General features: G+C 68.6%; 49 protein-coding genes (2 of these 49 only partly in view). 18 read left to right on the top strand and 31 right to left on the bottom strand.

Annotated elements, in window-relative coordinates:
- On the bottom strand, positions 1–1,056 hold the 5' portion of the coding sequence (gene adh, locus ACGHC0_RS10825) for an aldehyde dehydrogenase (protein ID WP_107159559.1). 465 nt of this gene lie to the left of the window's left edge; the window shows 1,056 of its 1,521 coding nt (coding positions 1–1,056); it begins with the start codon at positions 1,054–1,056; the stop codon falls past the left edge of the window.
- A gap of 373 nt (positions 1,057–1,429) precedes the next feature.
- On the opposite strand from adh, the gene ACGHC0_RS10830 reads away from it, so the two are divergent.
- The 6 genes from ACGHC0_RS10830 (at position 1,430) to ACGHC0_RS10855 (ending at position 5,956) form a co-directional block, all read left to right on the top strand.
- A complete protein-coding gene (locus ACGHC0_RS10830) occupies positions 1,430–1,711 on the top strand; it encodes a DnaJ domain-containing protein (protein WP_208942375.1) in 282 nt (93 codons plus the stop codon).
- Positions 1,708–2,295 carry a hypothetical protein gene (locus ACGHC0_RS10835; protein WP_368355213.1) on the top strand — a complete coding sequence of 196 codons (588 nt, stop codon included), beginning with the start codon at positions 1,708–1,710 and terminating at the stop codon, positions 2,293–2,295. The genes ACGHC0_RS10830 and ACGHC0_RS10835 overlap by 4 nt, the downstream gene beginning before the upstream one ends.
- 5 nt (positions 2,296–2,300) lie before the next feature.
- Positions 2,301–3,056, top strand: a complete 756-nt coding sequence (locus ACGHC0_RS10840; RefSeq protein WP_415268191.1) for a hypothetical protein — start codon at positions 2,301–2,303, stop codon at positions 3,054–3,056.
- Positions 3,057–3,072: 16 nt separating this feature from the next.
- Complete coding sequence (locus ACGHC0_RS10845) at positions 3,073–4,368, top strand: hypothetical protein (RefSeq protein WP_415268192.1); 1,296 nt, start codon at positions 3,073–3,075, stop codon at positions 4,366–4,368.
- 2 nt (positions 4,369–4,370) lie between these two features.
- A complete protein-coding gene (locus ACGHC0_RS10850; protein WP_415268193.1) occupies positions 4,371–5,207 on the top strand; it encodes an AraC family transcriptional regulator in 837 nt (278 codons plus the stop codon).
- Positions 5,208–5,314: 107 nt separating this feature from the next.
- Positions 5,315–5,956 carry a LysE family translocator gene (locus ACGHC0_RS10855; RefSeq protein WP_415268194.1) on the top strand — a complete coding sequence of 214 codons (642 nt, stop codon included), beginning with the start codon at positions 5,315–5,317 and terminating at the stop codon, positions 5,954–5,956.
- A 65-nt stretch (positions 5,957–6,021) separates the two neighbouring features.
- On the opposite strand, the gene ACGHC0_RS10860 is transcribed toward ACGHC0_RS10855, so the two are convergent.
- The gene (locus ACGHC0_RS10860; RefSeq protein WP_415268195.1) at positions 6,022–6,315 is read right to left on the bottom strand and encodes a hypothetical protein; all 294 of its coding nucleotides are present in this window, start codon (positions 6,313–6,315) and stop codon (positions 6,022–6,024) included.
- Between the two features lie 38 nt (positions 6,316–6,353).
- Positions 6,354–6,737: a hypothetical protein gene (locus tag ACGHC0_RS10865; protein WP_415268196.1), complete on the bottom strand. Its 384-nt coding sequence runs from the start codon at positions 6,735–6,737 to the stop codon at positions 6,354–6,356.
- A 425-nt stretch (positions 6,738–7,162) separates the two neighbouring features.
- On the opposite strand from ACGHC0_RS10865, the gene ACGHC0_RS10870 reads away from it, so the two are divergent.
- Positions 7,163–8,704: a winged helix-turn-helix domain-containing tetratricopeptide repeat protein gene (locus tag ACGHC0_RS10870; RefSeq protein WP_415268197.1), complete on the top strand. Its 1,542-nt coding sequence runs from the start codon at positions 7,163–7,165 to the stop codon at positions 8,702–8,704.
- A 34-nt stretch (positions 8,705–8,738) separates the two neighbouring features.
- On the opposite strand, the gene ACGHC0_RS10875 is transcribed toward ACGHC0_RS10870, so the two are convergent.
- The gene (locus ACGHC0_RS10875) at positions 8,739–10,016 is read right to left on the bottom strand and encodes an amidohydrolase family protein (RefSeq protein ID WP_415268198.1); all 1,278 of its coding nucleotides are present in this window, start codon (positions 10,014–10,016) and stop codon (positions 8,739–8,741) included.
- Between the two features lie 101 nt (positions 10,017–10,117).
- Positions 10,118–10,741: a DUF4230 domain-containing protein gene (locus ACGHC0_RS10880; RefSeq protein WP_415268199.1), complete on the bottom strand. Its 624-nt coding sequence runs from the start codon at positions 10,739–10,741 to the stop codon at positions 10,118–10,120.
- Positions 10,742–10,919: 178 nt separating this feature from the next.
- Between ACGHC0_RS10880 and ACGHC0_RS10885 the strand changes: the two genes are divergently transcribed.
- Positions 10,920–11,306 carry a VOC family protein gene (locus ACGHC0_RS10885; protein ID WP_415268200.1) on the top strand — a complete coding sequence of 129 codons (387 nt, stop codon included), beginning with the start codon at positions 10,920–10,922 and terminating at the stop codon, positions 11,304–11,306.
- 19 nt (positions 11,307–11,325) lie between these two features.
- On the opposite strand, the gene ACGHC0_RS10890 is transcribed toward ACGHC0_RS10885, so the two are convergent.
- The 9 genes from ACGHC0_RS10890 to ACGHC0_RS10930 all read right to left on the bottom strand — a co-directional run bounded on the left by ACGHC0_RS10890 (position 11,326) and on the right by ACGHC0_RS10930 (position 20,537).
- The gene (locus tag ACGHC0_RS10890; RefSeq protein ID WP_415268201.1) at positions 11,326–11,976 is read right to left on the bottom strand and encodes a GNAT family N-acetyltransferase; all 651 of its coding nucleotides are present in this window, start codon (positions 11,974–11,976) and stop codon (positions 11,326–11,328) included.
- A gap of 42 nt (positions 11,977–12,018) precedes the next feature.
- Entirely contained in the window at positions 12,019–12,942 is a 924-nt protein-coding gene (locus tag ACGHC0_RS10895) for an ABC transporter permease (RefSeq protein ID WP_415268202.1), read from the bottom strand.
- Positions 12,943–13,104: 162 nt separating this feature from the next.
- A complete protein-coding gene (locus ACGHC0_RS10900; RefSeq protein WP_368355226.1) occupies positions 13,105–14,166 on the bottom strand; it encodes an ABC transporter permease in 1,062 nt (353 codons plus the stop codon).
- Complete coding sequence (locus ACGHC0_RS10905) at positions 14,163–15,749, bottom strand: ABC transporter ATP-binding protein (RefSeq protein ID WP_368355227.1); 1,587 nt, start codon at positions 15,747–15,749, stop codon at positions 14,163–14,165. The genes ACGHC0_RS10900 and ACGHC0_RS10905 overlap by 4 nt, the downstream gene beginning before the upstream one ends.
- Before the next feature lie 22 nt (positions 15,750–15,771).
- Entirely contained in the window at positions 15,772–16,782 is a 1,011-nt protein-coding gene (locus ACGHC0_RS10910) for a BMP family protein (RefSeq protein ID WP_368355228.1), read from the bottom strand.
- A 91-nt stretch (positions 16,783–16,873) separates the two neighbouring features.
- The gene (gene upp, locus ACGHC0_RS10915) at positions 16,874–17,521 is read right to left on the bottom strand and encodes a uracil phosphoribosyltransferase (RefSeq protein WP_013594476.1); all 648 of its coding nucleotides are present in this window, start codon (positions 17,519–17,521) and stop codon (positions 16,874–16,876) included.
- A 37-nt stretch (positions 17,522–17,558) separates the two neighbouring features.
- Positions 17,559–18,533 carry a threo-3-hydroxy-L-aspartate ammonia-lyase gene (locus ACGHC0_RS10920; RefSeq protein ID WP_208942391.1) on the bottom strand — a complete coding sequence of 325 codons (975 nt, stop codon included), beginning with the start codon at positions 18,531–18,533 and terminating at the stop codon, positions 17,559–17,561.
- Positions 18,534–18,660: 127 nt separating this feature from the next.
- Positions 18,661–19,512: an enoyl-CoA hydratase-related protein gene (locus tag ACGHC0_RS10925; RefSeq protein WP_415268203.1), complete on the bottom strand. Its 852-nt coding sequence runs from the start codon at positions 19,510–19,512 to the stop codon at positions 18,661–18,663.
- A gap of 80 nt (positions 19,513–19,592) precedes the next feature.
- The gene (locus tag ACGHC0_RS10930; protein WP_368355230.1) at positions 19,593–20,537 is read right to left on the bottom strand and encodes an AEC family transporter; all 945 of its coding nucleotides are present in this window, start codon (positions 20,535–20,537) and stop codon (positions 19,593–19,595) included.
- Positions 20,538–20,635: 98 nt separating this feature from the next.
- On the opposite strand from ACGHC0_RS10930, the gene ACGHC0_RS10935 reads away from it, so the two are divergent.
- Positions 20,636–21,511, top strand: coding sequence for a LysR family transcriptional regulator (locus ACGHC0_RS10935; protein ID WP_368355231.1), 876 nt, complete (start codon positions 20,636–20,638; stop codon positions 21,509–21,511).
- A 33-nt stretch (positions 21,512–21,544) separates the two neighbouring features.
- On the opposite strand, the gene ACGHC0_RS10940 is transcribed toward ACGHC0_RS10935, so the two are convergent.
- From ACGHC0_RS10940 to ACGHC0_RS10970, 7 genes are all read right to left on the bottom strand, one after another.
- Entirely contained in the window at positions 21,545–22,246 is a 702-nt protein-coding gene (locus tag ACGHC0_RS10940; protein ID WP_368355232.1) for a glutathione S-transferase N-terminal domain-containing protein, read from the bottom strand.
- A 127-nt stretch (positions 22,247–22,373) separates the two neighbouring features.
- A complete protein-coding gene (locus ACGHC0_RS10945; protein WP_415268204.1) occupies positions 22,374–24,722 on the bottom strand; it encodes a molybdopterin-dependent oxidoreductase in 2,349 nt (782 codons plus the stop codon).
- Positions 24,723–24,729: 7 nt separating this feature from the next.
- Positions 24,730–25,713: a Bug family tripartite tricarboxylate transporter substrate binding protein gene (locus tag ACGHC0_RS10950; RefSeq protein WP_368355234.1), complete on the bottom strand. Its 984-nt coding sequence runs from the start codon at positions 25,711–25,713 to the stop codon at positions 24,730–24,732.
- Between the two features lie 20 nt (positions 25,714–25,733).
- Positions 25,734–26,591, bottom strand: a complete 858-nt coding sequence (locus ACGHC0_RS10955; protein WP_415268205.1) for a sulfurtransferase — start codon at positions 26,589–26,591, stop codon at positions 25,734–25,736.
- Between the two features lie 38 nt (positions 26,592–26,629).
- On the bottom strand, positions 26,630–27,616 hold the full coding sequence (locus ACGHC0_RS10960; protein WP_415268206.1) for a tripartite tricarboxylate transporter substrate binding protein: 987 nt from the start codon (positions 27,614–27,616) through the stop codon (positions 26,630–26,632).
- 61 nt (positions 27,617–27,677) lie between these two features.
- On the bottom strand, positions 27,678–29,036 hold the full coding sequence (purB, locus tag ACGHC0_RS10965; protein ID WP_415268207.1) for an adenylosuccinate lyase: 1,359 nt from the start codon (positions 29,034–29,036) through the stop codon (positions 27,678–27,680).
- 25 nt (positions 29,037–29,061) lie between these two features.
- A complete protein-coding gene (locus ACGHC0_RS10970) occupies positions 29,062–30,531 on the bottom strand; it encodes an FAD-binding oxidoreductase (RefSeq protein ID WP_415268208.1) in 1,470 nt (489 codons plus the stop codon).
- A gap of 210 nt (positions 30,532–30,741) precedes the next feature.
- Here ACGHC0_RS10970 and ACGHC0_RS10975 point away from each other — a divergent pair, with 210 nt between their 5' ends.
- Positions 30,742–31,488: an IclR family transcriptional regulator gene (locus tag ACGHC0_RS10975; protein ID WP_368355239.1), complete on the top strand. Its 747-nt coding sequence runs from the start codon at positions 30,742–30,744 to the stop codon at positions 31,486–31,488.
- Here the strand turns inward: ACGHC0_RS10975 and ACGHC0_RS10980 are convergent.
- Positions 31,454–32,890 carry an MmgE/PrpD family protein gene (locus ACGHC0_RS10980; protein ID WP_368355240.1) on the bottom strand — a complete coding sequence of 479 codons (1,437 nt, stop codon included), beginning with the start codon at positions 32,888–32,890 and terminating at the stop codon, positions 31,454–31,456. The genes ACGHC0_RS10975 and ACGHC0_RS10980 overlap by 35 nt on opposite strands.
- Positions 32,891–32,965: 75 nt before the next feature.
- Between ACGHC0_RS10980 and ACGHC0_RS10985 the strand changes: the two genes are divergently transcribed.
- Positions 32,966–33,838: an MBL fold metallo-hydrolase gene (locus tag ACGHC0_RS10985; protein WP_368355241.1), complete on the top strand. Its 873-nt coding sequence runs from the start codon at positions 32,966–32,968 to the stop codon at positions 33,836–33,838.
- A gap of 63 nt (positions 33,839–33,901) precedes the next feature.
- On the opposite strand, the gene ACGHC0_RS10990 is transcribed toward ACGHC0_RS10985, so the two are convergent.
- Positions 33,902–35,500 carry a helicase HerA-like domain-containing protein gene (locus tag ACGHC0_RS10990; RefSeq protein ID WP_368355242.1) on the bottom strand — a complete coding sequence of 533 codons (1,599 nt, stop codon included), beginning with the start codon at positions 35,498–35,500 and terminating at the stop codon, positions 33,902–33,904.
- Positions 35,501–35,574: 74 nt separating this feature from the next.
- On the opposite strand from ACGHC0_RS10990, the gene ACGHC0_RS10995 reads away from it, so the two are divergent.
- The 5 genes from ACGHC0_RS10995 to rlmH all read left to right on the top strand — a co-directional run bounded on the left by ACGHC0_RS10995 (position 35,575) and on the right by rlmH (position 40,120).
- Complete coding sequence (locus ACGHC0_RS10995) at positions 35,575–36,294, top strand: YebC/PmpR family DNA-binding transcriptional regulator (protein WP_011796273.1); 720 nt, start codon at positions 35,575–35,577, stop codon at positions 36,292–36,294.
- 23 nt (positions 36,295–36,317) lie between these two features.
- Complete coding sequence (gene purD / locus ACGHC0_RS11000) at positions 36,318–37,598, top strand: phosphoribosylamine--glycine ligase (RefSeq protein ID WP_415268209.1); 1,281 nt, start codon at positions 36,318–36,320, stop codon at positions 37,596–37,598.
- Positions 37,598–38,569: an oxygen-dependent coproporphyrinogen oxidase gene (hemF, locus tag ACGHC0_RS11005; RefSeq protein WP_415268210.1), complete on the top strand. Its 972-nt coding sequence runs from the start codon at positions 37,598–37,600 to the stop codon at positions 38,567–38,569. Before purD ends, hemF begins: the two co-directional genes overlap by 1 nt.
- Positions 38,570–38,765: 196 nt before the next feature.
- The gene (rsfS, locus tag ACGHC0_RS11010; protein ID WP_415268211.1) at positions 38,766–39,572 is read left to right on the top strand and encodes a ribosome silencing factor; all 807 of its coding nucleotides are present in this window, start codon (positions 38,766–38,768) and stop codon (positions 39,570–39,572) included.
- 80 nt (positions 39,573–39,652) lie between these two features.
- Positions 39,653–40,120: a 23S rRNA (pseudouridine(1915)-N(3))-methyltransferase RlmH gene (rlmH, locus tag ACGHC0_RS11015; protein WP_368355246.1), complete on the top strand. Its 468-nt coding sequence runs from the start codon at positions 39,653–39,655 to the stop codon at positions 40,118–40,120.
- On the opposite strand, the gene ACGHC0_RS11020 is transcribed toward rlmH, so the two are convergent.
- Positions 40,026–40,658, bottom strand: a complete 633-nt coding sequence (locus tag ACGHC0_RS11020; protein WP_415268212.1) for a GNAT family N-acetyltransferase — start codon at positions 40,656–40,658, stop codon at positions 40,026–40,028. The two genes, rlmH and ACGHC0_RS11020, sit on opposite strands and share 95 nt — an antisense overlap.
- 47 nt (positions 40,659–40,705) lie before the next feature.
- On the opposite strand from ACGHC0_RS11020, the gene ACGHC0_RS11025 reads away from it, so the two are divergent.
- The gene (locus tag ACGHC0_RS11025) at positions 40,706–41,440 is read left to right on the top strand and encodes a Maf family protein (RefSeq protein WP_415268213.1); all 735 of its coding nucleotides are present in this window, start codon (positions 40,706–40,708) and stop codon (positions 41,438–41,440) included.
- A 97-nt stretch (positions 41,441–41,537) separates the two neighbouring features.
- Entirely contained in the window at positions 41,538–43,025 is a 1,488-nt protein-coding gene (gene rng / locus ACGHC0_RS11030) for a ribonuclease G (RefSeq protein WP_415268214.1), read from the top strand.
- Between the two features lie 63 nt (positions 43,026–43,088).
- Here rng and ACGHC0_RS11035 read toward each other — a convergent pair whose 3' ends face one another.
- From ACGHC0_RS11035 to ACGHC0_RS11065, 7 genes are all read right to left on the bottom strand, one after another.
- Positions 43,089–44,654: a glycoside hydrolase domain-containing protein gene (locus ACGHC0_RS11035; RefSeq protein ID WP_415268215.1), complete on the bottom strand. Its 1,566-nt coding sequence runs from the start codon at positions 44,652–44,654 to the stop codon at positions 43,089–43,091.
- Positions 44,655–44,687: 33 nt separating this feature from the next.
- Complete coding sequence (locus tag ACGHC0_RS11040) at positions 44,688–45,902, bottom strand: hypothetical protein (RefSeq protein WP_415268216.1); 1,215 nt, start codon at positions 45,900–45,902, stop codon at positions 44,688–44,690.
- Between the two features lie 13 nt (positions 45,903–45,915).
- Positions 45,916–47,667, bottom strand: a complete 1,752-nt coding sequence (locus ACGHC0_RS11045; RefSeq protein ID WP_415268217.1) for a hypothetical protein — start codon at positions 47,665–47,667, stop codon at positions 45,916–45,918.
- A gap of 78 nt (positions 47,668–47,745) precedes the next feature.
- Positions 47,746–51,579 carry a hypothetical protein gene (locus ACGHC0_RS11050; RefSeq protein WP_415268218.1) on the bottom strand — a complete coding sequence of 1,278 codons (3,834 nt, stop codon included), beginning with the start codon at positions 51,577–51,579 and terminating at the stop codon, positions 47,746–47,748.
- Between the two features lie 829 nt (positions 51,580–52,408).
- A complete protein-coding gene (locus ACGHC0_RS11055; protein ID WP_415268219.1) occupies positions 52,409–54,547 on the bottom strand; it encodes a S8 family serine peptidase in 2,139 nt (712 codons plus the stop codon).
- Positions 54,548–54,635: 88 nt separating this feature from the next.
- Positions 54,636–55,280 (bottom strand): ribonuclease T2 family protein, encoded by a 645-nt coding sequence (locus ACGHC0_RS11060; RefSeq protein WP_415268220.1) that lies wholly within the window; start codon positions 55,278–55,280, stop codon positions 54,636–54,638.
- A 470-nt stretch (positions 55,281–55,750) separates the two neighbouring features.
- Positions 55,751–56,757, bottom strand: partial view of a sensor histidine kinase gene (locus tag ACGHC0_RS11065; protein WP_415268221.1) — the 3' portion only. It continues 517 nt past the right edge of the window; only the last 1,007 of its 1,524 coding nucleotides appear in the window; its start codon lies beyond the right edge, outside the window — the gene reads right to left on this strand; it ends in the stop codon at positions 55,751–55,753.

Here is a 56,757-nt window from a genome sequence, read left to right on the forward strand (position 1 = left end):
GATCTTTTCCAGCTGCTCCTGCGAGGCCTGCGCGCCGATCATGGTGCCCTTGTCGAGCGGGTGGCCCTGGGTGATGGCGGCCACCCGCTTCAAGGCGCGTTCCATGAAGCGGTCGTAGATCGATTCCTGGATCAGCACGCGGCTGGGGCAGGTGCAGACCTCGCCCTGGTTCAGAGCGAACATGGCGAAGCCTTCCAGTGCCTTGTCGAAGAAGGCGTCGTCGGCGCTCATCACATCCTCGAAGAAGATGTTGGGGCTCTTGCCGCCCAGCTCCAGCGTGACCGGGATGATGTTCTGGCTGGCGTACTGCATGATGAGCCGGCCGGTGGTGGTCTCGCCCGTGAAGGCGATCTTCGCGATGCGGTTGCTGGAGGCCAGGGGCTTGCCGGCCTCGAGGCCGAAGCCGTTGACCACGTTGACCACGCCCGGGGGCAGCAGGTCGCCGATCATTTCCAGCAGCACCAGGATGGAGGCGGGCGTCTGCTCCGCGGGCTTGAGCACCACGCAGTTGCCGGCCGCCAGGGCCGGGGCCAGCTTCCAGACGGCCATCAGGATGGGGAAGTTCCAGGGGATGATCTGGCCCACGACGCCCAGCGGCTCGTGGAAGTGGTAGGCCACGGTGTCGTGGTCGATCTCGCTGATGCCGCCTTCCTGCGCCCGCACGGCGCCGGCGAAGTAGCGGAAGTGGTCGATGGCCAGCGGGATGTCGGCTGCCATGGTCTCGCGCAGCGGCTTGCCGTTGTCGATGGTCTCCGCCACCGCGATGGTCAGCAGGTTGGCTTCCATGCGGTCGGCGATCTTCAGCAGGATGTTGGCGCGGTCGGTGGTGGAGGTCTTGCCCCAGGCCGCCTTGGCCTTGTGCGCGGCGTCCAGTGCGGCGTTGACGTCCTTGTCGTTGGAGCGCGGCACGGAGGTGAACACCTGGCCGTTGATGGGCGAGCTGTTCTCGAAGTACTGGCCGTCCACCGGGGGAACCCACTGGCCGCCGATGTAGTTGCCGTACTGCTTCTTGTAGGGGTTGGCGATGCCGAGGTTGGCGATTTCTGCCATGTCCATGGTGCTTGTCTCCTGTGGTGGTGGAATGTCCGGGCGGCGCACCGTGCGCTCTCCGGTGCAGGACATTGCGCAAGCCGCATGCCAGCGCATGCGCCCCGTGTTCCATGCACTGTTTACGCCCGCGAGGTGCTCCATGTGTTCCGTTATGGAACAGTGGCTGCGCAGGGGTGTTGCACGGCGGAGCAGGGCCGCTGGCGGGCGCCGCCGGCCGGCCCGGGAGCGAAAGCCTGCTGTCCGGCCTGCCCGCTCGCCCGGAAGGGGCTGCCCGCGGTACCCGGGCGCTAGCGTCGCTCTTGGTGTATAACCGCGCCTCCCCGGACACCCGCGGCGCCGCCTCCCGTGCCTGCCGGCCCCACCGATCCATCCCCCGAGCATGACTGACCACTACGCCGCCCTCGGTCTGAGCGCGACCGCGAGCCTGGCCGACATCAAGAAGGCGTTCCGCCAGAAGGCGGCCTTCTACCACCCCGACCGCAACCCCTCGCCGGATGCGGCCGAGCGCTTCCGCGCGGCCCAGAAGGCCTACGAGGTGCTGTCGGACGACGCCGCGCGCCAGGCCTACGACGACAACCGCCGCCGCAACCTGCTCGACGATCCGCTCGAGACGGCGCGGGAAATCTGGCAGTCCTATTTCAAGAACGTGCTTTCCTCGTGAAACCCTCTCCTTTCTTCCATGACCTGCGCTCGGCCTACCAGGCCGAGCTCGACGACCTCGCCCAGGATTCCGAGGGCAAGGACGTGCTGCGCAAGCGCCTCGCCCAGAAGCGCGGCGAGATCGCCTTCCTGGCCAGGATGATCGATTTCAGCCCCGAGATGGTGGCTGTGGCCTTCCACCAGGGCTTCCGCTTCCACCGGCCGGCCACGCTCGATCCGCTGCTGGCGCGGGGCGGGGTGAGCGACCTGCCGGAATGGCCGGAACTGGCCGGGGCGGTGGCACTCGAGCCCTGGGCCCAGCCGCTGGCGGACGTGGTGCTGGCCGAACCGTCGGGTGCGCGCTTCCTGTCGCTGGCGGCTCTGCTCGAGTACCAGCGCCAGCATGCCCGCTTCGCCGGCCAGGGTGCCGGCAGTGCCGAGGCTGGCGAGGGCGACGAAGAAGAGGGCGGAGACGAGGCGGAGCAGGGTGACGACGACGAGGCCCGCTGGAGCGCCGACGACGCCAGCGAACCCCGCAGCCATGCCGACCGCGAGGAGGCCGCCGCCGACTGGATGGCCGACCTCGGATTCGACCGCAAGGAGTAAATCCCATGTCCCGACATCTCGCCCTCATCACCCAGACCCAGGCCCTGATCGCCGCCGGCGACATCGTGGGTGCCGAGTCCGCCCTGTCCCAGCTCGCCGACGACGAGGGCGACCGCGCCCTGGTCGAGGTGCTGGACGAACTCGCGCCCAAGGATGTGCTGGCCGTGATGCGCGAATACGACGAATCCCGCGCCTCGGTGGTCAACATGCTTGTGACGCCCCAGCAGTTCGCGCGCGCGCTGGTGCTGGAGAAGCAGTACAAGGACGCCACCCACACCTACCTGCGCAGCATGGTGAACGCCGTCGTGTTCCGCGGCGACGTGGATCCGGTGGAGTTCCTCACCGCCATCGGCGACCTGGAAGGCGGCAGCGAGGCCCTGGCCCACTATTTCGCGGAAAAGTGGAGCCGCCTGGAGGCCTTCGCGCGCACCGGCCTGTTCGACGCCGCCGAGGACTACGGCCCGGCGCTCACCGAGGACCAGCTCTTCAACGTGGCCTACGCCCCGCCCAAGGTGGACCAGGACGAGGTGGCGGACCGCGACTGGATGCAATTGGCCTGGCTGCTGCGCTACCAGTGCCCGGACCTGTTCATCGAGACCCTGCTGGTGCTGCGCGCCAAGGCCCAGGCCTACGACGAAGGGCTGGACGACGGCGAGACCGGCACGGACGAGGACGACGACGGCAAGTTCGAGACGAGCGAGACCGACCGCGGCAAGGCCACCCCGGCCGCGCGTGCCTCCGACGAAGAGTCGGCGATCTGAGCCGGAGGCCGCCGCGATGAGCGTTTCCGATTCCAGCCCGGCCGCAGGGGGCGCGATGGCGCTGTCGCTGCACGACGGCCGCCCGTTCTTCGAGAAGGCCCTGGTGCACGGCATCCGCCACGGCATCGTGCCGGCCGAGCGGGTGGAGGCCATCGCGGCCGACGCACCCAGGGGCATGGTGCAGATCGCCCGCTACTTCGGCACGGAGTTCCTGCGGCCCGACCTGGAGCGCGCGCGCGAGCGCATGGTGAACCTCGTCAGCCTCGACCTGATCGAGGACAGCGCCGGCGACCTCGACCGCGCCGCGCAGAGCCTGCGCGAGCACAGTTTCCTGTCGCGCTCCAAGGCGGGATCGGACCGGCTGCGCCACCTGATCGCGCTGCCGCAGAGCAGCAATTTCGGGTTCCTGTCCACCACCGGCGAGCCGGACGTGCAGCAGCTGTCGGTCTGGTCGCTGCGCAGCCATGCCGAATACCGTGCGGAGCTGGAGCGCCGCACCGGCATCGCCGCCGCGATCGAGGCCGCCCGCTGGTTCGCGCAGCGCCTGGACCTGGACGAAGGCGCGCTGGAGGCGGGCGGCGCCGAGGCCGAGGCCGTGGTGCGCATGGGCCTGCTATGGCACTGGATGCATCCGGCGGCCGAGGCCTGGCCGCATGCCGTGTCGTTCGAGAAGCGCCTGTCCGCCATGCGGCGCAAGGGCATTCCCGCACCGTCGCGCCTGCCGCTGCCCGCCGGCATGCCGGACGGGGTGGCGGCCGTCGCGGACGGGCATGTCGCGGCCGTGCTGGCGGACGCCGCGCGCATCCTCGATGCGGCCACGGCGCCCCGCGCGTTGCTGCGGCCCATGGGCAGCTTCCGCGCGCGCTATTTCCTGGAGGACGATCCGCTGGCCGAGGTGGACGACTACCACCAGGGACTGGATGCCCTGCTGGAAGTCGGGGACGACGCAGAGTCAGCGCCCGCGCCGGCCAGCCGGACCTGGGAGCGGCTCACGCAGGGCCACGAGGACGAGCATTCGCTGCTCACGCTGTTCCTCTGCCTGGCGGCCGGCGTGCCGCGCAAGACCGTGCTGACCGAGAAGGCCGCCGCGAGCCTGGTGCGCCGCGTGCGCAAACACGGCTGGCAACCAGAACGCGCGGAAGAATTCATCCGCGCGCATGCGGCCAGTGCGCGCGAGGCCAGCTACCTCGCGCTCTGGAAGTCCTTCGTGGACGAGTCCGCCACCACGCTGCTCAACCACCGGGACGAGCGCCTGGAAGAGGCGCGTGCGCTGCTGCGCCGCGAATGCCACGTGGCGGACGGCGCGGAGTGAACGTGGCGGCGCCGGCACCGGACGCCGGCCCGGCCGAGGCGTTCTGGCGCGACCCGGCGCTGCCTTTCGCCGAAAGCCGCCGCGCCAGCCGCAGCCGGGCCTGCTACCGGCCCCACCTGCATCCCACGTTCTCGATCGGCGCGGTGGACGCCGGACGCAGCATCTTCACCGGCGCGGACGGCGGCCCCGTCCCGCTGCGTGCGGGCATGCTCGTGTTCGTGCCGGCCTCGCGCGTGCATGCCTGCAATCCCGCGCCGGACTCCGCGTGGAGCTACCAGATGCTGCACCTGGACGCGGCATGGCTGCAGGCGGTCCGCCGCGAGGCCGCCGGGTCCGTGCCGGAGGACGGCGGCCCGGTGCGCATCGTGGACGATCGGGCCTGCCATGCGCGCTTCACCCGCCTGAACGCGCTGCTGTTTTCCCCAGCCGCGCCGCAGGACAAGGAAGCGGCACTGATCGAATTCATCGGTGACAGCGAGGCGATGCATGGCCTGCGCATCCCGTCGCCCGGCGCCGGCCCCGGCCCCGGCCTGCAGGAGCGGCTGCGCCCGGTGATGGAGCGCCTGCGCGACGCGCCCGCCGACACGGCACCGCTCGAAGAACTGGCACGGCTGTGCGGCATGGGGCGCTACCAGCTGATCCGGGCGTTCAAGGCCGCCACCGGCATGACACCCCATGCCTGGCAGATGAACCTGCGGATCAACTGCGCGCGGACGCGCCTGAAGGGCGGGGACAGCCTCGCGGACGTGGCCCATGGACTGGGTTTCGCCGACCAGGCCCACTTCCAGCGGATGTTCAAGGCGCATGCGGGCGTGACGCCGGGGCGGTTCCGCGCCTAGCGTTCCTCCGGCGCAGGCCGCGGGCGCAATTTCATTCAATACGGCGCGCGCGGCGGCCGGCACAGTGGCGGCCTCCCACAGCTTCCCGCAGCCTGCCCGCCACCCGCATGGAACAGTTCCTCCTGATCGCCGCCGCGCATTTCCTCGCCCTGCTGTCGCCAGGGCCGGATTTCTTTCTGATCGCCCGGACATCGCTGTCGGCCGGATGGCGGACGGCCGGCGGTGCCTGCGTGGGCATCGCGTTCGCCAACGGCGTGTTCATCGTGGCGGCCTTCGCAGGGCTCTCCGTACTGCGCGCCGGCAGCCCGTGGTTCACCGGCATCCAGCTGGCCGGCGCCGCCTATCTGCTCTACCTGGGCGTGCTGTTCATGCGCCACGCAGGCCGCGGCCGCCTGGATGTCTCCGCTTCCGCGGCCGCCGGCGCCACCACGCCAGGGCGCGGGGCCTGGTGGCAGGCGGCGGGCATGGGGTTTGTCTCGGCCGCGCTCAACCCGAAGAACGCGTTGTTCTATGCGAGCCTCGCGGCCATGCTGGCCGGACCGCAGGCCACGCCGGGATGGAAGGTGTTCTACGGCGCGTGGATGTTCTGCGCCGTGCTGCTTTGGGATCTGGCCGTCGCCGTCGCGATCGGCAACCGGGCCGTGCTGCACCGCTTCGCGCGGGCGCTGCCCTGGCTGGAGCGGGCGTCGGGCGCCGTCCTGGTCCTGGTCGGATGCCTCGTGCTCGCGGTGCTCGTGCGCGCGGGATGAGGAAAAGGAAAGCCGCCCCGGCGGTGCCGGGGCGGCCTGTCGTCGGCCCTTGGGCCGCGATGGCATCAGAGGTCGCCGAACTGCGCCTGCGCGACCGCGGGCAGGTGGCTCTTGATGAAGTTCTGGATCACGCTGCACGGCAGCAGGAACGGCCGCTGCGTGATCGTGATCGTGCAGGTCTGGCCGCTCACCATGAAGGTGCCCGCCACGGTGCCGAGCGGGGTGCCCACGGTGAAGGCGCCGCCGCTGGGGCCGCCGGTGATCGTGCCGCCGTGGTCATGGATCATGGTGGCGATCTTGACGAACAGCTCCTGGGCGCTGCCGGTGAACTCGACGCTGAAGGGAGGGCAGGATGCCATGGGGGTGCTTCCTTTCGCGGGTGGCCCGGTGCGCGGGCTCAGCAGATGCCGAACACGGTCACGGTGAAGGACGGCTGGCTGCTGCCGTTCAGGTACACCGTGGCCCTCAGACCCGTGGGAATGAAACTGCCGCAGGTTTCCGCGCACACCTTGATCTGCGCGCTCACGGGAATGTGGATCGGCGACGTGAAGCAGAGGTTGCCGTAGATCGGGATGGTGAAGCAGATCTGGTTGGTGGACTGGTTGTAGCTGCCGCCCACGCACACGGACAGCTTCAGCGCGTGCACGCCTTCCAGATTCACGCTGGGTGCGGCGGGCGCCACGTTTTGCGGTGCGGCAGCGAAGCCGGTCACCCCGTAGTTGGGGACGTGGCCTCCACCTTGGTTGCCGTTGTTCTGGGAATTGCAATTGCAGTCGGACATGGTTTTCCTCTCTCGGTTCGTTGCTCTTGAAGTCGGCCGGTGCCATGCAACTTGTCTGCTCCCGGCCTTGGGGGGCGCCTTCGCTTCGTTCGCGATACCGTGGACCGGGATCGACAACTGGGTGAAAGGCAGGCGGATTCTGTGAGCCGGTGGCGTCTTCAGCCTTTAACTGCGTCTTTATTCTTCTGAAGAATCCTTAATTCCCTGAAATGCGAAAAATCGTCCGAACAGGCCGTATCCCATGTATTTCTTGTTTTTATGCATCGTTAATTTTTATTTATAGATATCTGCCTGGGTGGTCGCGGTCGGAGATATGCGGGGGGCTGCGATTGCACCCGATTACATCGACGTCGTCCGCTGCGAGGGTCGGGGGTAGAGTGCAGGCCGCGGGGGAGGAACCGCAGAGCCTGTTCGAGAAAGAAACAATGGCCCCAGAATTCGCGTTTGACCATTTCGTGCTGAAGGTGCGGGAGCGTCAATTGCTCTCGCACGGGTGCCCGGTCGCCCTGGGCGCCCGCGCCTTCGACGTGCTGTGCACGCTGGTCCACCGTGCCGGCATGCTCGTGACCAAGTCCGAACTGTTCCGGCAGGTGTGGCCCGGCATGGTCGTGGAGGAGAACAACCTGCAGGTCCACGTGTCCGCCCTGCGCAAGCTCGTGGGCGCGGACCGCATCGTCACCATCCCCGGCCAGGGCTACCGTTTCGTGGCGCGCGTGGCACGTCCACCGGAGCCGGGGCAGGAGGCCCTGCCGGCCCCTCAGGCGTTGCTGCCCGATGCGTCCATGGGCCGCTCGATCGCGGTGCTGCCCTTCGGCGCGGGCCCCGAGTCCGCCCAGCGCCACTTCGCCGACGGCCTGGCCGAGGACGTCATCCAGCGGCTGACCCGCTCACGCTGGACCAGCGTGATCGCCCGCAACGCGACGCAGCGCTACGGCCAACCGCTGCCGCCCAACGCGGTGATCGCCCGCGAACTGGGCGTGCGCTATCTCGTGGCCGGCCAGGCCCGCTTCCACGCGGGGCGGGTGCGCGTGACGGCCGACCTGATCGATGCGCCGCGCAACGAGACCATCTGGACCGAGAGCTACGAGCGCCCGGCCGATGACCTGGCCGCGGCGCAGTCCGGCATTTCCGCGGCCATCGCGAGCGCCGTGGAGCCGGTCCACCTGCGCCGGGAGGAATGCCTGCACAGTGCCACGCCGCCGCAGGACGGGGGGTACTGGCCGTTGCTCATGCGCGCGCGCTGGCATTTCTGGCGCTCCGGCCGCGACCACCTGCGGCAGGCCGAGCACTACGCCCGCCGGGCCCTGCAGGTGCGCCCCGACGACGCACCCAGCCTGGCCCTGCTGGCCTTCGTGCACATGGCCCGCGTATGGGCGGGACGCTCGGAATGCGTGCGCGTGGACGCTTCCGAAGCCCGCCGCCTGGCCCTGCGCGCGGTGGGCCGCGACGATACCGATGCCTTCGCCCACTTCACGCTCGGCACCGCGCTGTCGTTCTCCGGCCATTTCGCGCAGGCGATGTCGGAGCAGGAACTGGCCCTGTCCCTCTGTCCGCAGTTCGCCGCCGCCACCGGCGAACTCGGGCGCCTGCTGGCCTTCAGTGGGCACGCCCGCGAGGCGGACGACCGTGCCCGGCAGGCCTGCGAAGCCAGCCCGCTGGATCCGCAGATGAGCCTGTGGGTGCGCACGCGGGCCCTGGCCCGGTTCGTGGAGGGTGATTACCGCGGGGCCGAAGCCTTCGCCCTGCAGGCGCTCGCGCAGCGGCCGGACTGGCTGCTGAACCACTACCTGCTGGCGGCCTGCCAGACTGCGGCCGGCCATGCGGCCGACGGGCGCCGCACGCTGGAGCAGGCCCGCCGCTTCGGCCCCTATCCGGCCGAGGCGCTGAGGGCCGGCCATCCGTTCGTGGACGGGGCCCTGCTGGCGCACTACACGGACTGCCTGCGGCAGGCCGGTTGGCGGGGATAGCCTTCAGGCCCGTCCGCCGTGCCGACGCCCCCGGTCAGCGTCCGTGCAGGAAGTCCACCTGTGCAGGCCGGCCCGGCAGCGTCAGCGTGGCCGTGGGCACGGGGCTGCCCGCCAACCGGCGTCCGCGCCGCCAGACGCCCAGTCGCGTGGCGCGCAGGCGGATGGCCTCCGCGGGCGTGCGCGCGTGCAGCAGCACGAAATCCGCATGGCAGCCCGGGGCGAGCCCGTAGCCCTCCAGGCCCAGCAGGCGGGCGGGGTTTTCGGTCACGGCGTCGAAGCAGTGCCGCATCGCGTCCTGGCCCGTCATCTGCGCCACGTGCAGCCCCATGTGCGCGGCCTCCAGCATGTCGGCGCTGCCGCCGCCGTACCACGGGTCCATCACGCAATCGTGGCCGAAGGCCACCGTCAGCCCGGCCGCGAGCAGTTCGGGCACGCGGGTCATGCCGCGGCGCCTGGGGTAGGTGTCGTGCCGGCCCTGCAGGGTGATGTTGATGAGCGGATTCGCCACCACACCCAGCTGCGCCTCGGCCATCAGCGGGATCAGCTTGCTCACGTAGTAGTTGTCCATGCTGTGCATGGACGTGAGGTGCGATCCGGTCGCACGGCCGTGCAGGCCCAGGCGGTGCGTTTCGTGCGCCAGGGTTTCCACGTGGCGCGACATCGGATCGTCGCTCTCGTCGCAGTGCATGTCCACGCGCAGGCCGCGCTCGGCGGCAAGCTCGCACAGCAGCCGCACGCTCTCGGCGCCCTGCGCCATGGTGCGCTCGAAGTGGGGAATGCCGCCGACCACGTCCACGCCCAGGTCCAGCGCGCGGCGCAGGTTGTCGAGGCCGCCGGGTGTGCGCAATACGCCGTCCTGCGGGAAGGCCACCAGCTGCAGGTCGAGGTAGGGGGCCACGCGGCGCTTCACTTCCAGCAATGCCTCCACGGGCAGCAGGCTCGGGTCGCTGGTGTCCACGTGGCTGCGGATGGCCAGCAGCCCGCGCGCCACGGCCCAGTCGCAGTACGCCAGGGCGCGCTCCACGATGGCCTCCTGGGTGAGCAGCGGCTTGAGCTCGCCCCAGAGCGCGATGCCCTCGAGCAGCGTGCCGCTGGCGTTCACGCGCGGCAGGCCGTAGGAGAGCGCGGCATCGAGGTGGAAATGCGCGTCCACGAACGGCGGGCTCAGCAGCATGCCGCCGGCATCCACCGTCTCGTGCGCGGGCGCGCGCAGCCCTTCGGTGATCTCGGCGATGCGGCCGTCCTGCACCGCCACCGACATGGAGGTGCGGCCGTCGGGCAGGGTGGCGTTGTGGATCAGCAGGTCGAGCATGGATTCACCAGGGTTCGTGGAGCGGAAGTCATCGGGGATGGGGCAGGGCGGGTGCCTGCCGGATTGCATATTCTGGGCCAGCCGCCCGTGCGCGCTCGCAGTTACGGCCAGCGCACCGCCACGTTCCACCCCGAGGCCGACAGCAGCGGTTTCAGCACGGCCTCGGTGTTCGTGCGTGCTTCCCGCGATGTCTCGGGCGTGGCGCAGGCCTGTTCGACATCCTGCTGGGCGATGCGCAGTGCGGCTTCGATCGCCTGGGTGCGGTGCTCCGATCCAGGCACGAGCGGCTCCAGGCCGCTGCCGTGCAGCGCATAGAAATACGAGCCGCCCTCGTCGCGCGAGCCGTGGTTCACGCGGGCCGACACGGTGCGCGGCGCGGGCAGCGCCAGCACGGCGGTGCGCGCGGCGGTGTCCACCTGTTCGTACCGGGCGGCGCGCAGGTCGGTGCCCACCAGGCAATCGCCGCGCGCCACCAGCAGCACCCGGGTCTCGCCGATCGGCAGCTCCCAGCGGGTCCAGGGGATGCCCTGCGTCATCGTGCGGTGGAATTCGATCACGTTGGCGTAGCGCACCCGGACGGAGACGAGGTCGCCCAGGGATTCGACCGCGGCCAGGGGCGGAGCCGGCGGGACTGCCGGAGCGGCCTGCCGGCGGCCCACGGTCCAGGCAGCCGCGGCCGCGAGGGCGGCGGCGAGCAGGAGGGCGGAAAGGGAGACGCGTCGCATGCCCCATTGTGGCCCTGCGGGTGGAACGCGGGCCAGGGCAGGGTCTTGCGCGAGAGCGCGAGCACGGGCGACGGGCACGGACAGGCGTCGTGCCGAAGGCGCGTAAGCTCTTCCTTCCAGGCGCGGCATGCCGAGCCGCCATCCCCGGCCTTGTCCTCGTCTTCCGGAGTTCGATCCCATGCAATTCGCCTACACCATCCTCTACGTCCAGGACGTCGCCCGGTCCGTCGCCTTCTACGAAGCCGCCTTCGGCCTGCAACGCCGCTTCCTGCACGAGGGCGGCGATTACGGCGAAATGGAGACGGGCGCCACCACGCTGGCGTTCTCGTCCCACCAGCTCATGGCGCAACTGGGCAAGAACCCGCGCCGCGCCAGCGCCGACGCGCCCAGCTTCGAGATCGCCCTGACGACGGACGACGTGCCCACCGCCCTGGCGCGCGCCGTGGCCGCCGGTGCCCGGCAGGTGCGCGCGCCGGAGCGCATGCCCTGGGGCCAGACCATCGCCTATGTGGAAGATGGCGACGGCGTGCTGGTGGAACTGTGCACGCCCGTGCAGGCGGGTTGAACCGGTGGCTGCGGTTCGGTCAGCCGCCTTGCGTGGCAGCGAGCCACCGTGTGCGCGGCAGCCGGTACAGCACGTGGGAGCGCAACCCATCCCCCTCGGGCACGGACGGGTGGTCGAAGGCCTCCGCGGGCGATGCATGCATGCCCAGGCGAAGCATCACCGCTTGCGACCGGAGGTTGCGCTGCGCCGTGAAGGCAACGATCTCATCCAGCCCGAGCGCCTCGAAGCCGATCCGCAGCGCGAGCCGTGCGCCTTCCGTAGCCAGGCCCCGGCCCCAGAAGGGACGGGCCAGCCGCCAGCCGATCTCCACGCAGGGCGCAAAGGGGAGCGCAGCCGTGGGGCGATGCAGGCCGATGAAGCCCATGAAGCGGGAGCGGCCCCCGCCATCCCCACCGTCTTCCAGCGATTCTGCCGCCCAGAAACCCCAGCCCTGCTCGTCGATCAGCGATTCGATGCGATCGGCCAGGGCGTCGCTGTGCGCGCGGTCCGGCAGTGGGAGGAGATGCTCCATCACCAACGGGTCGGCATGGAGCGCGGCAAAAGGCTCGCGGTCCGCGGGTGTCCACTGGCGCAGGCGCAGCCGGGGTGAGCGCAGCAGGGCGGGGTCGATGGAGACGGTGCCGTCTGTCGTGCCCTTCGGTACGGCGGGGTGTGTCGCAGGGTTCGGCATGCGCCGATGGTAGTGCGTCGCGCGTTCCCGCCGCCGTGGCCCCTATCGCTCGCCCTTGCGGTACGGTTTCATCAGCGCCTGCGGGTACGCCGCCCTGCGGGCCACCAGCACCAGCGCCAGGATGGACAGCAGGTAGGGCAGCATCAGGTACACCTGATAGGGCAGCCAGGCGTCGCCGGCCTGCTGCAGGCGCAGCTGCAGCGCATCGAAGAACGCGAACAGCAGCGCGCCGAGCAGCGCCTTGCCGGGCCGCCACGAGGCGAACACGACCAGCGCCACGCAGATCCAGCCGCGGCCGTTGACCATGTTGAAAAAGAACGCATTGAACGCCGACAGCGTGAGGAAACTGCCGGCCACGCCCATCAGGGCGGAACCCGCGACGATGGCCCCCGTGCGCGTGGCCGCCACGGAAATCCCCTGGCCCTCGGCCGCCTGCGGGTTCTCGCCCACCATGCGCACCGCCAGGCCCAGCGGCGTGCGGTAGAGCGCCCAGGCGAGCAGCGGCGCCAGCAGCAGGGCCAGCAGCGTGAGCGGTGTCTGTGCCGAGAGAATCGGCACGCCCAGCCATTCCATCGGCGCGAACGGCGCGATGGTGGGCGGCGTGTTCACCTTCGGGAAGCCCACGCGGTAGCCGTAGTAGCTGAGGGCCGTCGCCAGCAGCGTGATGCCCAGGCCCGAGACGTGCTGCGACAGCGCCAGCCCCACGGTGAGCCAGGCATGCAGCAGGCCGAACACCGCGCCCGTGAGCGCCGCCACCGCCACGCCCGTCCACAGGCCGTGCCCCGCGTACACGGTGAGCCAGCCGGTAAAGGCTCCTGCCACCATGATCCCCTCGATGCCCAGGTTCAGCACGCCCGCGCGCTCGCACAGCAGCACGCCCAGCGTGCCCAGGATGAGCGGCGTCGCCACGCGCAGCGTCGCGATCCAGAAGGCCGGATTGGCCAGGATGTCGAACCATTCATTCACGCTCTCACTCCCCATTCGACAGAGGCAGGTGCGCTGGCTGGCCGCACGGCCTTAGCCAGGGCCGCCGCGCAAGGGCCGCCCCGCCGCGCTGGCGGCGTCCCCCTTCCCGCGCGCAGCGCGAGAGAAGGGGGATGCGACGGAGTCGCTCAGGGGGATGTCGTCTCATCTCCAGCGGACCCTGTACTGGGCCAGCAGGCCGGCCACCAGCACCGCGATCAGCGAGGCAGCGACGATCACATCGGCGATGTAGGTGGGCACGCCGATGGCGCGACTCATGCTGTCCGCGCCTACCAGCACGCCGGCCACGAAGATGCCTGCCGCCACCACGCCCAGCGGATGCAGGCCGGCCAGCATGGCGATCACGATGCCGCTGTAGCCGTAGCCCGGCGACATGTCCAGCGTCACGTAGCTGGTGCGGCCCGCGACCTCGATCGCGCCGGCCAGGCCCGCCAGGCCGCCCGAGAGCAGGGCCACCAGCACCACGGTGCGCGTGACCGGCACGCCCGCGAACGCCGCTGCCCGCGGATTCGCGCCGGCCGCGCGGATGTCGAAGCCCGGCACCGTGCGCGCCAGCAGTGCCCAGAGCAGCACGGCGAGGCCCACGGCGAACAGCAGGCCGGTATGCAGGCGCGAGCCCGGCACCAGGCGCGACAGTTCCAGGTCGCCCTGCAGCGCCACGCTCTGCGGCCAGCCCAGCGCCAGCGGGTCCTTCATGGGACCGTCGAGCAGTGCGGAGACCAGCAGCAGCATCACGAAGTTGAGCAGCAGCGTGGTCACCACCTCGTCCACGCCCAGGCGCGCCTTCATCAGTGCCGGTCCCAGCAGCAGCGCGGCGCCGGCCAGGGCCGCCGCCAGCATCATCAGCGGGAACAGCACCCAGGGCGACCATTCCAGCCCCGTGCCGCCATGCATGCCGCCCACGGCCACGGCAGCGATCGCGCCTGCGTAAAGCTGCCCTTCGGCACCGATGTTGAAGAGGCGCGCGCGGAAGGCCACGGCCGCGGCGAGGCCGGTCAGGATCAGCGGCGTGGCGCGCGTGAGGGTTTCGGTGAGCGCGAAGACGGAGCCGAATGCGCCCTGCGCCAGCAGCGCATACGTCCGGCCCACGGGCGCGCCGGCCCACAGCACCAGCAGCGCGGAGACGATCAGCGTGAAGGCCACGGCGCCGATGGGCGCGGCCACGTAGGCTGCGGCGGAAGTGCGGTGGCGTTTTTCGAGTCTCATGGGGTGTCCGGTGCGTGGCCCGGGCCGGGGCTTTCACCGGCCATGGCGAGGCCGATGGCCTCGCGCGTCCATGTTTCCGCAGGCAGGGCTGCCGTCAGGTGCCCGCCATGCATCACCGCCACGCGGTCGCCCAGTTGCAGCACCTCGTCCAGGTCGTCGGAGATGAGCAGCACGGCCGCGCCCGCGTCGCGCGCGGTGATGAGCTGCTGTTGCACGAAGGTGACGGCGCCGATGTCCAGGCCCCAGGTGGGCTGGTGGGCGACTATGAGCCGTGGAGGCTGCGAGGCAGCCGGATCGGGCGACAGCAGCGCCCGCCCGAGGATCAGCTTCTGCATGTTGCCGCCTGACAGCGACCGCGCCGGCACGTCCGGGCCGCCACCGCGCACGTCGAAGGTCTCGGCCACGCGGCGCGCATGCTGGCGTGCGGCGCGGCGCTTGATCCAGCCCGCGGTGAACCAGGGGTGGGAGAACCAGCGGCTGCCCAGGCGTTCGGAGATGGCGTTCTCCCACACCGGCAGGTCGCCCACCACGCCCACGGCATGGCGGTCTTCGGGGATGCGGGCCACGCCCTGGGCGACGAGGCGCTGGGGCCGTGCAGGCAGCGGCATGCCCTGCAGCACGGCAGTGCCCTGCGTGGGCACGCGCACGCCGCAGAGCACGTCGGCCAGCGCCACCTGTCCGTTGCCCGAGACGCCCGCGATGGCCGTGATCTCGCCCGCGCGCAGCACGAGATGCACGCCGTACAGCGCGTCGCGGCCGCCCGCGGTGTGCACGTCCTGCAGCACGCAGACGGCATCGCCGACCCGGCGCGCGGGGCGGCGCTCGGCGCGCTCCACGGCATGGCCCACCATCCACTGCGCGAGCTGCGCCTGCGTGGTGCCCTGTGCGGGGGCCTCTGCCACCAGCCGGCCCTGGCGCAGCACGGCCACGCGGTGCGACACGCGCAGCACCTCGCCGAGCTTGTGGCTGATGAAGATGATCGACAGCCCCTGGGCCACCATCTGCGAGAGGGTGTCGAAGAGTGCCTCGCTCTCCTGCGGCGTGAGCACGGCCGTGGGCTCGTCCAGGATCAGGATGCGCGCGCCGCGGTAGAGCGCCTTGAGGATCTCGACGCGCTGGCGTTCGCCCACGGAAAGATCGCCCACGCGGGCGTCTGGCACCACGGGCAGGCCGAAGCGCCGCGACACCTCCAGCAGCCGGGCGCGCGCGGCGCCGCGGCGCGAGAACGGCTGCCACAGCGGCTCGCTGCCCAGCAATACGTTGTCCAGCACGCTCAGGTTGTCGGCCAGCGTGAAATGCTGGTGCACCATGCCGATGCCCGCCGCCAGCGCCGCGCGCGGCTGGCCCGGCGGCAGGGCGCGTCCGAACACTTCGATGTCGCCCGCGTCCGCCACGTAGTGCCCGAACAGGATGGACATCAGCGTGGACTTGCCCGCGCCGTTCTCGCCCAGCAGCGCCAACACCTCGCCACGCGCGAGCGTGAGCGAGATGCCGTCGTTGGCCACCAGGCTGCCGAAGCGCTTGGTGATGCCGGAAAGGCGCAGCACGGTGTCCGGCGCAGCGGCCGGTGGCGGTGCGGACATGGGGGAGGGCGGGCGTGCCGCCTTACTTCGCCGTGGACTTGGGCTGGCTGTCGTCCACCTTCACGGTGAATTTTCCAGCCAGGATCTCGGCCTCGCGCGCCTTGACCTTGGCCACCACGTCGGCCGGCACCTTCTTCTCGAACGTGCCCAGGGGCGCGAGCGACGATCCCTTGTGCTGCATCATCGAATACGGGCCGTAGTCCTCGGCCGTGAACTTGCCTGCCTTCACCAGCCCGATGGCGCGGTCCACGCTGGGCTCCATGTGCCACAGGGCGGAGGCGACCACGGTGTCGGGGTACTGCGGCTGCGTGTCGATCACGTTGCCGATGGCCAGCTTGCCCTTTTCCTTGGCCGCGTCGCTCACGCCGAAGCGCTCGGCATACAGCACGTCCGCGCCCTTGTCGATCATGGCGAAGGTGGCTTCCTTGGCCTTCGGGGGATCGAACCAGCTGTTGATGAAGGTGATGGTGAATTCCACCTTCGGATTCACCTCCTTCGCGCCGGCCATGAAGGCGTGCATCAGGCGGTTGACCTCGGGGATCGGGAAGCCGCCGACCATGCCGATCTTGTTGGTCTTCGTCATGCCGCCCGCGATCATGCCGGTGAGATAGGCGGGCTCCTGGATGTAGTTGTCGAACACGCTGAAGTTCGGCGCCTGGGGCTTGCCGGAGGACCCCATCACGAAGGCCGTCTTGGGGAAGTCCTTGGCCACCTTGCGGGCCGCGGATTCCACGCCGAACACCTCGCCGAAGATCAGCTGGTTGCCGCCGTTGGCGTACTCGCGCATCACGCGCTCGTAGTCGGCATTGGCCACGTTCTCGCTGCTCTTGTACTCGATCTCGCCGCGCGCCTCGGCCGCCTTCAGCGCCTTGTGGATGCGACTCACCCACTGCTGTTCATAGGGCACCGTGTAGATGCCCGCCACCTTGAGCCTGGCCTGGGCAAAGGCCGCCACGGGCGCGAGGCCCAGCGTCGCGGAAATGGCCAGGGAGGTGCAGAGCAGGCGGCCGGTGAAGAGGCGGCGGGAGTTCATCGCGGGTTCCTTGGATCGAAAGAGAAGTGACGTAACGAGGGATGGCGGAGTCAAGCAGAATGCGTGCCACTCGGGCTCCGCCGCCTGTCCCTCATTTGGTGCCGAAAATCCGGTCCCCCGCATCCCCCAGCCCCGGCAGGATGTAGCCGTGGTCGTTCAGCTCGCGGTCGATCGCGGCGGTGAAGATGGGCACGTCCGGGTGTGCCTTCTGCAGCGTCGCGACGCCTTCGGGCGCGGCCAGCAGGCACATGAACTTCACCGAACGCGGCTTCAGTTCCTTGAGCTTGGCGACGGCGGCCGCGGCGGAGTTGCCGGTGGCCAGCATCGGGTCCACCACGATGATGTCGCGCTCCTCCATCTCGGAGGGCATCTTGAAGTAGTACTCCACCGGCTGCAGCGTCTGCGGATCGCGGTAGAGGCCGATGTGGCCGACGCGGGCGCCCGGCACCACGGTCAGCATGCCGTCGAGGAAGCCGTTGCCCGCGCGCAGGATGGAGACGAGCACCAGCTTCTTGCCGTCGATGACCTTGCCGGTCATGGTCTCGAGCGGGGTCTCGACCTCGATGTCCGACAGCGGCATGTCGCGCGTGATCTCGTAGGCCATCAGGGTGCTCAGCTCGCCCAGCAGCCGGCGGAAGCTGTTGGTGCTGGCGTCCTTGCGGCGCATGAGGGTCAGCTTGTGCTGCACCAGCGGGTGCGTGATGACGTGGACGTTGCCGGAAGGGTTCTCGGTGCTCATGGGCGTGGGAAAGGAAGGGAACAAGGGGACAAACCCTTCAGTCTGCCAGAAACCGCGCATACCGCGGCAGATCGACGTTGCCGCCGCTGACCACGATGCCCACGCGCGCGCCCCGCAGGTCGATGCCGCCATGGTGCGCGCCGGCCAGCGCGAGCGCCCCGGTGGGCTCGACCACCATCTTCATGCGCTCGGCGAAGAACCGGAGCGCCTGGGCGAGTTGGGCGTCGGCCACGGTGACGACCTCGTGCACCAGCCGCTGGATGATCGGGAAGGTGATCTCGCCGGGCGCCTGCGTCTGCGCGCCGTCGGCGATGGTGCGGGGCGTCTCGATGCGCACGATGTGCCCGGCACGCAGCGACTGCTGCACGTCGTTGCCGGCTTCCGGCTCCACGCCGACCACCTTGCACTCCGGCGCCAGCTGTTCGGCCGCGAGCAGGCAGCCCGACAGCAGGCCGCCGCCGCCCAGGCAGACGAAGAGATAGTCCAGCCCGGGCACGTCTTCCAGCAGCTCTACCGCGGCCGTGCCCTGGCCTGCGATGACGTGGGGATGGTCGAAGGGCGGCACGAGCACCATGCCGCGCTCCTCGGCCAGGCGCCGGCTGATGGCCTCGCGGTCTTCGCGGAAGCGGTCGTAGGTGACCACCTGGGCGCCGTACTCGCGCGTGGCGGCCATCTTGGAGGCGGGGGCGTCCTCGGGCATGACGATCACCGCGGGCATGTCGAGCAGGCGGGCCGAGAGCGCGATCGCCTGCGCATGGTTGCCGGAGGAGAAGGCCAGCACGCCGCGCTCGCGCTGGGCGGCGTCCAGCTGCACGAGGGCGTTGTAGGCGCCGCGGAACTTGAAGGCCCCCATGCGCTGGAGGTTCTCGCATTTGAAGAAGAGCTGGGCGCCCAGGGCCTCGTCGGCGGTGCTGGAGCGCAGTACGGGCGTGCGGTGCGCGATGCCAGCCAGGCGCCGCGCCGCGGCGGCGACGTCGTCGTAGGTGGGGGGAGCCGGGGGATGCGTTTCCATGGAGCGTCCTCGCGAAGCGTGTCCGGTGTCCGGAAAAGGGTTGCCGCATCATAGTCCGGCCAGGCCGTTATTTCGCGCGTCTTTCGGCTCCGCCGCCTGGAGCGCACTCCAGGCCCGCCAGCCCCGGTCAGCCCAGTTCGCTGAAGCGCTGCAGCGGCGCCAGGTCGGGGAAGTCGCCCGCGCGCCGCTCGCGCATCGCGCTCACGGACTCGCCCACATGGCGGTTGCTCCACACCGTGCCCTGCAGCCAGCCCATCTGGCGCAGGCTGTCGTCCACGGAATGGTCGCGCGCATAGTGCACGGCCTGCTTGGTGCCCCAGATGGCCACCGGCGGCTTGGCGGCGATTTCGCGCGCGCAGGCCAGGGCTGCTTCCAGCATGGCCTCCTGCGTGGCGAACACTTCGTTGACCAGCCCGCAGGCCAGGGCGCGGGCGGCGGGCAGGCGCCGGCCGGTGTAGGCCAGCTCCTTGACGATGCCCAGCGGGATCAGCTTGGGCAGGCGCTGCAGCGTGCCCACGTCGGCCACCATGCCGATGTTGATCTCCTGGATGCAGAAGAAGGCGTCCTCGGTGGCGTAGCGGATGCAGGCGGCCGTCACCATGTCCACCGCGCCGCCGATGCAGCCGCCGTGGATCGCCGCGATGACCGGGATGCGCAGCGATTCGATGCGGGTGAAGGTGGATTGCATGTCGGTCAGCAGGTCGAAGATGGCGGCACGGCCTTCCGGGCTCTGGTCGTCCATGGCGACGGCGCCGCCGAAGGTGTCCAGCGACATGCCGGCCGAGAAGTGCCTGCCGGTACTGCTGATGACCAGCGCCCGCGCATCGCCCAAGCGGTGGATCCGCGCGAGCGCCGTATCCAGCTCGCGCCAGAAGGTGGGGTGCATGGTGTTGAGCGCGTCCGGGCGGTCGAGCACCAGGTGCGCGACGTGGTCCGTGACGTTCAGGCGGAAGCAGGTGAGGGCGACGGTGTCGGTCATGCGGCGCACTCTAGGCGGGATGCGGCGATGCCGGCCGTCACCTGCGCGACGGCGGGCATGGCGCGGGCGGTGGGTGGCGGTCAGGCGAAGAGCACCAGCAGGCCGCTGAGCGTGACGACCGAGCCGGCCGTGGTCAGCAGGGTGGTGGCGGAGGTCACGGCCGCCTCGCGGCCGTAGAACTCGGCCAGCATGAACGGCCCCGTGCCGGTGGGCAGGGCGGCCAGCAGCACGGCCATGTGCACCTGCGCCGCGGGCAGCTGGAACACGGACTGCGCCAGCCACCAGGTGAGCGCCGGCAGGGCCAGCAGCTTGGCGGCCGTGAGCGACAGGGAAGAGTAACGGCGGCGGCCCTGGCCGCTCGGCTGCGCGGGCCGGTCGGCCATGAAGGCGCCCAGGCCGACCAGGGCGCAGGGCGTGGCGGCCTGGCCGAGCATGTGCAGGAAGGTGTCCACGCCGCCGGGCAGGGGCAGGCCGGTGGCCGCGAAGGCGGCGCCCAGCAGGGGTGCGAGCACGATGGGATTGCGCAGCGATCGCGCGAGGGCCTGCAGGACGGTGCGCAGGCCCGGCGCGTCGCTGCCCAGGCCCACTTCCACCAGCACCACGGCCAGCGAGAACAGCACGCAGACCACGAGGATGGTGGCCACCGTGGCCTCCATCTGGCTCGCGTGGCCAAACACCAGCAGGCACAGCGGCAGGCCGACGTAGGCGGTGTTGGAATACGACGCTGCCACGGCATCCACGCTCGCGTCCGCCAGAGGGCGTCCGCCGCGCAGCCGCAGCGCCAGCACGGCGACGAACACGGCCAGCGTGGCGATGCCGAAGGCGGCGATGAACCGCGGCTGCCACAGCTGCGCCCAGGTGCTGTGGGCCATGATGCCGAAGAGGGCCGCGGGCAGGGCGAGCCACACCACGAACCGGTTGATGGTGCTGGACGCCGAGGCATCGAACACCCGGGCGCGCCGCGCGAGGGTGCCGGCGGCGATGAGGGCGAACAGGGGCAGCAGGATGGAGAGGGCGGAGGTCACGGTGCAGGCGTCCGGAAGGTGGCGGACCGCCAGAGTAGGCGGGAGCGGCCATACCGTCCAATATCATCGGAAGCCTTTGGCAATACCTTTGGGGCATCATGCTGGACCTTCGCCGCCTGCGTTACTTCCTGGCCGTGGCGGACACGCTGCATTTCGGGCGGGCTGCCGCGCGCCTGCACATCTCCCAGCCGCCGCTCAGCCGGCAGATCGCGGCACTGGAGGAGGAGCTGGGCGTGCAACTGCTGGAGCGCGATGCCCACGGCGTGGCGCTCACGGCCGCGGGGCAGCGGCTGCAGGCGGACGGGCGCGACATCCTGGCCTCCGTCGAGCGCGCCGCGCTCAATGCGCGCGCCGCCGCCGCGGGCGAGGCCGGGCGGCTGGCGATCGGCTTCACCATGTGCGCGGCCTACAGCGTGGTGCCGGGCTACGCGCGGCGCTTCGCCGCGCGCCATCCGCAGGTGGAGCTGTCGCTGCGGGAAGTGGTCTCCAACGACCTGGTGGCCCAGGTGGCCGAGGGGCGCATCGACGCGGCCATCGTCTTCGCCCAGCCGCTGCCGCCCGGGCTTTCGCACCGCACGGTGGTGCGCGAGCCGCTGTGCCTGGCGCTGCCGCGCGGCCACCGCCTGGCGGCGCGGCGCAGCGTGCTGGTGGCGGAGCTGGCGGGCGAGCCCTTCATCGCCACGCCGCCGGAGGTGGCGCCCTCGCTGCACGCGGCGGTGCTGGCGCAGTGCCGGCACGCCGGCTTCACGCCCCGCATCGCCATGGAAGTGCAACTGCAGCAGACCATCCTCAGCCTGGTGGCCGAGGGCGTGGGCGTGGCGCTGGTGCCGGCCTCCATGCGCAAGGTGCAGCCCGATGCCGTGGTGTTCCGGCCCGTGCCGCCCGCGGTGGAACTGGCGCAGGACCTGGTCTGGCGCACCGCCAACAGCAACCCGTGCCTGCAGCACCTGCTGGCCCTGGCGCCGGGCGTCTGATCGCCCCGGGGCGGGCCGGGGGCGAACCCTGCCTCAGCGGCGCACCGTGCCGGCGTCCTGCCCGAACAGCACCTTCTTCGCGTCCTCGTCCACCGTCGGCGCGGTGTTGATGGTCTTCGCGAGTTCGTAGGCGCGCACGGTGGCGGGCCGGGCCTGGATGCGCGCGAACCACCGCGCCAGGTGGGGGAAATCCTTCAGGTCCTGGCGCTGCCGCTCGTGCGGCACGATCCAGGGATAGCTCGCCATGTCGGCGATCGAATAGCTGCCGGCGATGTATTCGCGCCCGTCCGCCAGGTGCTTGTCCAGCACGCCGTAGAGGCGGCCGGTTTCCTTCACGTAGCGGTCGATGGCGTAGGGCACCGGCTCCGGCGCGTACTGCGTGAAATGGTGGTTCTGCCCGGCCATCGGGCCCAGGCCGCCCATCTGCCAGAACAGCCACTGCAGCGCCTCGGTGCGGCCGCGCAGGTCCTGGGGAATGAACTGCCCGGTCTTGTCGGCCAGGTAGAGCAGGATGGCGCCGGATTCGAAGACGGAGACCGGCTCGCCGCCGCCTGCCGGATCGTGGTCCACGATGGCGGGAATGCGGTTGTTCGGCGCGATGCGCAGGAACTCGGGGCGGAACTGCTCGCCACGGCCGATGTTCACGGGCAGCAGCCGGTAGGGCAGGCCGGCCTCCTCCAGGAACATGGTGATCTTGTGGCCGTTGGGGGTGGTCCAGTAGTGCAGGTCGATCATGCGGTGGGCTCCAGGGAACGGATAGCGGGCCACTGTAGCCGGCTTGCCCGCGCACCGCAGGGGCCGTGCGCGAAAACCCTGCGCCCGCGATCCGCCGCGCAGCGCCGCACTGCGCGGGGTCGCCCTTTCAACGGTGGCCGGAGCCCGCCGGAGACTGCGCGCTCCGGCCCGGCCGCTCGCAGGCGACAGGAGGGTCGAAGGCCCGGATCGGCGGCAGCTTCCCGGCATACCGCTCCACCTGCACGGTGCTCAGCTGCCCCGCGCAGCCCTGCGCCAGCGAGGAGGTCCCGATGTCACGCGTCAGCACGTTGGGGTTGCCATGCACGCACATGGAGCGTCCTCCTGCGTCCGGGACCGGGTCGTACCACGCGCCCGTGGGCAGTTGCACCACGTCGCTGCGCATGCCGGCGTCCAGGCGGGCGCTGGCCAGGCATGCGCCGACTTCGTTGAAGATCCTCACGATGTCGCCGTCCGCGATGCCCCGCGCACGGGCTGCGTCCGGATGCAGCGTGCAGACTTCCCGGCCGTCGCGCTTGGTGGACTGGCTGTGGCCGCCGAAGTCGAGCTGGCTGTGCAGTTTGGAGGCCGGCTGGTTGGCCACCAGCCACAGCGGGTGTTCCGCCGTGGGACTGAAGCGGGGCGGGAGCCAGGCCGGGTGGCCGGGACAGTCCGCATAGCCGAAGGCCGCCACGGCGGGCGAGCTGATCTGCACCTTGCCGCTGGGTGTCTTGAGTGCGTTGGCGACCGGGTCGTCGCGCAATGCCCGCAGCACGCCGCCGTCGTCCTCCTTCTGCGGCAGGGTGAGTTCGCCGCGCTCCCAGAACGCGTCGAAGCCGGGAGCCTCGTGCCCGAGGGCCTCCAGCCCGGCGCGGGTGCGTTCGTACAGGTGGGCCAGCCACTGGCGGGTGTCGCGGCCTTCGCTGAAGGCTTCCAGCCCGCCGAGGCGGCGCGCCAGGTCACAGAAGATGTCGTAGTCGTCGCGCGCCAGGCCGTACGGCTCCGCCACGCGGTGCATCGCCACCACCAGCGGGTCGGTCGGCGTGGCGCCGATGTCTTCGCGCTCCAGCGTCATGGTGCAGGGCAGCACGATGTCGGCATGGCGGGCGGTGGCGGTCCAGGCGATCTCGTGCACGACGAAGGTGTCGAGCTGGCGGAAGGCCTCGGCCAGGCGGTGGAGATCCTGGTGGTGGTGGAAGGGGTTGCCGCCCGCCCAGTAGGCCAGGCGGATGTGCGGGTAGGTGTGGCGCTGCCCGTTGTAGTCGAAGGGCTGGCCAGGGTGGAGCAGCATGTCGCTGATGCGGGCCACCGGAATGAATTCCCTGACGCCGTTGGTGCCCTGCGGCAAGGCGGCCGCAGGCACGGCGTTGTTGCGCTTGCCGTAGTGGGCCAGCGTGCCCAGCGCATAGTTGTAGCCGCCGCCGGGCAGGCCCAGCTGGCCGAGCGCCGCCGCCAGCACCGCGCCCATCCACACCGGCTGCTCGCCATGCTCGGCGCGCTGCAGCGAATGCGCCACCACGACCAGCACGCGCTTGCCCAACAGGGAACGCGCCAGGTCCACCAGTTGCCGCTCCGGCAGCCCGCAGATGGAGGCGGCCCAGGCGCAGCTCTTGGGCACGCCGTCGCTGCGGCCCATGAGGTAATCCTCGAAGGTCTCCCAGCCATCGCAGCAGCGAGCCAGGAACCCGCGGTCGTGCGCGCCGTCGCTCACGATCTGGTGCACCAGGCCGAGCATCATCGCGGTGTCGGTGTTGGGCACGGGGGCCAGCCATTCGAAGGCGGCTTCGTCCGGAAGGTCGCTGCGGATCGGGCTGATGGAGACGAAGCGGCAGCCCCGGGCCGCGGCGCTGCGCATGGCGTCGCGCTCCACGTGCCGGCTGATGCCGCCCGAGGCCACGCGCGAGTTCTTGAGCGCCATGCCGCCGAAGGCCAGCACGACATCGGTGTGCTCCACGATCTGTTCCCAGGTCACGTTGCGGCGCGCCACTTCTTCCATGGTGCCGATCACGTGGGGCAGCATGGGCCCCGAAGCGCCCGCGCTGTAGCTGTTGACCGAGCGCACGTAGCCGCCCAGCGTGGTGTTGAGGAAACGGTGTACCTGGCTCTGCGCATGGTGGAACCGCCCGGCGCTCGACCAGCCGTAGGAGCCGCCGAACACGGCCCCGGCGCCGTACCGGTCCTTCACGCGCTGGAGTTCTCCGGCGAGCCGGTCCAGCACCTCGTCCCAGGGCATCGGCACGTAGTCGTCCCTGCCGCGCATCGGGTCGGGCCCGGGGCCGCGTTCGAGCCAGCCGCGGCGCACCATGGGCGTGGCCACGCGCACCGGATGCCGCAGCGCGGCCGGCAGGTTGTCGATCAGCGGGTTGGGGTCCGGGTCGTCCGGGTGCGGCCGGACGGAGAGGGTTTGGCCGTCCCAGGCGGCGGAGAACACGCCCCAGTGGGCACTGTGCGGTCGGAAGCGGGGTGTATCGTTGGGCATGGTGGTGTCACTCGGCCTTGAGGTGGCCCTTCTCGACGGCCCGCCGGTAGTTGGCGATGTCCTGCACGATGAAATCGCCGAAGGCCTTGCCCGTCAGGTGCGATTCCTGCGCCCCGTCGGCGCGATAGATCTTGAGCAGTTCCGGGTCCTTCATCGCTTCCTTCACCGCGCGGCCGATGTGGTCGATGACGGCCCGGGGCGTGCCGGCAGGCGCGGCGAGGCCATACCACTGCGTCATCACCACGTCGATGCCCGATTCCTGCAGCGTCGGCACGTCCGGCAGGGACGGAATGCGCCGGGCCGTGCTGACCGCCAGGAGCCGGATCTTTCCGCCAGCGATCTGGCCCATCAGCGGGGTGTAGGGGGCGAAGAAGCTCGATACCTGACCGCCGAACAGGTCGTTGAGCGCGGGGCCCGATCCCCGGTAGGGGATGTGCAGGATGTCCACCTCGGCCTTCTGCTTGACCATCTCCATCACGATCTGCGCGGCGCCGCCGGTGCCGGTGGACGCATACGTCATCTTGCCGGGCCGGGCCTTGGCCTCGGCCACGAACTGCCGGGCGGTCTGGATGGGCGAGTTGCCGTCCACCATGAGTCCGAAAGGAGTTTCCACCAGCTGCGCGATCGGCACGAAATCGTCCGGAACCTTGTAGGGCAGGTTGGGGCGCAACGCTACGGCGCTGCCGAAGTTGCCGCTCATCGCCAGGATCAGCGTGTAGCCGTCGGGCTTGGAGCGGGCCACGCTTTCGGCCGCGATGTTGCCGCCCGCGCCCGCCTTGTTGTCCACGATCACGGTCTGGCCGATGGTCTTGGACAGGGACTGGGCGATGGTGCGCCCGTACAGGTCGCCGCCGCCCCCCGGAGGGAAGCCGACGACCAGCCGGATGGGCTGCTCGGGGTAGGCAGCGAGGGCGGGACCGGCGAAGCCGATCCAGGCGGCCGTGGCGGCCACGGCGGCGGCCAGCCGCCAGAGAGAGCGTTCGTGTGCCATGGTGTGTCCCGGGGTGTTGTTCAGGCCGCGCCCGTGGCGATGGGCGCGCCCGGCTGGGCGCTCCACTCGCTCCAGGAGCCGGGGTAGAGCACCGCGCCCGGGAGCCCGGCGATCTCCATGGCCAGCAGGTTGTGGCAGGCCGTGACGCCCGAGCCGCACTGGTGGACGATCTCCGCCGCCGGGCGTCCGCCGGTGGCGGCGTGGAACTCGCTGCGCAACTGGGCGGCGGGCTTGAAGCGGCCGTCGGCGCCCAGGTTGTCCTTGAACAGCCGGTTCTTCGCACCCGGTATGTGGCCACCGATCGGGTCCATGGTCTCGTTCTCCCCGCGGAACCGGTCGGGCGCGCGGGCATCGAGCACCAGGCGCTGGCCGGTGCCGATGTTGGCCTTCACGTCCTCGTAGGCCAGCGTGGATACCAGCGGCGTCCGCAGGGTGAAGCGGCCCGCTGGGGGCGGGGCGGGCTCTTCGGTGGATACCGGCTGGCCCGCCGCCTTCCAGGCGGCCATGCCGCCATCGAGCACGGCCACGGCCCGGTGCCCGGCCCAGCGCAGCATCCACCACAGGCGCGCGGCGTACATGCCGCCGGCGTTGTCGTAGGCCACCACCTGGGTGTCGTCCTGCGCGCCCAGCGCGGCCATCGCCTGCGCGAAGGCATCGCGGTCCGGGAGCGGGTGGCGGCCATTGGTGCCGGTCTTCTCCGCCGACAGCACATGCTCCAGGTGCACGTAGCGTGCGCCCGGGATGTGGCCCGCTTCGTAGGCCTGCCGGCCGGCGTCGTGGTTGGAGAGCTCGAAGCTGCAGTCCAGCACCAGCAGCGGGGTGCCGTCGGCGCGGGCGGCCGCCAGCTCCGCGGCGGAAATCAGGGTGTCGTATGCCATGGGAATGTCCTTGGGTTCTTGCCGTGTGCCGGCGGTGCTCACTGGGCGATTTCCTTGAGCAGCGCGGGCGTGATGGCGGCCTTGTAGCGGGCGATGTCCTCGACGATGAACTGCCGGAACGCATCCAGCGGCAGGTCGCGCTCGGTGGCCGCGTCCTTGCGGATGGCGTCGCGCACTTCGGGTGTCGCGAGCGCCCGGCTCAGGTGTTCGGAGAGCACCTTCAGCACGGGCCGGGGCGTGCCCGCCGGTGCGACCAGGCCGTACCACTGGGTGACGGGAACGTTCACGCCCAGTTCCTTGAAGGTCGGCACGTCGGGAATGGCGGCATTGCGCCGCTCGCCCGTGATCGCCAGCAGGCGCAGTTGTCCCTGGCGGACCTGGCCGACCAGGGGCGACGCCGTGGCGAAGAAGCTGTCGATCTGCCCGCCCAGCAGGTCGGTGATGGCCGGGCCCGAGCCCTTGTAGGGCACGTGCAGTATCTCCACCCCCGCGGATTGCTTGACCATCTCCATGCCGATGTGGGCTGCAGCGCCGGTGCCGGTGGACGCGAAGTTGAGCTTTTCCTTCCTGGCCGCGTCCAGCAGGGCGCGTGCCGAGGTGAAGCGCGAGTTCTGGCCCACGAACAGGCCGTGGGGCGCCTCCAGGATCAGGCCGATCGGCGCGAAGTCGTCCGGAGCCTTGTACGGAATGCTCTGCGGCTTGATGGCCGGCGATACCGCCAGGTTGCCGCTCATCGCCAGCAGGATGGTGTAGCCGTCGGGCCTGGCCTTGGCGACGGTGTCGGCCGCGATGTTGCCCCCCGCGCCCGCGCGGTTCTCGACGATCACCGGCTGCCCGATGGTCTTGCCCATGGCGTTGGCGACGAGGCGGCCGTAGAGGTCGCCGCCTCCGCCCGGCGGAAAGCCCACGACCAGCTTGATGGGCGTCTCCGGGAATGCGGCCTGCGCCGGCGCAGCGCAGGCCCACGCGGCGGTGCAGGCCAGGGCCAGCGCGCCGAGCCGGCGGCGGGAAGGTGTTTCGAACATGGGTCTTGTCTCCTTGCAGGGATGCGGGGCGGGTGGTCCCGCCTCCGCAGGGGGGCGCAGGTCAATCCAGCCAGGATTTCTGCGCGGCGACGACGCGGTCGACCGAGGTGCCGCACTGGCCGAGGTAGCCGGCGGGATCGGTCATGTCCTGGATTTCCGCGTCGGTCAGCAGCTCGCCCAGGCCCTTGTGCTGGCGCATGGCATCGGCGAAGCCGAGCTTGTGGGTGATGCCGTGCATGGAGGCCTCGTAGATCCACTCGTGCGCGGTCTGCTTGCCCACGCGCTCGCTCAGCTCCAGCATCACCCGCTCGGAGAGCAGGTAGCCGCGCATCTTGTCGAGATTGGCGGCCATCACGTCGGCGTTGACCTTCAGCCCCGCCAGCAGGTTCTTCGCCTGGAACAGCATGGCGCCGGCGATCATGCAGCATTCGGGCACGGCCTTCCATTCCATCTTCCAGGCGATGCCGTCGCGCTCGCTCTCGGAGACCATTCCCTCGACCATCATCGCGGCGTTGTAGCGCAGGGGGCGGGAGAGGCCCGCCAGGTTCTCGGCGGACGTGGGATTGCGCTTGTGCGGCATGGTGGAGGAGCCCAGCTTGCCTTCCGAGAAGCCTTCCTCCACTTCGCCGAACTCGTTGCGCTGCATGTTGAACAGCTCGTTGCCGATCTTGGAGAGCGTGCTGCCGAGCATGGCGAGCAGGTTCGTGTATTCGGTGAAGCGATCGCGCGCCGGGGCCCAGCTGATCGCGGGCGCGCCCAGGCCCAGCTTGCCGAGCATGCGCTTCTCCAGCTCGATGGCCTTCGGGCCCAGCGACGCCTGGCTGCCGACGGCGCCCGCCAGCATGCCCACCAGCACGCGGGGCGCGGCCTGCACCAGGCGCTCGTGGTGGCGGCCCAGCTCGTCCAGCCACAGCGCGCACTTGTGGCCGAAGGTGATGGGCAGCGCCTGCACGCCGTGCGTGCGGCCGGCCATGGGCACGTCGCGGTGCGCCACGGCCAGGCGGGCCAGCTCCCGGCCCACGGCCTGCAGGTCGCGCATCGCCACGGCATGGAACTCCTTGAGCTGAAGCGCCACGCCGGTGTCCACCACGTCCTGCGTGGTCGCGCCGTAGTGCACCCATTCGCCGTTCTCCCTGGAGCAGGCAGCCTGGAGCTGGCGGAGCGCGGGCACCAGGGAGTGCTTGATGCGGCGGATCTCGGCCGACATCTTCGCGATGTCGATGTTCTCGATCCTGGCTTTCTCGGCGATCTCCTTCGCAGCGGCTGCGGGGATGATGCCCATCTCGGCCTGGGCCGCGGCCAGCGCGGCCTCGAAATCGAGCCACTTCTGCACCCGGTTCTCCTCGCCGAAGATGGTGCGCAACTCGTCGGTGCCCCAGAGGTGCTGGAGCGATTGCATGTCGAATACGGAAACGGGCATGGGTGTCCTGTGGAAGTGTCGGGGTTCAGTGGTTGGAAGAGGAGGCTGCGGTTTCCACGAGCGCGCGCGGCAGCATCCGGCCTGGGTTGAACGTGTTGTATGGGTCCATGGCGTGCTTGATGCGCGCCATCGCCTCCAGGGCGACGGGGCTCTTGTAGTGCAGCAGCGCCTGCTGTTTCTGGCGGCCGATGCCGTGCTCGGCCGAGATCGAACCGCCCAGCCGCGCGGCCGTGGCGTGCACGATGTCGTGGATCGCGTCTTCCTGCGCGCGGAAATCCGCTGGTGCCATGCCCGGGGGCAGGCTCTGGTTGTAGTGCAGGTTGCCGTCGCCCACGTGGCCGAAGCACATGATGCGCACGCCGGGCATGAAGGCCTGCAGCGCCGCGCCGGCTTCGTCGATGAATTGCGGAATGCGTGAAATCGCCACCGCGATGTCGTGCTTGATCGACGGACCTTCCAGTCGCTGCGCCTCGGGCACATGCTCGCGCAGCGCCCAGAAGGCATGGGCCTGGCTGTCCGACGCAGCCAGCGCCGCGTCGAGCACCAGCCCGTCCTCCATCGCCGCGCCCAGCACGTCTTCCACCGCGGGGGCAGGGTCCATGCGGGCCGACACCTCGGACACGTCGAACAGCACCGACCATGCCGGCACCTCGCCGAGAGGGCTGCGCATGCCGGCCGTGCCGTGCCGCAGCACCAGGCCCAGCGGGCCGTCGCCGATCAGCTCGAAGGCGGTGACGCGCTCGCCCACTGCATCGGTCAGGCGCGACAGTAGTTCCACTGCGGCCTGCGGATCGCGCACGGCCACCCAGGCCGTGACCACGCTGCGTGGCCGTGCAAACAGCTTGAAGGTGACGGCGGTGACGATGCCCAGCGTGCCCTCGCCGCCGATGAACAGCTGCTTGAGGTCGTAGCCCGTGTTGTCCTTGCGCAGCGCGCCCAGCAGGTTCAGCACGCGGCCGTCGGCCAGCACCACCTCCAGGCCCAGCACCAGGTCTCGGGTATTGCCATAGCGCAGCACCTGCTCCCCGCCGGCGTTGGTGGACACCACGCCTCCCACGGTGGCGCTGCCTTCCGAGGCCAGCGACAGCGGGAACAGCCGGCCCACCGATGCCGCCGCCTCCTGCGCGGCCAGCACCGTGCAGCCAGCCTCCACGGTCAGCGTGTTGTCCAGCGGATCGCTGCGGCGCACCGCGCGCATGCGCTCCAGGCTCAGCACCACCTCGGTCTTCGAATCGTCCGGGGTGGAGCCGCCCACCAGGCCGGTGTTGCCCCCCTGCGGCACGATGCACGCGCCGGCCGCGGCGCAGGCGGCGACCACGCGTGACACCTCCCCGGTCGTGGCGGGCCGCACCACCGCGCGCGCCGCGCCTGGATAGAAGCCACGCCATTCGGCTTCGTAGCGGGCCATGTCTTCCGGTGCGGTGAGCATGTGCGCGGCGCCCACGATGGCGGCGAGCGTGGCGGGCAGGGAGGGATCGGTCACGGTGGCGCGCATGTCGGTGCAGGTCGGCCGCTACCATGGGTGGCGCGGCAATGGGTGGGGTTTCGTCTCCGTCGGTGGCGCCGTGTCGCAACACGGAGCGCCGCCTTGTGGGCTTGCGGTATTTCAATGAATGAAATACATTTCAGTTATTAAAACTATAGGCCTGCTCGTTCGGCGCTGTCAACGGTGGCAGCCCGGATGCGTGGGTATTGCCGTCCCGCCATGAAAGCTTCCCGAACCGAATCCCGGTCCCTGCCTTCCGCCGAGCCGCCGCGCCCACCCTCCGGGGTGCTGGAACGCGGCATCGCCATCCTCGAGTGTTTCGACGAAGACAGCCTGCGGCTGCCGCTGCGCGACGTGGCGGAGCGGACAGGGCTGGACAAGGCCACCGCGCTGCGGCTCCTGGGCGTGCTGGTGCGCGCCCGCATGGTCCACCGCTTCGACAACGGCGACTACGCGCCCGGGCCCGCGCTGCTGCGCATGGGCATGCTCTACCGCCAGACCTTCGACATCGGCGCGCGCCTGCAGCCGGCGCTGCAGGCCGTGATGCAGGAAACGGGCGAGACCGTGGCCTTCTACGTGCGCGACGGCGACGAGCGTGTCTGCCTGTACCGCGAGAACAGCCGCAACGAGGTGCGCCACCATGTGGAGGTGGGCGCGCGCATTCCGCTCACCGCGGGCGGTTCCTCATCCCACGTGCTGCGCCATTTCACGGGCAGCGAAACGCCGCAGGCCGACGCCATCGCCCGCGACGGCTTCGCCATGACGCGGGAGGAGCGCGTGCCCCAGATCGCCTCCGTGGCCGTGCCGGTCTTCGACAGCGACGGCGGCTTCCTGGGGGCGGTGGTCGTGATCGGCATCGCGCCCCGGCAAAGCGCCACCGCCCAGCGGCGCGCGGTGCAGGTGGTGCGCAGCGCGCTGCAGGCCCAGGGCTTCAGCAGCCAGCCGCCGCGCGGCTGGCAGGGCTAGGGCCGGCCGACGGGCCCCAGGCCGGCGCGCTGGCGAAAAGCGCGGCGGCGGGCGCGCACGGCTCCGGGTCGCGCGCGGGGTCCGTGAACGCTTCGCACCAGGCCACGATGGCGGCGGCCGCGGCATCGTCCATGGCGGGCACGAAGTCGCGCATGCGCTGCTGCAGGCCGGCCCAGGTGTACGGGTCTTCAGGGTCGCCACGGCGCAGTTCGCGGTAGGCGCTGACCTGCCTGCCGTCCTGCAGCGTCGCCGTCACACGGGCCGGGCGGCGCTGGGGAAATGCTTGCTGGAATGCGTCCGACGGCACCACTTCCATGCGATCGGCCAGCGCACGCAGCGCGGGGGAGCCGGGCTGCGGCGCTTCGGTGTCGGCGATGCCCAGCGCCCCCTTGTGCAGCAGCACCGCCAGCACATAGCGCAGGCAGAAGCTCGCTTCCGCCGGCTTCGCGGGCCAATGCACACCCGCGATCCTGAGGGCATGCGGAAACACTTCGATGCGCAGCGACTGCACGTCGGCGCCCGTGATGCCGTGCTCCGTCATCAGCGCCCGCGTCGCATCCAGGGGCGTGAACAGCATGGCGCAGGCAGGCCAGGCCTTGATGGTGGCGGTGTGCAGGCGCTCGGGCACATCGAGCCCGCCGCCCACCGCGTCCATCGGCCCATCGCCCGACAGCGCCGCGTACATGCCGCGCCGCCCGGTAAAGAAGGCCTGCGCCCCCGGCATGCCCGCGCGTGCGGCGCTGGCCGCCGCCATGCCGTTGCGCACGGCGAACGCGGGATGCAGCGACTTCGATGCATGCGCCCCGTCGTCCACCAGTTGCCAGAGGCCGGCCGCCTGGGTGGCGGCGATGCCCAGCGCATGGTGCAGGCGGTCCGGCTCCAGCCCCATCGCCATCCCCGCCGCCGCCGCGGCACCCACGGCGCCGGCGGTGGCGGTGGCATGGAACAGCCCCGCGTGCCCCGCGCCCAATGCTTCGCCCAGGCGCAGCGCCACCTCGTAGCCGGCGATGACCGCGCGGGCTGCCTGGGCACGGGTGAGGCCCAGCGCCGGGGCCAGCGCGAGCACGGGCGTGATGGCGACCACCCCCGGGTGCAGCATGGCGGCGCGGTGGGCATCGTCGATCTCGCGCAGGTGCGCGATGGCTGCATTGGCGAAGGCCGCCCCCACCGGATGCGTGGCCGCGCCGCCGAACACTCGGGACGGGCCCGTGCCGGGCGACACTTCCATCGCGATGCCGCGCATCGTGGCTGCTGCGGGCAGGTCGAGCGCCGCCAGGCCGGCGGTCGTCCAGTCCAGTAGTGCCTGTGCCAGGCGCTCGCGCGTGGCCGGAGACAGGGGCCGCGACGACTGGTCGAACAGATGGGCGACAAGCCGTGCTTCCGGCAGGGAACTGGCGTGCATAGAGCGTCTCCGGTGATTTTATTGAATGAAATATCTTTCATTGTATAAAATATTGCTTCCCAACGAGGATGCGCCATGCCCCTTTCCGTCCAGCATTTCTTCGACAGCGCCACTTCCACGTTCTCTTACGTGGTGGACGACGGCGCCGGCCATTGCGCGGTGATCGACCCCGTCATGGGGTTCGACCAGAAGGCGGGGCGCACCGATTCCGGGCCCGCGGAGGCCGTGGCCGCCTATATCGCAGCCCATGGGCTGCAGGTGGACTGGCTGCTGGAAACCCACGCCCATGCGGACCACCTCTCGGCAGCGCCCTGGCTGCAGAAGCGCTTCGGCGGGCTGGTGGGCATCGGCGCCGGAATCACGCAGGTGCAGCGGGAGTTTCGCGGCATCTTCAACGCGACCGACCTGTCCACCGACGGCTCGCAGTTCGGGCACCTGTTCGCGGATGGCGAGACGTTCTCCATCGGGCGCCTGCAGGCCGTCGCCCTGCACGTGCCCGGCCACACCCCCGCCGACGTCGCCTACCGGATCACCGGTCCTGGTGCGGGGGCCGATGCGGTGTTCGTGGGGGATACGCTGTTCATGCCCGACGTCGGCACCGCGCGCTGCGATTTCCCCGGTGGAGATGCCCGCACGCTGTTCCAGTCGGCGCGGCGCATCCTGGCGCTGCCGGCCGACACGCTGCTCTATCTCTGCCACGACTATCCGCCGGCAGGGCGGCAGGCCCGGTGCAGCACGACCGTCGCGCAGCAGCGGGCATCGAACATCCACGTGCGCGATGGTGTTCCCATGGACGAGTTCGTCGCGCGGCGCACCGAACGCGATGCCACGCTGGGCCTCCCCGCGCTCATGCTGCCCTCGGTGCAGGTGAATATCCGGGCTGGCCACATGCCCCCGCCCGAAGCGAACGGCACGGCCTACCTGAAGATCCCCGTCAACCTGTTCTGATCCACCGGGCTGCACGGTGGCTGCCGCGCTGCCCCGGGGAGCGGCGCACGCGTGCCGACGCTGCTAGCGCTTGCGGCCGCCGAACACGCTGCCCAGCACCCCGCGCAGGATCTCCTTGCCCAGCGAGGTGCCCATGGTGCGCACGGCCGAGCGGGCCATGGTCTGCACCAGCCCGTCCTTCTTGCCGCCACGCGGGCCCGTGGTGCCGAACAGCACGTCGTTCAGGCCCCCGAGCAGGCCGCCGTCGCCGGAGGAAGCCCCGGCGCTTCCCGTGCCGTCCTTGCCGCCGGCCGGCGCCTGCACGGCATCGCCGGTGCGGCCGCGCAGCTTCTCGTAGGCCGATTCGCGGTCCACCATCTTTTCATAGACGCCCGCCACCAGCGATTGCGCCATCAGCGCCTGGCGCTGCTGCGGGGTGATCGGCCCGATCTGGCTGCCGGGCGGCAGCACGAAGACCCGCTCGGTGGGCCCGGGGCGGCCCTTGGCGTCCAGCAGGCTGACCAGCGCCTCGCCCACGGCCAGCTCGGTGATGGCGGCCTCGATGTCCAGCCCGGGCTGGGGACGCATGGTGGTGGCCGTGGCCTTCACTGCCTTCTGGTCGCGCGGCGTGAAGGCGCGCAGCGCATGCTGCACGCGGTTGCCGAGCTGGGCCAGCACGCTGTCGGGAATGTCCAGCGGGTTCTGGGTCACGAAATACACGCCCACGCCCTTGGAGCGCACCAGCCGCACCACCAGCTCGATGCGCTCGACCAGCACCTTGGGCGCCTCGTTGAAGAGCAGGTGGGCCTCGTCGAAGAAGAACACCAGCTTCGGCTGGTCCGGATCGCCGATCTCGGGCAGCTGCTCGAAGAGTTCGGACAGCATCCAGAGCAGGAAGGTGGCATAGAGGCGCGGCGACTGCATCAGCTTGTCGGCGGCGAGGATGTTGACGACGCCCATCTGCCGCGCCGAGCCGCCTCTAGGGGCAGATGCACCCCCTTGGGGGGGCGACGCCGCAGGCGTCTCGGGGGCTGCATTCACATCCATGGTCTGCATCAGGTCGTTGATGTCGAGCATCGGCTCGCCGAAGAACCGGTCGCCGCCCTGTGCCTCGATCTGCAGCAGCCCGCGCTGGATGGCGCCCACGCTGGCGGCGCTGATGTTCCCGTACTCGGTGGTGAATTCCTTCGCGTTCTCGCCCACGTGGGCGAGCATGGCGCGCAGGTCCTTCAGGTCGAGCAGCAGCAGGCCGTTGTCGTCGGCGATCTTGAAGACGATGTTGAGCACGCCCAGCTGCGTCTCGTTCAGGCCCAGCATGCGGCCGAGCAGCAGCGGCCCCATGTCGGAGATGGTGGCGCGCACGGGGTGGCCCTGCTCGCCGAACACGTCCCAGAGCGTGGTGGGGCAGGCGAGGGGCTCCGGCAGGGGCAGGCCGCGCTCGGCCAGGGTGGCGGCCATCTTCTCGCCGATGCGGCCGGGCTGGCTGATGCCGGTCAGGTCGCCCTTCACGTCGGCCATGAACACCGGCACGCCGATGCGGGAAAACCCCTCGGCGAGGGTCTGCAGGGTGACCGTCTTGCCGGTGCCGGTGGCACCCGTGATGAGCCCGTGGCGGTTGGCCAGCGCGGGCAGCAGGTGGCATTCGGCGGTGTCGTGCTTCGCAATCAGGATCGGTTCGGCCATGGCTGGGGAGAGTCAAAAGTAAAATCGCGTCCGACCGGTAGATTAATCGATAGACACAACAGCAAGGACTCCCTGTGGCAGGACACAGCAAATGGGCCAATATCCAGCACCGCAAGGGGCGGCAGGATGAAAAGCGCGGCAAGATCTGGACCCGGATCATTCGCGAGATCACCGTGGCCGCGCGCGCCGGCGGCGGCGACGTCTCGGCCAACCCGCGCCTGCGGCTGGCCATCGACAAGGCCAAGGCCGCCAACATGCCGGCCGACCGCATCAAGTACAACATCGACAAGGCCACCGGCAACGCCGAAGGCCTGACCTACGAAGAGATCCGCTACGAAGGCTACGGCATCGGCGGCGCGGCCATCATCGTGGACACGATGACCGACAACCGCGTGCGCACCGTGGCCGAGGTGCGCCACGCGTTCAGCAAGTACGGCGGCAACATGGGCACGGAAGGCTCGGTGGCCTTCCAGTTCAAGCACGTGGGCCAGCTCATCTTCGCCCCCGGCACCAGCGAGGACAAGGTCATGGAAGTGGCCCTGGAGGCCGGTGCCGAAGACGTGGTGACGGACGAGGACGGCGCCATCGAGGTGCTCACCGCGCCCGGCGACTTCGAGGCCGTGAAGAACGCCCTGGAGGCCGCGGGCCTGACGCCCGATGCCGCCGACGTGACCATGCGCCCCGACGTCACCATCGACCTGGCCGGCGAGGACGCCGAGCGCATGCAGAAGCTCCTGGACGTGATCGAGGACCTCGACGACGTGCAGGAGGTTTATCACAACGCCGCGCTCTGAGCGACGAGGCACCCGGACACCCCATGAAAGTTCTTGTCATCGGAGGCGGCGGCCGTGAACACGCAATGGCCTGGAAGCTCTCGCAGTCTCCCAAGGTCACCAAGGTCTACGTGGCCCCCGGCAACGGCGGCACCGCCCTCAATTCCAAGCTGGAAAACATTCCCGTGACCGACGTGCGCGCGCTGCGCGCGTGGGCGCAGGAACAGAAGATCCAGCTCACCGTGGTCGGCCCCGAGGCGCCCCTGGCCGCCGGCGTGGTGGACGAGTTCCGCGCGCACGGCCTGCGCATCTTCGGCCCCACGAAGGCCGCCGCGCAGCTGGAAAGCTCCAAGGCCTTCTCCAAGGCCTTCATGCGCCGCCACGGCATTCCCACCGCCGACTACGACACCTTCACCGATCCTGCGCTGGCCCATGCCTTCATCGACCGCCTGGGCGCGCCCATCGTGGTCAAGGCCGACGGCCTGGCCGCCGGCAAGGGCGTGGTCGTGGCCATGACCGCGCAGGAGGCCCACGACGCGGTGGACTTCATGCTCGTGGACAACAAGTACGGCGTGAGCCACAACGAGGGTGGCGCGCGCGTGGTGATCGAGCAGTTCCTCGAAGGCGAGGAGGCGAGCTTCATCGTGCTGTGCGACGGCAAGAACGTCGCCGCGCTGGCCACCAGCCAGGACCACAAGCGCCTGAAGGACGGCGACCAGGGCCCGAACACGGGCGGCATGGGCGCGTATTCGCCCGCACCGGTGGTCACGGCCGACGTGCATGCGCGCGCCATGCGCGAGATCATCCTGCCCACCATCCGCGGCATGGAAAAGGACGGCATCCCCTATACGGGCTTCCTGTATGCCGGCCTGATGATCGACGCCAAGGGCCATCCCAAGACGCTGGAGTTCAACTGCCGCATGGGCGACCCGGAGACCCAGCCCATCCTCATGCGCCTCAAGAGCGACCTGGTGGACGTGCTGGGCGCCGGCGTGGACGGCAAGCTCGACCAGGTCGAGCTGCAGTGGGACCGCCGCCCCGCGCTGGGCGTGGTCATGGCCGCCCAAGGCTACCCGGACAGCCCCCGCAAGGGCGACGCGATCACCGGCCTGCCGGCGGATGCCGACGACGCCATGGTGTTCCATGCCGGCACCGAACTGCAGGACGGCGTGGTGCGCACCACCGGCGGCCGCGTGCTCTGCGTGACGGCGCTGGCCGACAGCGTGAAGCTGGCGCAGCAGCGCGTCTATGACGTGGCGCGCGGCATCCACTTCGACGGCGCGCAGTACCGCCGCGACATCGGCCACCGGGCGGTCAAGAACTGATGGCCACGGCTTCCGGAACGGGGCGCGCCCCGGGCGTTTCCGCGCCGCCGGCGGATGCGGCCGAGCGCGTGCGCGCCTACCTGGTGGACCTGCAGTCGCGCATCACCAATGCGATCGAGAGCGTCGAGGGGCAGGGCGGTGCGCGCTTCCTCTCCGACGCATGGAGCAAGGCCCCGGGCGAGCCGCTGCAGGGCGACGGCATCACCCGCATCCTCGAGGGCGGGCGCGTGTTCGAGCGCGCGGGCTGCGGCTTCTCGCACGTGCGCGGCGCCGCGCTGCCGCCCTCGGCCACGCAGCACCGGCCCGAGCTGGCCGGCGCGCCGTTCGAGGCCATGGGCGTGTCGCTGGTGTTCCACCCGCTCAACCCCTACGTGCCCACGGTGCACATGAACGTGCGCATGATCGCCGCGGCGCGCGACGGGCAGCCGCCCGTGTGCTGGTTCGGCGGCGGCATGGACCTCACGCCCTATTACGGCTTCGAGGAAGACGCGGTGCATTTCCACCGCAGCTGCCGCGACGCGGTCTATCCGTTCGGCGAAGGGCTCTACCTGCGCTTCAAGCGGTGGTGCGACGAGTACTTCTACCTCAAGCACCGCGACGAGCAGCGCGGCATCGGCGGCATCTTCTTCGACGACTTCTCCGAACTGGGCTTCGACCGCAGCCTGGCGATGATGCAGTCGGTGGGCGATGCGTTCCTGGGCGCCTACCTGCCGATCGTGCAACGGCGCCAGGGCATCTACTTCGGCGACCGCGAGCGCTCCTTCCAGTGCTACCGGCGCGGCCGCTACGTCGAGTTCAACCTCGTCTGGGACCGCGGCACGCATTTCGGGCTGCAGTCCGGCGGGCGCACCGAGTCGATCCTGCTGTCCATGCCGCCCCTGGCGGGCTGGGCCTACCAGCGGCAGGACGCCCCGGGCACGCCCGAAGCCGAGCTGACGCGGCGCTTCCTCGTGCGGCGCGACTGGCTGTGAGGCGCCGCCGCATGCCCCCGGGGAGGGCGCAAAGCTATAATTTCAATAGCTGCCTGCGCCCACCTCGCAACGGTACCAGGCGCCAGACATTCCCCAACCCCGCTGCGGTGGCGCATTCCGTGCCCGCAGCGCTCCATTGGCTCCCGCGCGGGTTGCGCGCTATATTGCCTCTCACCCCCAACATTTCCCGTCCCTGATGACCACCTCCACCCGTTCGGAATCCGCCGCCAAGAAGGACGTCACGAAACTCCAGCGCGCCATCGTCGATGGCCTGGAGGACGTCAAGGCGCAAGACATCCAGGTGTTCAACACCGAGAAGCTGTCGCCGCTCTTCGAGCGGGTCATCGTGGCGTCGGGCACGTCCAACCGGCAGACCAAGGCCCTGGCCGCCAGCGTGCGCGACGCGGTGCGCGAGGCGGGCTTCCCCAAGCCCCGCACCGAGGGCGAGGACAACGGCGAATGGATCATCGTGGACTGCGGCGCCGCCGTGGCCCACATCATGCAGCCGGCCATCCGCCAGTACTACCGCCTGGAAGAGATCTGGGGCGAGACGCCGGTACGCCTGAAGCTCGGCGCCGCCAAGCCCGTGAAGGCCGCCGAATCCGGCGATGCCGCACCCGCGAAGAAGAAGGCCGCGCCGCGCAAGAAGGCCGCGGCGGCCGAAGCGGAAGTGCCGGCGCGCAAGCCGGGCCGCAGCAAGGCTGCCGCCGCTGCCCCTGCTCCTGCTCCCGCCAGGAAGGCTGCCGGCAAGGCCGCACCCGTGAAGGCCGCTGCTGCCAAGGCTCCGGCCAAGGCTCCGGCCAAGGCACCTGCGAAAACCGCCGCCGGCAAGTCGCCCGCAGCCAGGTCCGCGGCACCGAAGGTGAAGACCGTGGTCGTGAAGCCGGTGGCCCGCAAGCCCGCAGCCAAGTCCGCTGCCGCCAGGAAGGCGCCCTCGGCCCGTCCGGCCGCACCGCGCGCGGCCGCCGCTAAAAAAGCCCCGGCCCGCAAGAAGGCCGGCTGAGTGAGCAGGCAGGCGGGCATGCCGCCCGGGGTATGGCGCATGCGCCGGATTCCGGCAGGGTGCCCGCGGAGCATTGACCGATGAAACTGCTCATCGTGGCCGTGGGCCAGCGCGTACCCGACTGGGCGCAGACCGCCTACGACGACTATGCCAAGCGGTTCCCACCCGAACTGAAGGTGGAGCTCAAGGCCGTCAAGACCGAGCCGCGCGGCTCCAAGACGCTGGAAACCCTCTACGCCGCCGAACGCGAGCGCATCGAGGCCGCCATCCCGCGCGGCACGCGCATCGTGGCGCTCGACGAGCGCGGCACCTCGCTCACCACCAAGGCCCTGGCCGCCCGCCTCAAGGACTGGCAGCTGGGCGGCGACGCTGTGGCGCTGGTCATCGGCGGCCCCGACGGGCTCGACCCGGCCTTCCGCCAGGCCGCGCACGAACGCATCCGCCTCTCGGACCTCACGCTGCCGCATGCGATGGTGCGGGTGCTGCTGATCGAGCAGCTTTACCGCGCGTGGTCCGTGAACGCGGGCCATCCCTACCACCGGGAATAGCCTCCGCGCAGCGGCGCCAGACCTGCATCGCATGCGTCTTTCCGCCGCAGGTTTCCCCCCCGGGCAGGTCGCCCTGCAGGACGAAGCCCGCATGCTGCAGCAGCGCCAGCGAAGCGGCATTGTCCGCATGCACGTGCGCATCCAGGTGCCGCAGCCCGAAACCCAGGAAGCAGCCGCGCAGCAGCGCCTCCAGCGCCTCGCGCATGAAGCCGTGCCGCTGGTGGGGGCGGGCGATCTCGTAGCCGACCTGCGCCGTCCGCTCCACCGGGTCCCAGCCCTTGAGCTGGCAGAGCCCGATCAGGCCCGGTGCATCGCGCCGCTCGATCGCCCAGCAGATGTCGGGCACGGGCTTGCGGCCGATCATCACCATCCAGGCGGCGAACACCTCGGCGGCCTCCAGGTCGGCCAGCGGCGCGTAGCCGATCCAGGTACCCGGCGCGCGGGCATCGCTCATCGCGAGCAGGGCAGGGGCGTCCTCGAGGACGACGGGGCGCAGGTGCAGGCGCTCGGTGTGGAAGCTGGGCAGGCCATCGGACATGCCCGGCATCTTCGCGCCGGCCGGCCGCGTGCCCGCGCGGCCATCCGATGCCATGCACCGCCGCGCGAAGCAGCCCCGGCATCCGCTATCCTGCCGCCGTGAAACCGAACCCCTCTTCCTCATCCTCCGCCACCTCCGCCACCTCCGCCACGCAGGCTCCCGCGCCGTCCTTCGTGTACCTGGCCTCCCAGAGCCCGCGGCGCCGCCAGCTGCTCGACCAGATCGGCGTGCGGCACGTGCTGCTGTTGCCCAATGCCGATGGCGATGCCGTCGTGGAAGACGCCGAGGCCATCGAGGCGCCCCGGCCCGGCGAGGCGCCCGCACGCTACGTGCAGCGCGTGACTGGTCTCAAGCTGGATGCGGCCGTGGCACGGCATGCGCGGCGCGGCCTGGAGCCCGCGCCCATCCTGTGCTCCGACACCACCGTGGCCCTGGGCCGCGACATCCTCGGCAAGCCCGACGACGAGGCGCATGCGCGGCAGATGCTCGCGCGCCTGTCCGGCAGCACCCACCGCGTGCTCACCGCCGTGGCCGTGCAGGTGCCGGGCGGCGCGCGCCATGCGGCGCTCTCGGTATCGCAGGTGCGCTTCGCGCCGATGACCACGGAGCAGATCGCGGCCTATGCCGCCAGCGGCGATCCGCTGGGCAAGGCCGGCGCCTACGGCATCCAGGGCCCCGCCGCCCGCTACGTGGAGCGCATCGCCGGCAGCTACACCGGCATCATGGGCCTGCCGCTGTTCGAGACGGCGCAGCTGCTGCGGCAGGCCGGCATGCCCGGCTGAAGGCGGCCGGGCCCGGCGCAACGGGGGCCGTTGAGGCATCATCGGTTCCCGAGCACCTCCTCCCATCCCGCCCGCCCCTCGACCCGCGCCGCCCGCCATGCAACAAGACATCCTCATCAATTGGTCCCCCCAGGAAACCCGCGTCGCCGTCGTCGAACACGGTGCCGTGCAGGAACTGCACGTGGAGCGCACGCTGGAGCAGGGGCTGGTGGGCAACGTCTACCTGGGCAAGGTCTCGCGCGTGCTGCCGGGCATGCAGTCCGCCTTCATCGACATCGGGCTGGAGCGCGCGGCCTTCCTGCACGTGGCCGACGTGTGGCACCGCCAGGAGGGCGGCGAGGCGCCCATGTTCGCGCGCAAGGGCGAGCCGCCGGTGCCCATCGAGAAGCAGGTGTTCGAGGGGCAGGCGCTCATGGTGCAGGTCATCAAGGACCCGATCGGCACCAAGGGCGCGCGGCTCTCCACCCAGATCAGCATCGCCGGGCGGCTGCTCGTCTTCCTGCCGCAGGACGACCACGTGGGCGTGTCGCAGAAGATCCCGGCCGCCGAGCGCGACGCGCTGCGCGCCCGCCTGCAGGCCCTGGTGGGCGACAAGGCCACGGGCGGAGGCGGCGGCTTCATCCTGCGCACCAATGGCGAGGATTCGTCCGATGCGGAACTGGCCGAGGACATCGCCTACCTGCGCAAGACCTGGGCGCGCATCAAGGAGGCCGCCATGCGCCAGCCGCCGGCCTCGCTGCTGCACCAGGACCTGAACCTGCTGCAGCGCGTGCTGCGCGACCTCGTGGGCGAGGAAACCGCCAGTATCCGCATCGACTCGCGCGAGCAGTTCGCCCTGCTGCAGGCCTTCGGCCGCGAGTTCACCCCGGCCGCCGTGCCCAAGCTGCAGCTGTACAAGGGCGAGCGGCCCATCTTCGACCTCTACGGCATCGACGAAGAGATCGCCCGCGCCCTGGGCCGGCGCGTGGATTTGAAATCCGGCGGCTACCTCATCGTGGACCAGACCGAGGCGCTCACCACCATCGACGTGAACACCGGCGGCTACGTGGGCGCGCGCAACTTCGACGACACCATCTTCAAGACCAACCTGGAAGCCGCCCAGGCCATCGCCCGCCAGCTGCGGCTGCGCAACCTGGGCGGCATCATCATCGCGGACTTCATCGACATGGCGCGCGAAGACCACCAGCACGCCGTGCTCGCCGAATTTCGCAAGCAGCTCGCGCGCGACCGCGTCAAGACCATGACCGGCGGCTTCTCGCAACTCGGCCTCGTCGAGATGACACGCAAGCGCACCCGCGAATCCCTGGCCCACATGCTCTGCGAGCCCTGCGCGCACTGCCAGGGCTCGGGGCAAGTGAAGACCGCGCGCAGCGTGTGCTACGACATCCTGCGCGAGATCCTGCGCGAGGCCCGCCAGTTCAACCCCCGCGAGTTCCGGGTGGTCGCCTCCGCCAAGGTGGTGGAACTGTTCCTGGACGAGGAGAGCCAGCACCTGGCGGGGTTGTCGGATTTCATCGGCAAGCCGATATCGCTGCAGGCGGAGAGTGGGTTGGGGCAGGAGCAGTACGACATCGTGTTGTTGTGACACCGAGGGCGTCACCGACCGGCGCATTCGAGCGCGATACCATCGCCGCGCGGGGTGCGAGCCTCAGGCGTGGATGAAAAACACGTATGAGCGAAAGATGGGGTCTTCCCACCAGGCGTGGTTTCCTGTCGAATACAGGAAATTGACGGCACCGGCCTGGCTCTGGAGGGGAAGGACCACCTGTCCGCCAGCATTCCGGCGAGCGCGCAGGTCGTCCTTTTCCGGCACGACGATACTGATGTGGCCCGGCTTGCCCTGGGCATCGCGATCCGCGCAGACGACTCCGATACCGCCGCCATTGGCCGCAGCCTGGAGTGCGGTTGCGTCGAACACGCGCTGCCATCCGAACGACGCTCCGAATTCGATGAGCCATGCGTGCAGGTCGTCTGCGCGCATCTCCCGGATGGTCGAATCGTAGATGGCTGCGGGCACTTCGCCCTGGGCGATGCGCATCAGCGCCGACGCCGTCCACCAGACACGCGGCAAGTAGGTGTCGGCCAGGTAGCAGAAGTCGGCCGCATACACGTTGCAGTAGGTGGCTTGGTCGCGCTGGTAGCGTGCGCTGTGGGAAGCGTCGAGCCAGTCCACTATCGCGCGCACCTGCTGCGCGCGCTCGGCGGGAGATGCCTTTGCATGGCGAACCGGCCGGCCTGGCTCCCCCAGGGGCTGGGCGCGCCTGCCGGTCGATCCTCGGCGCGATTGCGGGTCGTCCCTGCGATAGTGCACGGGGGGAATGGCGGTCGCGACGGCCTGTGCGTGCGCCTGTCCCGCAGCGAGCGGAATCAGGTACTTCGAACTCACATAGCCAGTCACCTCGCTTCCGCCCAGCGTGGTGCGAATGCGCACCCACGGATCGGCGGCGAACCCCAGCAGTTGCACCACCTGGCCTTCGGGCAGTTGGGCGACAGGCGTGTTGCCTTGCGCCGTCGGCAGCCGGCGCAGATTCAACTGGCTGGCGCTCACCTGGCGCATTTCACCTGCTGCGGTCTCGGCGTCGAATCCGATCGGCCGGAACTGCCCGAATTCATCGCGCGCATCGCACGGTTCCCATGCATTTCCGAGGCCACAGAGGTCTGCCTTGTTCACATGTTGGCAAATATCCCAATCGTCGTAAGTCTTCGATTCGCGCCAGCCGGTGGATTCCCCGAGCCATGAGAAGCGGGCCAGCGTGTTGTCATTCTTGACCAGCCGGCAGGTCAGCCCTGAACCGTACACGCCGATCTCGTACATCGATGTGCCGCCTGCGGCTTCGTCCATGCCCTCCTTGACGCCTTCGAAATAGGGCAGAACGAAGTCCTCGATCTGCGAGGTGCTGAAGTCGCTGTCCACGGCGAAGTAGATCGCGCTGTGCGGGGGCTGCCCGATCTGGGCTGCAGCAGCGTGCGCAGAGGCCCCGTCCAGCTGTCCGCGTGTGCGCCCGAAGTCCTCCGGCAACCGGCCGTTGTCCTGATAGACCGTCGCGATCTCCAGGCCTGCACGGGCCAGTTCGGCGGCCTCCTCCGCCGAGAGGCGTTTCTCGGGTTGCTGCGTCGTCCGGGAGTAATACCGGATGACGAACTGTATGCCGGCGTTGGCGAGGCAATCCGCGGACGGGTCGCAGCGCCGATTGGTGGAAATACCGGTTTTCATGGGGATCCCTCCTCGAGTTGACACAGCGTGACGTTAGAAAGTGGGCACCATGCGCGTGGTTCCGGGTGGAAGCGCGTCCCAGTTGTCGAGGTTGAATAGTTGCCAAGCCGGCAGGACATAGGCCTCGCGTGCCATCGTTTTGTCTTCGGGGCTGGCGATGAACATGCCGACCAGGGTCATGCTGCCGTCCGGCCACCACGTGACGACGGCGGACCCGCTGTCGCCGTCTTCGGGAGGCGGGCAGTCCTCCATGATTCGCAGCTTCAGCAGTTCGCGATGCCGGATTCCCACCGTGGCGATGCCGGCGGGCGTGCGGACCCAGTAGTCGATCGGCAATTCGTCGTGGATGTACGCGACGAACTGCGCAATCATTGGACTGCGCGGCGAGCCGAGATGCTTCGGATGATTCGAGGGCGCCAGAATCTGGAAGCGCTTGGTCGTCGTCATGGCGTCGAACACGGCCCTGTCGGCAACGTAAGGTCGGGCCGCCGAGAGGGAAAGTCCGGCGAACGCCATGGGACGCCACTTGGGATCCGTTACGGTGGCCAACTGCGCGTCGAAACTGACGCCGGTGCGGACCAGGACTCCACCCCATCGCGAGCTTGTACCGATCTTTGCTTCAGCCCCGACGGACCGCGTTCCCGAGCCGGCACCCGGTGCTATCTTGTCGATGGCCGGGAACGGGCTCAGCACGTGAAGCGCGCTCAATGCCATGACGCCCGGGGACTTGTTGCCGTACAACCGCATGCCGCAGGTCATCGTTCCGGCCGCCGGCTGATCCGGATCCTCCACATTGACCGCACTGGCGCTCCGGGCGACGGCGCCGGCGAACCAGCGCGCTGGTTGGACGTCGGTCGGGATGGCGAGCAGCACCCGCTGCCCGTCCACGTCGCCGAACGTCAGCAGATGCCGCGGAAGCATCTGGCCGCGAGCCTCCGGGATGGAACTGCGCCATTTGCGTTTGACGACCAGGAGGATGCAGGTCTCGTCATGGACTTCCTGCCAGCCATTCCTTCCTTGCCTTGACCGGAGACCGGCGGTCACCATGATCAAGTTACGGTAGGCAAGGCACAATTCCGCCGCTCTGGTGGTGACGATCTCTCGCGCCAGTTGCATCTGGGCGGCAACCGGCAGGCATGCGAAGCGGGCAATGGCAGCCTCTTCTGCGGGATGGCGCCTGGCCTGCGAATGTGCTTCGATCTCGCTCGAGATGGTGGCGTAGCGCTTCGGCCTGGAAGATGTGTCCATGGTCCGGCTCCGGTCAGTCGGCCAGACAGTTTTTGTCGATTGGAACGAAACCAACGTCCCATGTGCGTGCAGGCGGGACCGCGGTGATGCCGATATCGGCCAACAACTTCTTCGCGAGGTCAGCCGACTTGAACCTGGCGTCGCCGGCCGGACAGCGGATCTTCACGTTGACCAACCCGTCGCTCGCCTTCGAGGGATTTTCAACAATGCTGAACGAGGCGCCGCTGAACGTGAAGTTGCCCTTGCGCTTTAGCAAGGCTACGGCAGCGTCCAGCGAAACCGGCTTCCCTTGTCGTTGCATTTGCTCCACGCGCGCCAGCTGCTCTTCTGCAGGCAGGGGCGTTTCCGGGCCGGCGACGACTGAAAGGGGCAAGGATACAAAGCGGGCGTTGGGTGAGCTGTCGGTGATGCGCAGCGTTGTCTGGAAGGGGTTGGCTACCTTGCTCCCGACAATGCTGACCTCCGCACGGCTGTCGAAGCGCACCGGTGACTTCACCGTCAAGCCGTCGATCGAGGTGCCGTCGATCTCCACGAAGAACGGTTTCACTCCGCCGCTGATATCGACCAGGCGCTTGCCGTCCATTCCCGCGGTGAAGGTGAGGGATGCGGGCACTACCGCGAGCGGTGCGACGATTTGGGTTACTCCACAATCCTTGAAGGCATCCTCGGCCCAGGGCACCGCACGCCCCGCGAGCAGCGCGCTGGCGGTCGCGTTTTTCCGTGCCGTATCCTGCATCGCTCGCTGCAGCTTGTCATGGGCGTCGGCAGCAGCTGCGGCCATGGCCTCGGTCTCGTCCCCGGCACGGCTCCTGGCGGAGATGGACTTCTTCAGTGAGTCGCCGACCAGCGCCTCGATGCCCGACCCTGGCGCGAACGATCCGGCCATTCCCGCGAGCCCTGAGATCAGGCCGGGAAGCGCCGAAAGATCCGGCGTCGCGTCGATCTGGGCGCGGACCACTGCAGCATCGATGCGGTTGACGGCGGCGACCAGTTCGCGTGCTGCGCGGGAGGCGGATGCCGTGTATTGCCGGCCGGCCTTGATCGTGGTGTCCGCGGTTTGCTGCGCGAGTTCGGCGTCGGGCAGCGTTGCATCGATCGCTGGCGAGTTCAGCCCGTGGGCCTTCTTCCTGGAGTCACTCAAGGTCTTCGCTGCGTTGATGGCGTTGATGAGCTCTCTGCGGGACCCGTCCAGGTCGTCGATGGCGGCGACGAGGGAGGCCAGCTCCTTGGCGCTGATGGCAAAGGGCAGCACCGCTCGCTCGCTGCAGTTGAGCGCGTCGATCCCTGCCAGGTAGGCATGCACCCGTTGGCGCTTCAGGTTGAAGCTGCCCGCGCCGTATGCCGTGCCGGCGACCAGCGTGGTGCCCACGATGACACTCCGGTGTACGTCGGACACTGCGAGCGCAGTGATCAGTGCGCCGGCTCCGAGCAAGCCATTGGCCAAGTTCGCTTCGGCACGCATCTGGTCGGCGACGGCAGAGCGATAGGCATTGCGACCCCGGTCCAGGAACCCCATCGCCTCGGGCATGGATGCGCCTGGATCGCTGCCGGAGGCTTCTTTCTGCCATGTGAGAACCTGGGTGGTCGAGCACCCTGACAGGCTTGTCGCAAAAGCGATCGTCACGGCGAAAATGGGGTTCGATCCGAGGCACTTCCGTCGTCGATGGAAGTTCTGAGCATCGTTGCCGAGGGGCTGGTCGGCGGCGCGGTCTCCGGGTGTGCTGCCTTCGAGGCTGGCTACGCGAACTGGGGTAAGGGAGCGCATTGGTCTTCCTCTCGTCGTTGTCGGTGTCGGTAACCCGGGTATTGGGTTCAGCCGGTTCATCGGGCTGCGCCCATATCGCTAATCGGCCGCCACTCGCGCTCGAATCGCCCGGAGAAGGTGGTCGTCCGGCCTGACCCACAAATCGATCGCACCCGTGGAGGCCTTGAGCGAAGGGTTCAAGGCCTCGGGTCCCCATCGCGTGGCACCGTTGGATGCGATCCCGATAGCTGAAGAGATGGCTGATGCGCACTCTTGGGCCCTGGTGTCGTGGTAGCGCAGGACCGTGCTGCTGACTGGCGTGGGATTGCCATAGCCTCTGCTCCGGGAGGAGGCATACACGTTCTCGATTGGCGGCACGCTAGCGCCCCAGTTTCTCCACCACTCTCGAAAGCCGCGCACGGTGTCCCTGTCCGTGGGTTCGTAAATCCACATCTGGATGGTGACACCCTTGCACACTTCGCTCCCCAGCTTCCAGGGTGATTGCAGAGCGGAACTGATCGGCGGCGAAGGGGGGTGAAATTCCTGTGCGGCAGACGTGCTTGTGGCCGGCGGTCCGGACGGGGGCGCCTCTGCCGCTACCGGTGGAACAGGAAGGGACGGCTGCGGTTGGATACTCGAACCTGCCTCGCAATTACCCCACTGCTGTATGTCGGCGAGCGCGGTTCGGTCGATGTCGGGATCGGTTTGCATCCCGCTGTTGTTCAACCTGAACTTTTCTTCCTCCTGGACGAGGAGCACGCGTCGGGGCGTGCAAGGGTGAATGGCTCGCCAGCTACCATCGCGGCTGTAGTCGTAGGCCCAATACCGGCGACGAGGCAACTCGTCAGGCCGCGTTACGCAACTGGGAAATACGGAGGGCGTGGGGCCGTCGCTCGAACTCAGCAGAGCAACGCAGGCGTTGTTCATGCCCGAGCCCTGTGCTTGGCATGCAACTTTCGCGTCGTGCACGATGCGCAGGCCCAGTTCGGAGCGCCGGAGCCATTCGGCATCACCGCTGCGACAGTATGCATCGGCAGCGCGCATGACCGCAGCCGCAAGCGCTACCGTTGCCTCCGGATTACTTGCTTGTCCAGATGGCTGCATGCCAGCCAAGCCGGTATCGCCGGGGCGCACACGAATTGTGGTGGCCGCAGCCCAGAGACCGACCAGCTCCTTCATCGCAGTTCGCTCACCGTCCACCCTGGCGGCGATGGCGGTACGAACGCCCTCAGCCGCCTGCCAGGCCGACACGGCAATGGTTGCCACGGCGCCTGCACTGAGCGTGGCGCCCACGGCGGCCACACCAATGCGTGGCGGCAGTCGCATGCTGGCGGATGGCTTGCTGAGCGGCTCTGTGGTATCGCTGTTCCCGCGGGCTTGCGATGTCACTACGGCATCAGGCTCAAAGTAACTGCCCGGGCGGCGCAGCACGTCGTTGACAAAGGAAGCATCGATCTTGCCCGCCAGGAATCGGCCCAGGGAAAAATAGCTCTCCCATTGCGCCTCGTTGAAGAACTGGTCGCTGGTGGGCTGTTGTGGAAAGGCCGGGCACTGCTGCCGGTAGTTCTCGATGTCCATCGGCAAGCCCGCGCACATGTTGGGCTTGATGACGATAAGGATGCCGCTACCGGGTTCTCCATTCCTGTCGGTCGCCGGATAGCGAACGGTGGCCAGCGCCAGGCAGGCGCTGTTGTCGGCCCCGGCGAGCGCGTTGAGCGACCCGAAGTACGCCAGTGTCCGGTGCCATTCCGACGACGCCGCCGCTGCCGAAGGTTTCTGGAAGGTGATTTCGGTATCCAGGTCCACGCGTGCTTTGCGCACCAGGTTCTCCAGATCGCCGAATTGGTAGTCGGGGTCTGCGCCACAGTCGGCTACGAGAATGAACTGCGCCTGCGCGGCCAGTAGCGCGTAGGCACCGGTGTTTTCGAAATGCCCTCCGTCCGAGATAAACCAATCGTTCTTGCCGGCGGCGGCGAAGCTCCCCGTCATCTCGCTCAGAAGGCCGATCGACTTCGCGAAGCTGCGGCGCCACCAAGCGCCTTGCGGCGAAGCATCTTGCAGGTCGCGCTGCGCGCGGGTGAGCCAGTAGCCCAGGCGCACGCCCCCGAAGGTCAGCAGCGCAGCCAGCCCGCGCTGCGTGCGTGCGCCCAGGCCGGGTGACACTGCAGCCCCGGAGATGGCCAGCCACGAGCCCAGCGACATGCCTCCGATGCCTGCTACGCGTCGCCACCCTTCCTGGCCTAGTTGGGAGGCTCCACCGGCCATTACGCTCAGCAGCATGCCCTTGCGGTCGCGGTTGAAAATCCGCCCTGTATCCGCAGCGCTCTGGTTGACGCAGGTATTGATGATGTGGACCGGCCCCCCCGATGCATGCGGTATGTAGGTGCGGAGGTCGGTATCGTCGTCGGCGGCCACTTCGCCCACGCTGACCTCTGGAGTGCCTGTGCGTACAGCGCCACCAACAGGGCTGAGAGGGTTCACGCCTGCACCGAAACGCGCGCCGTTGGCGGCGCCCAGATAGGCCCTGGTCAGCCGCGCTGTGTAGAAAGTGTGCAGCGAGGACAGGTTCAGGAACTGCGTATTTCTGCCGGTGAGCAGGACATATCCGAGTACGAGGAGTGAGGCGGCTGCAAGAGTTGCCCATCCTGCGCCGAATTCGACCAGCGCGAACTGGCGTGCCGGTGCCGCTGGGCCGATGCTGGGGGTGTTGAACACCGGGGCCATCACCAGCTTCATCACCAGCGCGGTCCACCAGATGAACAGGCAAATGCTTAGCAGATAGCCGACTGCCTGTAGCGACCAGGCGCCAATCGTTCGTATCCAGGCCGGCGCGCGATTTCCCTGGCCGGTCAGCAGTGGCGCAGCACCCCGCAAGCCCACGGCGGCGGCTCCCAGGGCCAAGCCCAGGTCCGCGATGGCAACTCTCTCGAAGGCCAGCAGCCAGGCCAGTCTCTCGAGCACACCCAAGCCCAGGCAGAGGCCGAGCGCGATCAGGCTGCGCGAAAGACCATGCGTCAATGCGTTGCGTGCTGCGCCTACCGAGCCCAGAGGCCCGCCGGCAATGAAGCGTGCGGCTAGCGCCGAGCTTGCGCTCAGCGCCACCAGGACTCCTGCCATGCACAACATCGGCACCCGCCAGCTCGAAGCAGCGCCTGGCTCGAGCACGCCCACCTGACGCAACCCCAGGGCGAGCACCGCGATGACAACGATGCTGGTCGCACCAACGCCGCCCAGTACTGTGCCAATGTGCCTGGCGCGTGCCCATTGCAACTGCCAGTAGGCCAGAATGTGGCAGGCAGCGGCCAGCATGGCGAGGGGCGCAACGAGCCACAGTGTGGGTATCCATGGCTGCAGCCACTCGATCCAGGCGAAAAGGCCGGGCGCATGGCTTCCCCACAGATCCAGGCCCTGCCATGCCAGCAGATCGAAGGCGCACAAAGCCAATGCGAGCAGCGCCGCAATGATCCCGAATTCGACGTGGATGCCGATCAGGTTGCGCAGATACAGGGACAGGGCGAACAGGGTGTCTCGCGCACCGGCGGGGGTCAGGTAGCGGCCATTGGCCCGCACCCACCAGCCGAAGTGGGTTTTCTCCGCCTGCGCAATGGCATCGTTGACCTTCCGCGCTCCCGTGTCGGCGCGTGCGCGGTCGAACAGACGCCCCACCGTGCCACCCAGGTAGCCGCCTCCAGACACAGTGGACAGCACGTCGAAGCGCAGCAGCAGCCCTTTGTCGGCCAGCGAACGCAGCAAGCCCAGGCAAAAGGTGGCGCTGCGGATACCGCCGCCCGACAGCGCGAGCCCCCACAGCGGCGCATCATCGTCAAGCGTTGGGACTGTGCCGTCGCCGCTTTTTTTCGCTTCGTCACGGAGTGCTTTGCGCCGCTGGGAAACAGCCTGCGCGAGTTCGTCGCCAGAGGGGAGAAGTGGCATGGTTGATCCTCCTGTGGTCCCATGTTCATGTGGCTGCTACTTGCCTTGACCGGCACCGAGGTGGTACGGCCGGCACATGGTTCGTGGTCAGTTATCACAAGACCAGTGCATGGCTTTCGGTGTTGCCGGCCACAGGGCAAGCCGCACATCGCCAGATGCTGCGCAAAGGCGGTAGCGTGCTGAGCGCATCAGTCTTCCGAAGGCCCGTGAGTCTTCGGATGTTGTGGAAAGCCTGCCGACTCTTGACGCCGGGCGGGGCGAGGAGGGCGCCAACGTGCCCGAAACGGGGGCACACCGCTGACGCGAAGTGGAGTGGAGTAAATCGCCGAGTCTGCAGAGACATAGACGCCTACCCAGGATGGAAGCCGAGATCGACTGCGCATGAAACCCTCCTCGTTGGCGCGCGACCTCCAGTCCGGGGTGGCGCCTTTTTAATCTTGCTGATTGGACTCAACTATGGCGTGGCGAAATGAGTTGTCAATAGGTATCGTCTAAAACAACTGAGTGCGACCCCCCTCTCTGCATTTTCGGCGCTTCGCCAAAAACGCGTCCCCCCGCCTGCAGAGTTGCCTCAGCATGTTTTATCGGTGATTCTTGACGTCAGTTTGATGGTGTTAACTACCGGCGAGCAGGAGTCTTTTTTTAATGAAGGCGGGACGCGCACGCTGCTGTGTGACTGGGAATCAGCCTGGATGGACTGCAAGGCACAGCCTCTGGCGAAGGGGCTTTTGTGCGCTGGCTTACGGCAAGGTTGGGGGCTGGCCTGTGGGAACTTCAGGTTTGGGAGCGCCGTTCGCCGCTTCGATTCCAGCCATCTACCTGTCGGTAACTACGGCATTCTGGCCCGCTTGAAGCTTTCAACGCTGCTGGCAAGAGGGACAGTAATGGTTATCGCCGATCCAACGATATACGCCGTGGCGTCATCCACCGATATGCCTGGGGTGACGGACTTGATGGTGGCATATATCCCGGAAATCTGCGGTGCTGCGATCGACGTCCCTTGCGAGGGGCCGACCGCGGTGTCCGATGTGATGTATGACGACGTGACGTTGTTCGGACTGCTGGTTCCTCCATTGCCTCCTGGTGCAAAAAATATTTGACCTGTATATCCAGACTGGGGTGCGATATTCGAGAATGTGCTTATCTCCGTTCCGGTGCTGTCGTTGCTTACCGATGCAACCTTGATCGAATTCGGGATGCAGGAGGGCCACCCGATGCCCCAGCGCATACCTCGGTTTCCGGTGGCTATCACGACGGGGATGCCCATGCCTTTCAGGACGTCTATCCTGGTGGTCATGGGCGTATGAACGCTTGGGCAGTTCGACTGATAGAACGGAGGCGAATCGCTGGCAATGCTCATGTTCACCGTGTACGGGTTCGATGCGCTGCCGATCGCCCCGTAGGCATCTGCAGTGAGTGCCTTGTACATGTCATTCGGGAAATTTACCTGCTTGAAGTTGGCATTGTTATAAGATGAAATGCTGATCGATGTGAGGGTGCTGGTGGGGGCTACGCCTTGCAGTGCATTAGGAAAAATCGCAGGACTGGCATGTCCTGCGGCAGCTCCAGCCACCGTAGTTCCATGGCGGCATAGCTCGGGGCGATTCACGCAAAATGGAACATTGGAGTATGGTTCTCCGGAATTGAGCAAGCCAAATGTGCTGTCTCCGAAATCGTCGGCACTGGGGCATGGGGATGTATAGTTCAATTCATCCGCCGTGTTGTATCCCTTCGTGCCGTAGCACCCTTCGAGGGTCACTTTGGACGAGCCGGAAATTTTGAAGAATTCGTGGGATTTCCTGATGCCAGTGTCCAGCACTACGATGGTTTGCCCTGAGCCGAGATACCCGTTCAACCATGCAGAGGGCATGTTCAACAAACTTGTTGAATTCATGAGTGCAGTGGGTACGGCTGGCTCATTCATGTCCACGCTCAGAATTCTCTCATCCTTTATTTGAAAAAGTTTCTGCAGGGATGCTGGACTGGCTCTTGCCATCACAGTACCCTGGAAAGCGTCTGCTTCGCTCATGGGGATTTTTTCGGGGAATCCTGCGTTGGCCAGGATATCCTGCAGTGCGCGCCTGTTGGCTTCGGCTTGATATCGCCGGGAATTTTCCGGCATGTGAGCTCCCTGCGTCGAGTAGGATGAACCGCCACGCAATGAAATGGTAATTTCCGCATGGCCGAATTTTTCAGCGAAAGCCAGCGCCTCTGGTGGCCATTTCTTCACCCTGCGGTCGATAAAGTCTTTCGGCCGTATCGCACGCACGAGCTCGCTGCGTGCCAGGCCATAGAATGCTTCGCGATTGATTTGAGCCCTGATGATGGGTTGGGAGACCAGGCTGGCGGGTTGTTCCAGGAGTCTAAGGCCGTTTTTCTGAAAATCAGCTTCCAGCAGATTTTTGACGATGGCAGCGTTCGATGGGCCGAAGTATCGCGTGGCACCATCCCGCATAAGCTCATAGGAGGGGCCATCTGTGTTGAGTACGATATCGACGGTGGCTGCTTCTTCTTTCGAGAGGATGTCGTCGATGGCATCCAGGCTGCCATCCAGGGAGAAGGCTTTGGATCTGCCTTTCGCCGTATGGTCCATCTGAAAAGAAAGCGCCGATCCACTGTTTGCGAGAATTTTTATGGCTGCCTGGTTGGCATAGAAACCGATCTGCCCGATGCCATTGGACCAGCGTCCGTTTTTATAAATATTTTCTCCTAGCTCGGTATAAAGAAAGTCTGCTTTTATTGCCAGGGTGTCGGATATTGATTTTGCCGAGGTGGCTATTTTTGATAGCGGCAGAATCTCAATGGTGACCATGATGGGTACGGCGCCGTCTTTCGCGGCCTGGGCTTCCAGTTGTGCCAATTCTTCGCTGGATATGTTTGCTGGATAGGTGTTTGAAATTCCAAAGAATAAGAAAAAGATGATTGTCAAATAATTTTTTGGTTTATTATTTGCGAAAAATTTGTACATGAACATGACTCCTGCCCAGGGGTGATGTGAACGCGAAAATACTTGGATCGGGCGGCAATTCCAGGCCGCTGTTGTTTTCGTCCCGTGCTTATTGCTGTGTTGCTCTGATCCGGATCTGTTGACGGTCCGGCATACCGCCACTCGGACAGCCCATGAGCTTCATGGCCTTGTCAAGACAGATCCAGAGTTCCTTGAGCCGATTGCCAGAGGCGACATTGACCCGCAGGTTCTCCGCCCGTAGTTCAGGATTGAGTGCCAGAAAGGCCTGCTTGACGTCTGCGGCCCGGGCATCGAGCAATTGATTGGGTTTCGCGCTGGCTCCGCCCGGCACCATCTGCGCCGTGGTGGGCCGGCGCAGTGCGCCATACACGCGCTGGATGTCCGCGAAATACCGGTCCGCCGACGCCCAGCCGCAGGTGCCATGCGCCTGCCATTCGTTCTGCATCAGATCGGTGCCAGGCATCATGCAGAGGTATTGCCGCAACAGCGGCGCGGACAGGGCGCTGGGGGTGGGCTGGCAGTTGCGCGGATGGTCCTCCACTGACCGGGCCCTGCCGTTCTGCGGCCACAGGCCATGCACCACCCATTCGAACCGGTTGCCGGAAAAGCACTGGAAGGCATGCCGGTCCTTTGCCGCCCCGGTCTTGTTGCGCTGGCTTTCGCAGTGTTCGGGGGACCAGGAAAGCACCAACGCCATGTAGTCCGCAGGCGCGTTCGGATTGGCATGATCCACAGGGCGGGGTGGGGAGGGCGTCACGGTGCCTGGAACTGCGCACACTTCCTGCGCCGAACCGGGCAGGCAGACGACGGCGCCCAGGCCACAAAGCAGCAGGGCGCACACCCACGATGGAAGCCGAGACCGACCGCGCATGAATCCCTCCTCGCTGGCACGTGACCTCCGGATCGGGGTGGCGCCTTTTTTATATCTTGCCGATTGGACTCAACTATGGCGCGGCAGGATGAATTGTCAATAGGTATCGCTCGAAACGGCTAAGCGTCACAGGAGCGCCGCATGTCCTGGGCGACTTCCTGCGCCGTTACGGCGCGGGGCTTGCGGAAAGGCATGAATGCTGCACATGGGGCGGAAGTAGTCCCTGGCGGTGCGGGTGTGCCATCCGTACAGGCGCGAGGACGGTCTCGATTTCGAAGCGGCAAATGCCTCAATGGCATGAACCCTGGAAGATCGCGATGGCGAACGGATGCCTAGGGGTCTGTCGCTCGTACCGGAAACGAAAACGCGAATTCGGTGCCGTGGTCGTGGCTGGACTGCACGACCACCTGCCCGCCGTGCGCCTGCGCGATCGCGCGGACGATGAACAGGCCGAGCCCCACGCTGCGTGCGGAGGTGTCGTCCGCGGCCACGCCGCGCACCATGGGCTGGAAGAGGCGGCCCAGCGTGTGCCGGGGGATGGGGTCGCCGTGGTTGTGCACGGCGAGGCGGGCGGTGCCCGATTCCACCGCGGTGGTGACCGTGACGGTGCTGTCCGGCGTGCCGTAGGCCATGGCGTTGCCCACGAGGTTGCCCAGGAGCTGGGCGATGCGGTCCGGGTCGGCACTGATTTCTCCGCCGCCCGTGGCGACATGCTCGATGGTGCGGCCAGGGAAGGCCACCGACAGCTCCTCGATGATCCGGGCCGCGAGCTGGTGGAGGTCCGTGGGGCGGCGCGAGACGCTCAGGCCCGCGCCGAGGCGCACGACCGTGAAATCGAGCAGGTCGGCGATCAGGCGCTTGGCGCGCTGCCCTGCGCGGGTGATGTTGCCCAGCATGCGCGCGGCCGTGTCCGGCGGCGTGGGCGTGGGAGAGGCCGCCTGGCGCGTGAGCAGGTCGGTGGCCAGGAGGATGGTGGTGAGCGGGTTGCGCAGGTCGTGGCTGACGATGCCGATCATCTGTTCGGCGAACACGGCGCGGTCTTCGGCGAGGGCACGCCCTTGCTCGGCTTCGGTGATGTCGCTGAAGATGCCCACGAATTCCGTGAGCATGCCGTCGTCGCCCCGGAATCCCTGGCCCGACGAGACGAGCACGCGGCGGTGCCCCTTCGTGTCGATGATGCGGTGCTTGAACTGGTAGGGCTCGCCGGTGCGCAGGGCTCGGTCGAGTGCGGCGCGTTCCGCGGCGCGGTCCTCGGGCACCACGTGGGCCACGAAGTCGTCCTCGCCCACGGGCCGGTCCGGGTCCAGGCCGAGCAGGACGGCGACGTCGGCGCCGAAGC

It is taken from the genome of Acidovorax sacchari (genome assembly GCF_042847045.1).
GTDB lineage: Bacteria > Pseudomonadota > Gammaproteobacteria > Burkholderiales > Burkholderiaceae_C > Paracidovorax > Paracidovorax sacchari.

Excerpts from the sequence above, each read along its gene's own strand:
- ACGHC0_RS10830 (WP_208942375.1), top strand. The coding sequence starts at position 1,430 with ATGACTGACCACTACGCCGCCCTCGGTCTGAGCGCGACCGCGAGCCTG.
- ACGHC0_RS10840 (WP_415268191.1), top strand. The coding sequence starts at position 2,301 with ATGTCCCGACATCTCGCCCTCATCACCCAGACCCAGGCCCTGATCGCC.
- ACGHC0_RS10845 (WP_415268192.1), top strand. The coding sequence starts at position 3,073 with ATGAGCGTTTCCGATTCCAGCCCGGCCGCAGGGGGCGCGATGGCGCTG.
- ACGHC0_RS10855 (WP_415268194.1), top strand. The coding sequence starts at position 5,315 with ATGGAACAGTTCCTCCTGATCGCCGCCGCGCATTTCCTCGCCCTGCTG.
- ACGHC0_RS10860 (WP_415268195.1), bottom strand. The coding sequence starts at position 6,315 with ATGGCATCCTGCCCTCCCTTCAGCGTCGAGTTCACCGGCAGCGCCCAG.
- ACGHC0_RS10865 (WP_415268196.1), bottom strand. The coding sequence starts at position 6,737 with ATGTCCGACTGCAATTGCAATTCCCAGAACAACGGCAACCAAGGTGGA.
- ACGHC0_RS10870 (WP_415268197.1), top strand. The coding sequence starts at position 7,163 with ATGGCCCCAGAATTCGCGTTTGACCATTTCGTGCTGAAGGTGCGGGAG.
- ACGHC0_RS10875 (WP_415268198.1), bottom strand. The coding sequence starts at position 10,016 with ATGCTCGACCTGCTGATCCACAACGCCACCCTGCCCGACGGCCGCACC.
- ACGHC0_RS10880 (WP_415268199.1), bottom strand. The coding sequence starts at position 10,741 with ATGCGACGCGTCTCCCTTTCCGCCCTCCTGCTCGCCGCCGCCCTCGCG.
- ACGHC0_RS10885 (WP_415268200.1), top strand. The coding sequence starts at position 10,920 with ATGCAATTCGCCTACACCATCCTCTACGTCCAGGACGTCGCCCGGTCC.
- ACGHC0_RS10890 (WP_415268201.1), bottom strand. The coding sequence starts at position 11,976 with ATGCCGAACCCTGCGACACACCCCGCCGTACCGAAGGGCACGACAGAC.
- ACGHC0_RS10900 (WP_368355226.1), bottom strand. The coding sequence starts at position 14,166 with ATGAGACTCGAAAAACGCCACCGCACTTCCGCCGCAGCCTACGTGGCC.
- ACGHC0_RS10905 (WP_368355227.1), bottom strand. The coding sequence starts at position 15,749 with ATGTCCGCACCGCCACCGGCCGCTGCGCCGGACACCGTGCTGCGCCTT.
- ACGHC0_RS10910 (WP_368355228.1), bottom strand. The coding sequence starts at position 16,782 with ATGAACTCCCGCCGCCTCTTCACCGGCCGCCTGCTCTGCACCTCCCTG.
- upp (WP_013594476.1), bottom strand. The coding sequence starts at position 17,521 with ATGAGCACCGAGAACCCTTCCGGCAACGTCCACGTCATCACGCACCCG.
- ACGHC0_RS10920 (WP_208942391.1), bottom strand. The coding sequence starts at position 18,533 with ATGGAAACGCATCCCCCGGCTCCCCCCACCTACGACGACGTCGCCGCC.
- ACGHC0_RS10925 (WP_415268203.1), bottom strand. The coding sequence starts at position 19,512 with ATGACCGACACCGTCGCCCTCACCTGCTTCCGCCTGAACGTCACGGAC.
- ACGHC0_RS10935 (WP_368355231.1), top strand. The coding sequence starts at position 20,636 with ATGCTGGACCTTCGCCGCCTGCGTTACTTCCTGGCCGTGGCGGACACG.
- ACGHC0_RS10940 (WP_368355232.1), bottom strand. The coding sequence starts at position 22,246 with ATGATCGACCTGCACTACTGGACCACCCCCAACGGCCACAAGATCACC.
- ACGHC0_RS10945 (WP_415268204.1), bottom strand. The coding sequence starts at position 24,722 with ATGCCCAACGATACACCCCGCTTCCGACCGCACAGTGCCCACTGGGGC.
- ACGHC0_RS10950 (WP_368355234.1), bottom strand. The coding sequence starts at position 25,713 with ATGGCACACGAACGCTCTCTCTGGCGGCTGGCCGCCGCCGTGGCCGCC.
- ACGHC0_RS10955 (WP_415268205.1), bottom strand. The coding sequence starts at position 26,591 with ATGGCATACGACACCCTGATTTCCGCCGCGGAGCTGGCGGCCGCCCGC.
- ACGHC0_RS10960 (WP_415268206.1), bottom strand. The coding sequence starts at position 27,616 with ATGTTCGAAACACCTTCCCGCCGCCGGCTCGGCGCGCTGGCCCTGGCC.
- purB (WP_415268207.1), bottom strand. The coding sequence starts at position 29,036 with ATGCCCGTTTCCGTATTCGACATGCAATCGCTCCAGCACCTCTGGGGC.
- ACGHC0_RS10970 (WP_415268208.1), bottom strand. The coding sequence starts at position 30,531 with ATGCGCGCCACCGTGACCGATCCCTCCCTGCCCGCCACGCTCGCCGCC.
- ACGHC0_RS10975 (WP_368355239.1), top strand. The coding sequence starts at position 30,742 with ATGAAAGCTTCCCGAACCGAATCCCGGTCCCTGCCTTCCGCCGAGCCG.
- ACGHC0_RS10980 (WP_368355240.1), bottom strand. The coding sequence starts at position 32,890 with ATGCACGCCAGTTCCCTGCCGGAAGCACGGCTTGTCGCCCATCTGTTC.
- ACGHC0_RS10985 (WP_368355241.1), top strand. The coding sequence starts at position 32,966 with ATGCCCCTTTCCGTCCAGCATTTCTTCGACAGCGCCACTTCCACGTTC.
- ACGHC0_RS10990 (WP_368355242.1), bottom strand. The coding sequence starts at position 35,500 with ATGGCCGAACCGATCCTGATTGCGAAGCACGACACCGCCGAATGCCAC.
- purD (WP_415268209.1), top strand. The coding sequence starts at position 36,318 with ATGAAAGTTCTTGTCATCGGAGGCGGCGGCCGTGAACACGCAATGGCC.
- hemF (WP_415268210.1), top strand. The coding sequence starts at position 37,598 with ATGGCCACGGCTTCCGGAACGGGGCGCGCCCCGGGCGTTTCCGCGCCG.
- rsfS (WP_415268211.1), top strand. The coding sequence starts at position 38,766 with ATGACCACCTCCACCCGTTCGGAATCCGCCGCCAAGAAGGACGTCACG.
- rlmH (WP_368355246.1), top strand. The coding sequence starts at position 39,653 with ATGAAACTGCTCATCGTGGCCGTGGGCCAGCGCGTACCCGACTGGGCG.
- ACGHC0_RS11020 (WP_415268212.1), bottom strand. The coding sequence starts at position 40,658 with ATGTCCGATGGCCTGCCCAGCTTCCACACCGAGCGCCTGCACCTGCGC.
- ACGHC0_RS11025 (WP_415268213.1), top strand. The coding sequence starts at position 40,706 with ATGCCATGCACCGCCGCGCGAAGCAGCCCCGGCATCCGCTATCCTGCC.
- rng (WP_415268214.1), top strand. The coding sequence starts at position 41,538 with ATGCAACAAGACATCCTCATCAATTGGTCCCCCCAGGAAACCCGCGTC.
- ACGHC0_RS11035 (WP_415268215.1), bottom strand. The coding sequence starts at position 44,654 with ATGAAAACCGGTATTTCCACCAATCGGCGCTGCGACCCGTCCGCGGAT.
- ACGHC0_RS11040 (WP_415268216.1), bottom strand. The coding sequence starts at position 45,902 with ATGGACACATCTTCCAGGCCGAAGCGCTACGCCACCATCTCGAGCGAG.
- ACGHC0_RS11045 (WP_415268217.1), bottom strand. The coding sequence starts at position 47,667 with ATGCGCTCCCTTACCCCAGTTCGCGTAGCCAGCCTCGAAGGCAGCACA.
- ACGHC0_RS11050 (WP_415268218.1), bottom strand. The coding sequence starts at position 51,579 with ATGCCACTTCTCCCCTCTGGCGACGAACTCGCGCAGGCTGTTTCCCAG.
- ACGHC0_RS11055 (WP_415268219.1), bottom strand. The coding sequence starts at position 54,547 with ATGTACAAATTTTTCGCAAATAATAAACCAAAAAATTATTTGACAATC.